At 73.7% G+C, this 56,751-nt stretch carries 50 protein-coding genes, 1 pseudogene and 1 riboswitch (2 of these 52 only partly in view); of the genes and pseudogenes, 29 read left to right on the top strand and 22 right to left on the bottom strand.

All coding sequences use genetic code 11. The features are described from left to right. A pseudogene (locus DCS98_RS06335) lies at positions 1-51 on the bottom strand (glycosyltransferase family 4 protein); its annotated part reaches 1,008 nt to the left of the window's first position; the annotation flags it as partial. An 89-nt stretch (positions 52-140) separates the two neighbouring features. Between DCS98_RS06335 and DCS98_RS06340 the strand changes: the two are divergent. From DCS98_RS06340 to DCS98_RS06350, 3 genes are all read left to right on the top strand, one after another. Next, the gene (locus DCS98_RS06340; RefSeq protein WP_241037259.1) at positions 141-848 is read left to right on the top strand and encodes a class I SAM-dependent methyltransferase; all 708 of its coding nucleotides are present in this window, start codon (positions 141-143) and stop codon (positions 846-848) included. Between the two features lie 172 nt (positions 849-1,020). After that, positions 1,021-2,001 (top strand): cell envelope lipid trafficking protein PgfA, encoded by a 981-nt coding sequence (gene pgfA / locus DCS98_RS06345; RefSeq protein ID WP_164704420.1) that lies wholly within the window; start codon positions 1,021-1,023, stop codon positions 1,999-2,001. 44 nt (positions 2,002-2,045) lie between these two features. Further along, positions 2,046-6,281, top strand: a complete 4,236-nt coding sequence (locus DCS98_RS06350) for an alpha-(1->3)-arabinofuranosyltransferase domain-containing protein (protein ID WP_116450504.1) — start codon at positions 2,046-2,048, stop codon at positions 6,279-6,281. On the opposite strand, the gene DCS98_RS06355 is transcribed toward DCS98_RS06350, so the two are convergent. Continuing rightward, on the bottom strand, positions 6,176-7,438 hold the full coding sequence (locus tag DCS98_RS06355) for an acyltransferase family protein (protein WP_116450505.1): 1,263 nt from the start codon (positions 7,436-7,438) through the stop codon (positions 6,176-6,178). The genes DCS98_RS06350 and DCS98_RS06355 overlap by 106 nt on opposite strands. 205 nt (positions 7,439-7,643) lie before the next feature. On the opposite strand from DCS98_RS06355, the gene DCS98_RS06360 reads away from it, so the two are divergent. Further along, the gene (locus tag DCS98_RS06360; protein WP_164704421.1) at positions 7,644-9,512 is read left to right on the top strand and encodes a hypothetical protein; all 1,869 of its coding nucleotides are present in this window, start codon (positions 7,644-7,646) and stop codon (positions 9,510-9,512) included. A gap of 21 nt (positions 9,513-9,533) precedes the next feature. Here the strand turns inward: DCS98_RS06360 and DCS98_RS06365 are convergent, their stop codons facing one another. After that, complete coding sequence (locus DCS98_RS06365; protein WP_164704422.1) at positions 9,534-10,166, bottom strand: TetR/AcrR family transcriptional regulator; 633 nt, start codon at positions 10,164-10,166, stop codon at positions 9,534-9,536. Positions 10,167-10,265: 99 nt separating this feature from the next. Between DCS98_RS06365 and DCS98_RS06370 the strand changes: the two genes are divergently transcribed. Together DCS98_RS06370 and DCS98_RS06375 are read left to right on the top strand one after the other, a co-directional pair. Then, the gene (locus DCS98_RS06370; protein ID WP_116450666.1) at positions 10,266-11,612 is read left to right on the top strand and encodes an MFS transporter; all 1,347 of its coding nucleotides are present in this window, start codon (positions 10,266-10,268) and stop codon (positions 11,610-11,612) included. 56 nt (positions 11,613-11,668) lie between these two features. Further along, the gene (locus DCS98_RS06375) at positions 11,669-13,255 is read left to right on the top strand and encodes an FMN-binding glutamate synthase family protein (protein ID WP_116450667.1); all 1,587 of its coding nucleotides are present in this window, start codon (positions 11,669-11,671) and stop codon (positions 13,253-13,255) included. Here the strand turns inward: DCS98_RS06375 and DCS98_RS06380 are convergent. Continuing rightward, on the bottom strand, positions 13,252-13,875 hold the full coding sequence (locus DCS98_RS06380) for an FMN reductase (protein WP_116450508.1): 624 nt from the start codon (positions 13,873-13,875) through the stop codon (positions 13,252-13,254). The two genes, DCS98_RS06375 and DCS98_RS06380, sit on opposite strands and share 4 nt — an antisense overlap. After that, the gene (locus DCS98_RS06385) at positions 13,872-15,014 is read right to left on the bottom strand and encodes an LLM class flavin-dependent oxidoreductase (protein ID WP_241037260.1); all 1,143 of its coding nucleotides are present in this window, start codon (positions 15,012-15,014) and stop codon (positions 13,872-13,874) included. Before DCS98_RS06385 ends, DCS98_RS06380 begins: the two co-directional genes overlap by 4 nt. Before the next feature lie 249 nt (positions 15,015-15,263). Here DCS98_RS06385 and DCS98_RS06390 point away from each other — a divergent pair, with 249 nt between their 5' ends. The 3 genes from DCS98_RS06390 (at position 15,264) to DCS98_RS06400 (ending at position 17,664) form a co-directional block, all read left to right on the top strand. After that, on the top strand, positions 15,264-16,142 hold the full coding sequence (locus DCS98_RS06390; RefSeq protein WP_116450509.1) for a hypothetical protein: 879 nt from the start codon (positions 15,264-15,266) through the stop codon (positions 16,140-16,142). A gap of 83 nt (positions 16,143-16,225) precedes the next feature. Continuing rightward, positions 16,226-16,735 carry a universal stress protein gene (locus DCS98_RS06395; protein WP_116450510.1) on the top strand — a complete coding sequence of 170 codons (510 nt, stop codon included), beginning with the start codon at positions 16,226-16,228 and terminating at the stop codon, positions 16,733-16,735. After that, positions 16,732-17,664, top strand: a complete 933-nt coding sequence (locus DCS98_RS06400; RefSeq protein WP_241037262.1) for an SMP-30/gluconolactonase/LRE family protein — start codon at positions 16,732-16,734, stop codon at positions 17,662-17,664. Before DCS98_RS06395 ends, DCS98_RS06400 begins: the two co-directional genes overlap by 4 nt. Positions 17,665-17,764: 100 nt before the next feature. Here the strand turns inward: DCS98_RS06400 and DCS98_RS06405 are convergent, their stop codons facing one another. Further along, positions 17,765-18,403: a TetR/AcrR family transcriptional regulator gene (locus DCS98_RS06405; RefSeq protein ID WP_116450670.1), complete on the bottom strand. Its 639-nt coding sequence runs from the start codon at positions 18,401-18,403 to the stop codon at positions 17,765-17,767. A 148-nt stretch (positions 18,404-18,551) separates the two neighbouring features. Between DCS98_RS06405 and DCS98_RS06410 the strand changes: the two genes are divergently transcribed. The 5 genes from DCS98_RS06410 (at position 18,552) to DCS98_RS06430 (ending at position 23,860) form a co-directional block, all read left to right on the top strand. Then, positions 18,552-20,042, top strand: coding sequence for a flavin-containing monooxygenase (locus DCS98_RS06410; RefSeq protein WP_116450511.1), 1,491 nt, complete (start codon positions 18,552-18,554; stop codon positions 20,040-20,042). Beyond that, the gene (locus tag DCS98_RS06415) at positions 20,042-20,884 is read left to right on the top strand and encodes an SDR family NAD(P)-dependent oxidoreductase (protein WP_116450512.1); all 843 of its coding nucleotides are present in this window, start codon (positions 20,042-20,044) and stop codon (positions 20,882-20,884) included. Before DCS98_RS06410 ends, DCS98_RS06415 begins: the two co-directional genes overlap by 1 nt. Positions 20,885-20,916: 32 nt before the next feature. After that, positions 20,917-21,927, top strand: a complete 1,011-nt coding sequence (locus tag DCS98_RS06420; protein ID WP_116450513.1) for a GNAT family N-acetyltransferase — start codon at positions 20,917-20,919, stop codon at positions 21,925-21,927. A 21-nt stretch (positions 21,928-21,948) separates the two neighbouring features. After that, positions 21,949-22,596: a class I SAM-dependent methyltransferase gene (locus DCS98_RS06425; RefSeq protein ID WP_116450514.1), complete on the top strand. Its 648-nt coding sequence runs from the start codon at positions 21,949-21,951 to the stop codon at positions 22,594-22,596. A gap of 134 nt (positions 22,597-22,730) precedes the next feature. Beyond that, positions 22,731-22,884: riboswitch (cyclic di-AMP (ydaO/yuaA leader) on the top strand. A 208-nt stretch (positions 22,885-23,092) separates the two neighbouring features. Further along, positions 23,093-23,860 (top strand): aggregation-promoting factor C-terminal-like domain-containing protein, encoded by a 768-nt coding sequence (locus DCS98_RS06430; RefSeq protein ID WP_116450515.1) that lies wholly within the window; start codon positions 23,093-23,095, stop codon positions 23,858-23,860. A gap of 157 nt (positions 23,861-24,017) precedes the next feature. On the opposite strand, the gene DCS98_RS06435 is transcribed toward DCS98_RS06430, so the two are convergent. Continuing rightward, on the bottom strand, positions 24,018-25,193 hold the full coding sequence (locus DCS98_RS06435) for a glycoside hydrolase family 3 N-terminal domain-containing protein (RefSeq protein ID WP_116450516.1): 1,176 nt from the start codon (positions 25,191-25,193) through the stop codon (positions 24,018-24,020). A gap of 124 nt (positions 25,194-25,317) precedes the next feature. Here DCS98_RS06435 and DCS98_RS06440 point away from each other — a divergent pair, with 124 nt between their 5' ends. Continuing rightward, positions 25,318-25,713 (top strand): hypothetical protein, encoded by a 396-nt coding sequence (locus tag DCS98_RS06440; protein ID WP_116450517.1) that lies wholly within the window; start codon positions 25,318-25,320, stop codon positions 25,711-25,713. On the opposite strand, the gene DCS98_RS06445 is transcribed toward DCS98_RS06440, so the two are convergent. The 7 genes from DCS98_RS06445 to DCS98_RS06475 all read right to left on the bottom strand — a co-directional run bounded on the left by DCS98_RS06445 (position 25,710) and on the right by DCS98_RS06475 (position 32,987). Further along, entirely contained in the window at positions 25,710-26,144 is a 435-nt protein-coding gene (locus tag DCS98_RS06445; RefSeq protein WP_116450518.1) for a hypothetical protein, read from the bottom strand. The two genes, DCS98_RS06440 and DCS98_RS06445, sit on opposite strands and share 4 nt — an antisense overlap. A gap of 63 nt (positions 26,145-26,207) precedes the next feature. Further along, positions 26,208-26,924, bottom strand: coding sequence for a GAF and ANTAR domain-containing protein (locus DCS98_RS06450; protein WP_241037264.1), 717 nt, complete (start codon positions 26,922-26,924; stop codon positions 26,208-26,210). Positions 26,925-27,127: 203 nt separating this feature from the next. Next, complete coding sequence (locus DCS98_RS06455) at positions 27,128-28,084, bottom strand: sensor histidine kinase (protein ID WP_164704423.1); 957 nt, start codon at positions 28,082-28,084, stop codon at positions 27,128-27,130. Continuing rightward, positions 28,081-28,923 (bottom strand): MEDS domain-containing protein, encoded by an 843-nt coding sequence (locus DCS98_RS06460; RefSeq protein ID WP_164704424.1) that lies wholly within the window; start codon positions 28,921-28,923, stop codon positions 28,081-28,083. Before DCS98_RS06460 ends, DCS98_RS06455 begins: the two co-directional genes overlap by 4 nt. Positions 28,924-29,003: 80 nt before the next feature. Next, positions 29,004-30,410 carry a Re/Si-specific NAD(P)(+) transhydrogenase subunit beta gene (gene pntB / locus DCS98_RS06465; protein WP_116450521.1) on the bottom strand — a complete coding sequence of 469 codons (1,407 nt, stop codon included), beginning with the start codon at positions 30,408-30,410 and terminating at the stop codon, positions 29,004-29,006. After that, on the bottom strand, positions 30,407-31,936 hold the full coding sequence (locus tag DCS98_RS06470; protein ID WP_116450522.1) for a Re/Si-specific NAD(P)(+) transhydrogenase subunit alpha: 1,530 nt from the start codon (positions 31,934-31,936) through the stop codon (positions 30,407-30,409). The genes pntB and DCS98_RS06470 overlap by 4 nt, the downstream gene beginning before the upstream one ends. 151 nt (positions 31,937-32,087) lie before the next feature. Then, entirely contained in the window at positions 32,088-32,987 is a 900-nt protein-coding gene (locus DCS98_RS06475; protein ID WP_116450523.1) for a leucine-rich repeat domain-containing protein, read from the bottom strand. A gap of 202 nt (positions 32,988-33,189) precedes the next feature. Between DCS98_RS06475 and DCS98_RS06480 the strand changes: the two genes are divergently transcribed. The 3 genes from DCS98_RS06480 to DCS98_RS06490 are packed head-to-tail and all read left to right on the top strand — an operon-like array spanning position 33,190 to position 36,946. Then, on the top strand, positions 33,190-35,265 hold the full coding sequence (locus tag DCS98_RS06480) for a putative bifunctional diguanylate cyclase/phosphodiesterase (protein ID WP_241037266.1): 2,076 nt from the start codon (positions 33,190-33,192) through the stop codon (positions 35,263-35,265). Continuing rightward, the gene (locus DCS98_RS06485; protein WP_164704425.1) at positions 35,262-36,143 is read left to right on the top strand and encodes an HDOD domain-containing protein; all 882 of its coding nucleotides are present in this window, start codon (positions 35,262-35,264) and stop codon (positions 36,141-36,143) included. The genes DCS98_RS06480 and DCS98_RS06485 overlap by 4 nt, the downstream gene beginning before the upstream one ends. A gap of 29 nt (positions 36,144-36,172) precedes the next feature. Further along, positions 36,173-36,946 (top strand): SDR family oxidoreductase, encoded by a 774-nt coding sequence (locus tag DCS98_RS06490; protein ID WP_206340119.1) that lies wholly within the window; start codon positions 36,173-36,175, stop codon positions 36,944-36,946. Positions 36,947-36,958: 12 nt separating this feature from the next. Here DCS98_RS06490 and DCS98_RS22885 read toward each other — a convergent pair whose 3' ends face one another. The 5 genes from DCS98_RS22885 to DCS98_RS06515 all read right to left on the bottom strand — a co-directional run bounded on the left by DCS98_RS22885 (position 36,959) and on the right by DCS98_RS06515 (position 43,069). After that, entirely contained in the window at positions 36,959-38,260 is a 1,302-nt protein-coding gene (locus DCS98_RS22885; RefSeq protein WP_164704426.1) for a hypothetical protein, read from the bottom strand. 345 nt (positions 38,261-38,605) lie between these two features. Then, positions 38,606-39,535, bottom strand: coding sequence for a hypothetical protein (locus DCS98_RS06500; RefSeq protein WP_116450524.1), 930 nt, complete (start codon positions 39,533-39,535; stop codon positions 38,606-38,608). Positions 39,536-39,611: 76 nt separating this feature from the next. After that, the gene (locus DCS98_RS06505; RefSeq protein ID WP_116450525.1) at positions 39,612-40,757 is read right to left on the bottom strand and encodes an acyl-CoA dehydrogenase family protein; all 1,146 of its coding nucleotides are present in this window, start codon (positions 40,755-40,757) and stop codon (positions 39,612-39,614) included. Between the two features lie 7 nt (positions 40,758-40,764). Next, the gene (locus DCS98_RS06510) at positions 40,765-41,940 is read right to left on the bottom strand and encodes an acyl-CoA dehydrogenase family protein (RefSeq protein WP_116450526.1); all 1,176 of its coding nucleotides are present in this window, start codon (positions 41,938-41,940) and stop codon (positions 40,765-40,767) included. Positions 41,941-42,058: 118 nt separating this feature from the next. Then, entirely contained in the window at positions 42,059-43,069 is a 1,011-nt protein-coding gene (locus DCS98_RS06515) for a LacI family DNA-binding transcriptional regulator (protein WP_206340120.1), read from the bottom strand. Positions 43,070-43,253: 184 nt separating this feature from the next. Between DCS98_RS06515 and DCS98_RS06520 the strand changes: the two genes are divergently transcribed. From DCS98_RS06520 to DCS98_RS06555, 8 genes are all read left to right on the top strand, one after another. After that, positions 43,254-43,739: a TRAP transporter small permease gene (locus DCS98_RS06520; RefSeq protein ID WP_164704427.1), complete on the top strand. Its 486-nt coding sequence runs from the start codon at positions 43,254-43,256 to the stop codon at positions 43,737-43,739. Next, on the top strand, positions 43,736-45,010 hold the full coding sequence (locus DCS98_RS06525; protein WP_116450529.1) for a TRAP transporter large permease: 1,275 nt from the start codon (positions 43,736-43,738) through the stop codon (positions 45,008-45,010). The genes DCS98_RS06520 and DCS98_RS06525 overlap by 4 nt, the downstream gene beginning before the upstream one ends. Positions 45,011-45,158: 148 nt before the next feature. Continuing rightward, complete coding sequence (locus DCS98_RS06530; RefSeq protein WP_206340121.1) at positions 45,159-46,199, top strand: DctP family TRAP transporter solute-binding subunit; 1,041 nt, start codon at positions 45,159-45,161, stop codon at positions 46,197-46,199. Between the two features lie 97 nt (positions 46,200-46,296). Continuing rightward, positions 46,297-47,136: a shikimate dehydrogenase family protein gene (locus DCS98_RS06535; RefSeq protein WP_116450530.1), complete on the top strand. Its 840-nt coding sequence runs from the start codon at positions 46,297-46,299 to the stop codon at positions 47,134-47,136. Then, complete coding sequence (locus tag DCS98_RS06540) at positions 47,133-47,954, top strand: N-acyl homoserine lactonase family protein (protein WP_206340122.1); 822 nt, start codon at positions 47,133-47,135, stop codon at positions 47,952-47,954. Before DCS98_RS06535 ends, DCS98_RS06540 begins: the two co-directional genes overlap by 4 nt. Positions 47,955-47,967: 13 nt before the next feature. Next, positions 47,968-48,165 (top strand): type II 3-dehydroquinate dehydratase, encoded by a 198-nt coding sequence (locus DCS98_RS06545; RefSeq protein ID WP_116450531.1) that lies wholly within the window; start codon positions 47,968-47,970, stop codon positions 48,163-48,165. A gap of 3 nt (positions 48,166-48,168) precedes the next feature. After that, positions 48,169-49,242, top strand: coding sequence for a Gfo/Idh/MocA family protein (locus tag DCS98_RS06550; protein WP_116450532.1), 1,074 nt, complete (start codon positions 48,169-48,171; stop codon positions 49,240-49,242). Continuing rightward, positions 49,239-50,039: a hypothetical protein gene (locus DCS98_RS06555; protein WP_116450533.1), complete on the top strand. Its 801-nt coding sequence runs from the start codon at positions 49,239-49,241 to the stop codon at positions 50,037-50,039. The genes DCS98_RS06550 and DCS98_RS06555 overlap by 4 nt, the downstream gene beginning before the upstream one ends. A 29-nt stretch (positions 50,040-50,068) precedes the next feature. On the opposite strand, the gene DCS98_RS06560 is transcribed toward DCS98_RS06555, so the two are convergent. Further along, a complete protein-coding gene (locus DCS98_RS06560; RefSeq protein ID WP_116450534.1) occupies positions 50,069-51,976 on the bottom strand; it encodes a sugar phosphate isomerase/epimerase and 4-hydroxyphenylpyruvate domain-containing protein in 1,908 nt (635 codons plus the stop codon). 146 nt (positions 51,977-52,122) lie between these two features. Between DCS98_RS06560 and DCS98_RS06565 the strand changes: the two genes are divergently transcribed. Together DCS98_RS06565 and DCS98_RS06570 are read left to right on the top strand one after the other, a co-directional pair. After that, entirely contained in the window at positions 52,123-52,815 is a 693-nt protein-coding gene (locus DCS98_RS06565; RefSeq protein ID WP_116450535.1) for a TetR/AcrR family transcriptional regulator, read from the top strand. A gap of 72 nt (positions 52,816-52,887) precedes the next feature. Further along, positions 52,888-54,351, top strand: coding sequence for a mannitol dehydrogenase family protein (locus DCS98_RS06570; RefSeq protein WP_116450677.1), 1,464 nt, complete (start codon positions 52,888-52,890; stop codon positions 54,349-54,351). Between the two features lie 40 nt (positions 54,352-54,391). Here DCS98_RS06570 and DCS98_RS06575 read toward each other — a convergent pair whose 3' ends face one another. Further along, positions 54,392-55,564: a 4-hydroxybenzoate 3-monooxygenase gene (locus DCS98_RS06575; RefSeq protein ID WP_116450536.1), complete on the bottom strand. Its 1,173-nt coding sequence runs from the start codon at positions 55,562-55,564 to the stop codon at positions 54,392-54,394. A 50-nt stretch (positions 55,565-55,614) separates the two neighbouring features. After that, positions 55,615-56,391: an IclR family transcriptional regulator gene (locus DCS98_RS06580; RefSeq protein ID WP_116450537.1), complete on the bottom strand. Its 777-nt coding sequence runs from the start codon at positions 56,389-56,391 to the stop codon at positions 55,615-55,617. A 68-nt stretch (positions 56,392-56,459) separates the two neighbouring features. Between DCS98_RS06580 and pcaH the strand changes: the two genes are divergently transcribed. Continuing rightward, on the top strand, positions 56,460-56,751 hold the 5' portion of the coding sequence (pcaH, locus tag DCS98_RS06585) for a protocatechuate 3,4-dioxygenase subunit beta (protein WP_116450538.1). It continues 455 nt past the right edge of the window; the window shows 292 of its 747 coding nt (coding positions 1-292); it begins with the start codon at positions 56,460-56,462; its stop codon lies beyond the right edge, outside the window.

The following is a 56,751-nucleotide window of genomic DNA, read 5'->3' on the forward strand; positions in this document are numbered from 1 at the left end:
GTCCCGCCAGTTGACGAACAGGACATCGATCGGCGTTGATCGAATGCGCACCGCGGGAGACTACCCCCGGGTAACAACGGGCCCGCAGGCCTTGTCACCGCAAAGAAGGGGGTCCGGGCGGAATGGCGCGTACCGCAACTGTGAGCCGTTCGGTCGCCCTCTTCCGTGCATTTCTCGTCGAGCAGACCGACCCCGATCACTTCTACGGCGTGCTGGCGGCGGACTCCGTGCGGCAGCTGGGCGAGCACGTCCGCCTCGACGGGGCACAGGTGCTCGACGTCGGGGGAGGGCCGGGGTACTTCGCCGAGGCGTTCCGGGGAGCGGGTGCCCGCTACGTCGGCCTCGAGCCGGACGCCGGCGAGATGGTGGCGCGCGGCGAGCCGGAGCCCGGCACGGTCCGGGGGAGCGGCGAGGCCCTGCCCGTGCGGACGGCGGCGGTCGACGTCTGCTACTCGTCGAACGTCCTGGAGCACGTCCGGTCGCCGTGGTCGATGACCGCAGAGATGGTTCGCGTGACCCGGCCGGGGGGCACGATCTTCCTGTCCTTCACCCCCTGGTGGTCGCCCCACGGTGGGCACGAGACCGCGCCCTGGCACTACCTCGGGGGGCACCGGGCGGCCCGCAGGTACCGGCGGCGCACCGGGCGCGAGCCGAAGAACCGCTTCGGGACGTCGCTCTTCCCGGTCTCGATCGGCGCCGCGCTCCGCTGGGCGCGGAACTGCCCCGACGTGGACGTGGTGGCCGCCTACCCGCGCTACCACCCGTGGTGGGCGCGGTGGGTGCTCGCCGTCCCCGGGCTCCGGGAGGTCGTCTCCTGGAACCTCGTCGTGGTGATGCGGCGCCGCTGACCGCGCGGGGTCGTTCACCCCTGGGGGTGACTCGTTCACCCTGGTACCGCGCCGTATCGGCTCGTTGATACCGCTCCGTACCAACCGGGACTGGACACCGGCCTACTCGCCAGTAGTGTTGCGGCGCTGCGACGCAAAGGTGCAGTCGCGACGAGCTTGAGGAGCAATGGGCATGCGTGGACGCGCCATCGGGCTGGGGCTGCTGGGTCTGGGAGCGTTCCTGCTCGCCGCCGCGCTCGCCGTCCGGCTGTTCCTGGAGCCGGCGCTGGTCAAGTACCCGCTCGACCAGACGGCCAGCCCCACCGCCCAGGGCACCGACATCGAGTACTTCGACCTCGCTGCCGGTGAGCAGCTGAGCGGCCTCGAGGCCGACGTCCGCCAGCAGGTCCAGGGCGACCCCTCGTCGGAGGCGGCCTCCGACGACGTGGCGGTCTGGAACTTCGGGTCCACGATCACCGCCACGGACGGCACCCTGCTCAACGCCGGCACCTACCGCGTGTGCCTCGACCGTCGCGAGGCCGTCGCCGTCGAGTGCGACGTCGACCACGTCGACTACGACGACGACGTCTCCGTCGAGGGCCTGACGCTCACCTTCCCCTTCGGCACGGAGCAGAAGGACTACGACGTCTTCAACTCCACGACCCGGCAGGCCTGGCCGGCCACGTTCGAGGGCGAGGAGGAGCTCGGCGGCCTGGACGTCTACCGCTTCGTGCAGCGCATCCCCGAGACCGTCATCCGCACCACCGACGTCCCGGCTGCCCTGGTCGGGTCGGACGCGGGCGGCACCGTCTCCGCCGACGTCGTCTACAGCAACGAGCGCACGATCTGGGTCGAGCCGACCAGCGGCGTCATCGTGACCTCCGAGGAGCGCCCGAACACGGTGCTGGTGGGTCCGGACGGCGACGAGGCGGCCACCATCCTGGCCGGGACCTTCGCCGGTGACGAGGACACCATCGCTGCCGGGGTCGAGCGCGCCGAGGACATCGGCGGGCAGATCTCCATGGTCAAGACCGTGCTGCCGCTCGTGCTGCTCCTTCTCGGCCTGGTCCTGGTGGCCCTGGGGCTGTTCCTGACCCTGCGCGCCACGCCGCGGCGGCCCGGTGCCCACCAGGCGTCCACGACCGAGCTCGAGCCGGTGGGCACCACCCGCTGACGCCCGGGGCCGGCGTCGCCGCCGGCCCCTGACTCCTGGAACACGTGACCGCATCTCTCACCCGGACGGCCGGCGCAGATCCTGCGCCGGCCGTTCCGGCTGCCCCGCCCCCGCCCGGGGACCCGGGTCAGGACGGCGGGTGGAGCGCTCGGCTGCTGCACCGCCTCCGGCTCGGCGCGGTCCTCCTCGCCTTCCTCGGGCTGTCGCTGAACCAGCAGCCCGGCCAGATCGTGGCCGACACGAAGCTCGACCTCGCCGTCGACCCGTCCGGGTTCCTCGGCCGGGCGCTCCTGCTGTGGGAGCCCGAGGGCTTCGCGGGGCAGGTGCAGAACCAGGCATACGGCTACCTGTTCCCGATGGGGCCGTTCTTCGGCCTCGGGAACGCCATGGGCATCCCCACCTGGGTCGTGCAGCGGCTGTGGTGGACCGCCCTGTTCGCCGTCGCCTTCCTCGGGGTGATGGCGCTCGCCCGGCGGTTGGAGCTCGGTACCGACGCCACCCGGATCGTGGGTGCGCTGGCCTACGCCCTGGCACCCCGCATGGTCAGCGGCATCGGGCTCACCTCGGTCGAGATGATCCCGATGGCGCTGGCCCCGTGGGTGCTGGTGCCCCTGGTGTCCGGCGCCCGGACGGGCTCGCCCCGCCGGGCGGCGGCGCTGTCGGGGGTCGCCGTCTTCTGCGTCGGCGGGGTCAACGCCGTCGCCACCGCGGCGGTCCTGCCCCTCGCCGCCCTGTGGTTGCTGACCCTCCCGGGCGGCCCCCGGAAGCGCCGGCTGATCGGGTGGTGGGTGGTCTCCGTCGGGCTCGCCACGGCCTGGTGGGTCGGGCCGCTGCTCCTCCTCGGCCGGTTCAGCCCCGACTTCCTCGACTACATCGAGACCGCGGCGACGACGACCGGCGGCAACGAACTGGTGCAGGTGCTCCGCGGCACCACCCAGTGGGTGGCCGGCCTCGGCGGACCGTACGGCCCGACGTGGCCCGCCGGCTGGGACCTGCTGCACGAGGTGCTCCCCGTGGCCGGCACGGTCGTCGTGGCGACCGCGGGTCTGGTCGGGCTGCTCCGGCGTGACCTGCCGCACCGCCGCTGGCTGGTCCTGGGTCTCCTCGCCGGGGTGGTGCTGGTGTCGGCCGGGCACGTCGCGGCCGTCGAGGGCGCCGGTGCCGGCGCGATCCGCGAGCTGCTGGACTCCGCCCTCGCGCCGCTGCGCAACCTGCACAAGTTCGACCCGGTGCTCCGTCTGCCGCTGGTGCTGGGGATGGTCCACCTGCTCGGCGTCCTCCTCGCGGCCGCCACCCGCCGCCGGGACCGGGACCGCCCGCCGGGCCCGCCGCCGGCTCCGCGGGGCCGGCGCCGCTCGTCCGCTGTCCGCCTCGCGTGCGCGACGCTCGTCGGGCTGGTCCTGGCCGGCGTGGCCGCGGCGGCGCAGCCGGCCGTCGACGGGCGCCTCGTCCCGCCGACGGGCTTCCAGGACATCCCCGGCTACTGGCGGGAGACCGCAGCCTGGCTGGCCGCGGACGACGCCGCCGGCCGGGCGCTGCTCGTGCCCGCCTCCTCCTTCGGCACGTACCTCTGGGGGAGCACCGGCGACGAGCCGATGCAGCCGCTGGCGGACTCCCCGTGGGACGTGCGGAACGCGATCCCGCTGACGCCCACCGGCCACATCCGTGCCCTGGACGCGGTGGAGGAGCGGCTGGGGCGGGGAGAGGGGTCGGAGGCGCTCACCCGCTTCCTCGCCCGGTCGGGCTACTCGCACGTGGTCGTCCGCAACGACCTCGACGCACCGGCCGCGAAGACGTCCCGCCTCGCTCTCGTCCACCAGGCGCTCGCGTCCTCACCAGGCATCGAGCGCGTCGCCGCGTTCGGGCCCGAGCTGTTCGGGGGGAACGGCCTGTCGGGCACCGTCACCGACGGTCGTGCCGACAGCCCCGTGCCCGCCGTCGAGGTCTTCGCCGTCCCGGACGTCGCGCCGACCGCCTACACGGTCCCCGTCGCGGACGCCGTCGAGGTGGTCGGCGGCCCCGACGGCGTGCTGGCGCTCGAGGAGCACGGGCTGCTCCACGACCGGCCCGCCGTCATCGCCGGCGACGGTGCCGTGGCCGGGGGCGGCACCCTGGTCAGCGACGCGCTCCAGCGACGCGAGCGGACCACCGGTGCCATCACGGCAGCCGCCTCCGCCGGGCTGACTGCCGACGATCCGCTGAGGCTGGGCCGGCCGGCCCGGGACTACCTGCTCGACGACCACGCCGCCAACGAGTCGGTGGTGCGCATCGGGGGCGCGCGGGTCACCGCATCCAGCTCGGGTGCCGACGCGGACAACAGCCAGGGGGTCCGCCCGGGAGAGCACCCCTTCGCCGCCGTCGACGGCGACCCCGCGACGGCGTGGCGTCCGGCGCCGCAGGACGGCCCGGTCCGGGCCTGGTGGGAGGTCGAGCTGGCCCGCCCGTTCGCGGAGGGCGCGGTCACCGTCGTGCTCGACGAGGCGACGGCCTCGGATCCGCCCGCCCGTCTGCGGGTCGTGACCGACGAGGGCAGCTCCGTCGTCCGGCTGCAGGAAGGAGCGCGGGTCGTCCGCATCGAGCTCCCGGAGGGGGAGACCCGGACCCTCCGGCTCGTCGCGGAGCCCCGCACCGGCTCGGACCAGCTGACGTTCGGGCTGGCCGAGGTGCGCCTGCCCGGGGCCGACGTCTCCCGGACCGTGGACCTGCCGTCGGTCGCGGCCGGCGGGCGAGCCGTGGAGGGGTTCGCGTTCGACGCGGCGAACCCGGCGGCCTACGGGTGCGTGACCGACGCCGACGGCCGGCCACGGTGCCAGCCGTCGCTGGTGGCGGCCGCCGAGGAGCCCCTGGGACTGGCCCGGACCTTCACGGTGCCGTCGTCCGACAGCTACGGGATGTCCGTCTCCGTGCGGCCCCGGCCCGGTGCGGAGCTGGACGGGCTCGTCGCGTCCGCCGCCGGCGGGCTGCGGGCGGAGGTGAACGGCTCACTGGTGCCCGACCCCCGGGCCGGCGCGTGGGCGGCCGTCGACGGCGACCCGGACACGGCCTGGCTCGCGGAGCCCGGCACCCGGGAGAGCCTCACCGTGAGCTGGTCGGAGCCCCGGAGGATCAGCGAGGTCCGCCTCCGGTACACCGAGGGGACGGCGGCCTCACGCCCCGTGGTCGTCACGGTCCGGGCGGGGGACGTGGAGCGCCTGGTCCAGCTCGACCGGCGAGGCGTCGCCACCTTCCCCGGGGTCGTCACCGACACGGTCACGGTCGACTTCTCGACCCGCGCGAAGCTCTCCAGCATCGACACCTACGGCGGGACGCGGACCGAACTCGGTGTGGGCGTGAGCGAGCTGGAGGTGCGGGGTGTCGAACCGCTCGACCTCACCGCGCCGGTCGAGGTCCCGTGCGGCGAGGGGCCGGAGGTCGTCGTCGACGGGGTGCGGCACCAGACGTCCGTGCGGGCCACCGTCGGCGACCTGCTCGCGCTCGCGCCGGTGCGGCTCACCTTCTGCTCCGGGTCGGGGAGCACGGCCGGTCTGCTCGCCGGGCGGCACACGTTCGTCGCGGAGAGCACGTCCGCCTTCACGGTGGAGTCCGCCACGCTCGACGCGGGCGTCGCCTCCTCGGGCGCGCAGACCCGCGACCCGGTGCAGGTGCAGCGGTGGGACCCCGAGCACCGGGCGCTCCAGGTCGACGCGCGAACCGCGAGCACGCTGCTGGTCGTGCCGGAGAACGTCAACGCGGGGTGGCGTGCCACCCTCCAGGGGCGCGAGCTCGAGGCGGTCCAGGTCGACGGGTGGCAGCAGGGCTACGTCCTGCCCGCGGGGGCGGCCGGGGTCGTCCGCCTGGACTTCGCACCCGGTGACCTCTACCGCGGTGCCCTGGTCGCCGGTGGCGTGGCGCTGCTCCTGCTGGCCGCCCTGGCGCGGTTCCCGGTGCGGGGGTCGGCGGGGGAGCACCCGCCGGTCGGGCGCCCGGGACGGCGCTCCGGCGTCGTCACGGTGGGGGCGGCCGCGGTTCTGCTCGTCCTCCTCGGCGGCTACTGGGCACTGCTCGCCCTGCTCGGGGTGGGCGCCCTCGCCGCGCTGGTCCCGACCCGGCAGCGGGTGCTGACGGTGGTCGCGGCCCTCGCCCTGGTCGCCGCGGGTGCGCTGCTGGCGGCCGGCCCCGGTATGGAGCCGGTGCGTCAGGTGCTGGCGCTCACCGCGCTGGCGGCCCTGGTCGTCTCGCTGGTGAGCTCGTCCGGGTCCTGGGCGCTCTCCCGCCGGGGACCCCGGCGCCGGGACGCCTGAGGGGGCACCAGCGACCGGAGACGCCGGACAGGGCGCTCGACCAGCACGTAGCAGACGGCGGCCAGCACGGTGCCGCCGATCCAGGTGACGATCGCGACGAACCAGAACCGGCCGGTGAAGGGCTGCCAGCCCAGCAGGTGGTACAGGCCGACGAGCAGCGGCATGTGGAACAGGAACAGGCCGTACGAGGTCTCGGCCAGCACGCGTGCCGCCCGGCCGCCGAGCACCTCGCCGGGGACCCCGAGCGGCCGCCGGTGCAGCACCAGCGGAGCGACGAGGAGCACGCCGACGCCCATGTAGAGCAGGTTCTTCGTCACCGCCTCCACCGAGGACGGGTCCTCGAGGGTGAGCGGGCCGGCGACGGGACTGCAGGCGACCCAGAAGAGCGCTCCGGCCAGCGCCCAGCAGGTCCACGCGTTCGAGGCGACGTCGCGCACTCCGCGCACGAGCGGCCAGGCGTCATCGCACAGGGAGAGGACGGCCAGCGCCATGCCGCCGGCGAACCAGGAGAGGAACGCGGGCAGCCAGACGTTCAACGAGCTGCCGGTCGACTGGACCTGCCAGACCACGGCCACCCATGCGGCGCCCAGGACGGCCAGGGCCGCCAGCCCGGCGAGGATCCGCGCCGGCCGCCAGCCACCGGCCAGCCGGAGCAGCCCCGCGACCAGCAGCGGCAGCAGCAGGTAGAAGGTGACCTCGGTGCACATGCTCCACAGGTGGGTCAGCCCCGCGGCGTCGGGCTCGGAGTCGTAGATCTGCACCAGGAGCAGGTGCCGGACCCAGTCGCCGGCCCCCGCCGAGTCGTTGCCCGGCAGGAAGGCCAGGGCCGCGACGACGGCCAGCCAGTACGCGGGCAGGATCCGCAGGCCGCGGCGCCACAGGTAGGCCGCCGCCCGCGGGGCCCGCTGGCCCCGCGCGGCGGCCTGGAAGAACGGCCTGCCCAGCAGGAAGCCCGACAGCACGAAGAAGATCGCCACCCCCACGTCGAGGCGGGCCAGGGCGCGGTCGGCGGGCAGGCTGGGGTCGGTCCCCGTCCAGAACGAGGCGTGCGTGAGGACCACGGCGGTGGCAGCGAGCACCCGGATGCCGTCCAGGCCGGGGAAGGCGCGTTCCGTCCGGCCGGCGGCACCGCCGTCCGGGGTAACCGATGCGGTCACTCGGGCTCCCTCTCACCGGTCACGATCCCGAGCAGGATATGCGGGGGCGCCGGTACCGCACAGACGCCCCACCCGAGCGGAGGAACGCCGGTCTCACCCGGCTGGGCGCCCGTTTCCCCGGATCCGCGCCATTCCGGGCGTCGGCGTGCCTACACTCCCTCGGCCGACCGAGGGGAGAACCGTGGCGCACGCAGGGGATGTGCCGGTGCTGGAGCGTGCCCGGGTCGTCCCGGACGGTCCTGGACCGGACCGCTCCGGAGCGGGATCCCGTCGGTGGCGGGGCAGCCGTCTGCTGCTGGCCGGTGTGGTGCTCCTACTCCTCCTCCAGCTCGCGGTGCGCATCTGGATGGTGAGCCGCCGCGGGCTGTACGGCGACGACCTGCACTACGGGGTCCGTGCCCTGGAGCTGCCGCTGTTCTCCGCGGACCTGCTGCTCGAGCAGCACGGCGGCCACTTCATGCCCGGCGCGCTGCTGATGGACGCCCTCCTCACCCGGGTGGCGCCGCTCGAGTGGTGGCCGCTGGCCGCCGCGCTGATCGTCCTGCAGGCCGTCGCATCCCTGGTCGTGCTCCGCCTGCTCCGGTTGCTGGTCGGCGACCGGGCGGTCCTCCTGCTGCCGTTCGCGGTCTACCTCTTCTCCCCGCTCAACCTCGGCTTCTTCGCGTGGTGGTCGGCGGCCATGAACTCCCTGCCGCTGCAGATCGGCCTGGCGTGGGTCCTCGGCGACGCCGTGCAGTTCCTGCGCACGGGCCGGCGGCGGTACGTCGTCACCGGCACGGTGGCGGTCGCGGTCACCCTGCTGTTCTACGAGCGGGCGGTGCTGGTCCCCCTCGTGGCGTTCGGTCTGGTCGCCGTGCTGCTGTCCGTGGGGCGGCCGGGCATGGCGCTGGGCGAGGCATGGCGGCGCTGCCGTCCGCTCTGGCTGGGCTGCCTCGGCGTGGTGGCCGTGTGGCTGTGGGCGTTCACCAGCAGCGTGCCGTCGGAGGTGGTGGGCTCCGCGACGGTGTCCCAGGTGGCGGGTACGACGCAGGCGACCCTGCGGGCTCCTCTCTCCTCGCTGCTCGGCGGTCCCTGGGCCTGGACGAGCGGCCCTCCGGACACGCCGCACATCGCGCCGCCAGGAGCGCTGGTCGTGGCCGCCGTGCTCGCCCTCGGCGTGCTCGTCGTCTGGACGTCGGTGCGTCGCGAGGGCGCCGGTGCCCTCTGGATGCTCCTGGGTGGCTACCTGCTCGCCGGTGCCGTGCTCGTCGCGCTCGGCCGGGGCATCTTCGGCACGGGCGAGCTGCTGCCGCTGACCTACCGCTACCACGCGGGCGAGGTCGTGCTCCTCGCCGTCGTCCTGGGGCTGGTCGCGGTGCTCCCGCGGCGCGGGTCCGGCGCGGCGCCGCTGGACGTGGACGAGCCGGCACGGACGGACGACCGGCACGGCACCCCGGCCCGCGTGGCGGTGCTGGTGCTGACCGGCGCCTTCCTGGTGAGCTCGCTGGTCAGCACCGTCACCTACGTCGATCTCTGGGGGGAGCACCGGACGACGGACTACCTCGCGACCGTCGAGGCGAGCATGGCCGGAGCGGCCGACGGTGAACCGCTGCTCGACCAGCCCGTGGCCGAGGACGTGCTCAACGGCCTCTTCTACCCGAGCAACCAGATGTTCCGGCTGTTCGAGCCCCTGCCGCAGCGACCCGAGTTCGCGGAGGCGACGCACGACCTGCGGATGCTCGACGACGCGGGGCAGCTGCGGCCGGCCCGGGTCGAGCCCGGCATCGAGCTGGCCGACGGCCCCGAGCCCTCCTGCGGGTGGGCGGTTCCCAGCGGCGGGACGGTCTCCGCGGCGCTGGACGGCCCGGTGTTCGACTGGGTCTGGACGGCGGAGCTGGCCTACGAGGCCGACCGCGACGGCGTCATCACGGTGTCACTGGGTTCGGACTCGGTGAGCGCCCCCGTCCGGCAGGGGCAGCACACGGTGTACGTGCGGCTCGTCGGTGGCGGGGACGCGCTCGTCGTCGGCTCCGAGGCGGACGGCCCCGACCTGTGCCTCTCGTCCGGCGTCGTCGGGAACATCGCTCTCCGCTGACCTGCCGTCGCCCCGTACGGGTCAGCCGCGCCGTTCCAGCAGGCCGATGACGATCGCGGCAGCCGTGTCGTCGTCGTCGCGCAGCTGCTCCGCCTCGCCGCGCTCGACCCGGGCCAGCATCAGCTCGTTGATGCCGCCCACGGCGGCGACGAGCAGGTCCCGGCTCACCGGGCGGACCTCGTCCGGGTGCTCGGCCGCGAGCGCCGCGGCCACCTCGGTGAGCAGCTCGACGTAGCGGTCGATCATCCGCCGCCGCAGCGCCAGCGCCGGCCGGCCCGCCGCCTGCACCTCGACGAGCGCGGCCCAGGCGACGGCGGGGCCGTCGGCCAGCGTCTCCAGGTAGGCGCCGACCCCCGCGCGCACCCGCTCGCGCCAGGGGAGCCCGGCCTGCCGGGCTTCCTCCTGCGCCTGCCGGACGCGGTCGAGCACCTTGTCGTTGGCCCGCGAGTAGAGCTCGAGCAGGCAGTGCTCCTTGTCGCGGAAGTGCGCGTAGACGACGGTCTTCGACACCCGTGCGGCGGCGGCGATGTCCGAGATCGTCGTGGCCTGGTAGCCCTTGCCGACCATGCAGGTGGCGAGCGCCCAGAGGATCCGGCCTCGACGGGGAGCGTCGTCGACGGCCGGGTCGTCGGCGGGGTCGACCAGGGTGTGCATCGTGGCGAACTGTAATGGGCAGGAGGCGCCCGGGTGAGCGAACTCACCGCGGCGCCGCGGAAGCAGTGCCGTCCCTCCGGTGTCCTCCATGGGGTGACGATGCAGCCAGCCGGGGACGGCGCTCCGGTCGTCGAGCGGCCGTCGGCCCGCGCCTGGACGGTGTGGCTGGTCGCGCTCACCGCCTACGCGGTCGCGGTGTTCCACCGGGCGTCCCTGGGCGTGGCCGCGGTCGACGCGCAGGAGCGGTTCTCCGCCGGCGCGTCGGCCGTCTCCCTCTTCCTCGTCCTGCAGCTGGCCGTGTACGCCGGGCTCCAGGTGCCGGTCGGCGTGGCGCTGGACCGGTTCGGCTCCCGGCGCATGATCCTCGCCGGCGCGCTCACGATGGCCGTCGGCCAGCTCGTGCTGGCGCTGGCCACCGACGTGCCGACGGCGATCGCCGCGCGCGTCCTGGTCGGAGCCGGTGACGCGATGACGTTCATCAGCGTGCTGCGGGTGGTCGGGCTGTGGTTCCCCGGGCGCATCGTCCCGGTGATCACCCAGCTCACCGGCATCCTCGGCCAGCTCGGCTCGGTCGCCGCCGCCTACCCGCTGGTCGCGCTGCTCCACGGCACCAGCTGGCGGACGACGTTCCTGGGCGCCGCCGCCACGGGCGTGCTGGTCGCCGTCCTGGTGTTCGTGGCGCTGCGCGACGCCCCGAAGGGGACGGTGCTGGCGCCCGCCGCCGGCCTGGCGGAGCTGCGCGGCAACCTGGCCGCGACCTGGCGCGAGCCGGGCACGCGGATCGGGCTCTACACCCACCTGGTCACCCAGTTCTCCGGGACCGTCTTCGCGCTGCTGTGGGGCTACCCGTTCCTCGTCGTCGGGGAGGGGCTCTCGCCGGGCGTCGCCGCGTCGCTGCTCACCCTGCTGGTCGTCGTCGGCATGGGGGTGGGCCCGCTGTTCGGCCGGCTCTGCGGGCGGTGGCCGCTGCGCCGGTCGGACCTCGTCTTCGGGATCCTGGCCGCCACCGCGACCACGTGGACGGTCGTCCTGCTGTGGCCCGGGCGAGCGCCGCTGCCGCTCCTGGTCGTGCTCGTCGTCGTCCTGGGGACCAACGGGCCCGGGTCGATGATCGGCTTCGACTACGCCCGCACCGAGAACCCGGCCGAGCGGATGGGCAGCGCCAGCGGCGTGGTCAACGTCGGCGGATTCGTGGCGTCGCTGCTGACCATCCTCGCCGTCGGGCTCGTGCTCGACGTGCTCACCCCCGGGTCGTCGACCGCCTACGACCTGGACGCCTTCCGGGCCGCGTTCGCGGTGCAGTACGTCTTCTGGGCGATCGGCCTGGTCGGCGTGCTGCGGCACCGGCGCGAGCTGCGCGGCCGGCTGGCGCGCGACGGCGTCGTGCTCGCGCCGCTCACCGTGGCGGTGCGTGCCCGCCTGCGCGGGGGCTCGGCCTACCGCTGAGCACGTCGCGGCAGTTCGACTGTCGCGGTGCGCGCACCGCTGGGATCGTGACCGGCATGAACCGCGTCGCACGCGCGGCCGCCGCCGGGCTGTCCGCCGTCGCAGCCGTCGCCGCCCGGGACCTGCTCCAGCGGGAGCACACGCTGCTGCGCAACTTCCCGGTGATCGGGCACGCCCGGTACCTGCTGGAGTCGATCGGCCCGGAGCTGCGGCAGTACCTGGTCGCCGGCAACAACGAGGAGCGCCCGTTCACCCGTGACCAGCGCCGGTGGGTGTACGCCTCGGCCAAGGGCGACAACAACTACTTCGGCTTCGGCACCGACAACGACCTCGAGTACACCGCCGGCTACCCCGTCATCAACCACCGGACGTTCGGCCGGGCGGTGCCGACGACGAACGTGCACCACGGCCACGACGTCGACCTGCCGTCGGCCAAGGTGCTCGGCGGTCCCCGCGGGCGCCGGTCGGCCTTCCGCCCGGCGTCGGTGGTCAACATCTCGGCGATGAGCTTCGGCTCGCTGTCGGGCGCCGCCGTCGAGGCGCTGAACCGGGGCGCCGCGCTGGCCGGCTGCCTCCACAACACCGGTGAGGGCGGGATCTCCCCCCACCACCGGCACGGCGGCGAGCTGATCTACCAGATCGGGACGGCGTACTTCGGCTGCCGCGACGCCGAGGGCCGCTTCGACCTGGAGCGGCTGAAGGCGCTGGTCGCCGGTGCTCCCGTGCGGGCGCTGGAGATCAAGCTGAGCCAGGGCGCGAAGCCCGGCCTGGGCGGCGTGCTGCCGGGCCCGAAGGTGTCGGCCGAGATCGCCGAGACGCGCGGGGTGCCGGAGGGCGTCGACTGCATCAGCCCGTCGCGGCACGCCGAGTTCTCCGACGTCGACAGCCTGCTGGACTGGGTGGAGCTCCTCGCGGCGGAGACGGGGCTGCCGGTGGGCATCAAGTCCGCCGTCGGCGACATGCGGTTCTGGGACGAGCTGACCGACCTGATGGCGGCCGGCGGCCCGTCCGGACGTCGTGGCGTCGACTTCGTGACGATCGACGGGGGAGAGGGCGGCACCGGCGCGGCGCCGTTGATCTTCACCGACTCGGTGTCGCTGCCCTTCCAGCTCGGCTTCGCCCGGGTCCACGCCACCTTCGCCCGCAAGGGCCTGGCCGAGGACGTCACGTTCATCGGCGGCGGCAAGCTCGGCCTGCCCGACAACGCGACCGTGGCCTTCGCCCTCGGCTGCGACATGGTGAACGTGGCCCGCGAGGCGATGCTGGCCATCGGCTGCATCCAGGCGCAGAAGTGCCACACCGACACCTGCCCGACCGGCGTGGCCACGCAGAACGCGTGGCTGGCCCACGGGCTCGACCCGGCGCTGAAGTCGGTGCGGGCGGCCAACTACGTGCGCACGCTCCGCCGCGACCTGCTCCGGGTGGCCGAGGCCTGCGGTGTCGAGCACCCGGGGCTCATCGACTCCGGCTCGGTCGAGGTGCTCACCGGGCGGACGGCGTCCCGGCCCCTGTTCGAGGTCTACGGCTACGAGCCGGGGTGGGGGCTGCCCTCGGCGGCCGACCGCGCCGAGATCGCGCGGATCATGACCGCCGAGGCGCCCCAGGGTGGCTCGGCCCCGCCGTCGGCCGACGCCGTCGGCTAGCGGCCGTTGAGGAGGTCCTCGAAGGACGTCGTCGGGTCGGCGAACGGGTCCACCGGGCGGGCGCTGACGGGGCGGCCGGCGACCAGGTCGGCGAGCTCGCCCGCGGCCCGGTCGATCCGGCCGGCCAGCGCGCGGTCGATCCCGCCCGCACCGGCCCAGTCCTCCGTCGCCGCGAAGACGGCGGTCGGCACGCTCACCGCGCGCAGGTAGCTGAACAGCGGGCGGACGGCGTGCTCGAGCGCGAGGGAGTGGCGCGCCGTCCCGGCGGTGGCGCCGAGCAGGACCGGCTTCCCCACGAGCGCGTCCTTGTCCAGGACGTCGAAGAACGTCTTGAACAGGCCGCTGTAGGACGCGGAGAAGATCGGCGTGACGGCGATCAGGCCGTCGGCGCCGGTCACCGTGTCCACCGCCGTCCGCAGCGCCTTGTTGGCGAAGCCGGTCACCAAGTTGTCGGCGAGGTCGCGGGCGTGCTCGCGCAGCTCCACCACCTCGACCGTGCTGTCCTCGCCGCGGTCCTTGAGGGCCGCCACCGTGGCGGTGGTCAGCCGGTCGGCCAGCAACCGGGTCGAGGACGGAACGCTCAGGCCGCCGCTGACGACGGCGAGGGTGCGCGTGGTCATCGGACCTGCCCCGTCACGTCATCGGCGCCGGCGTACACGGTCGCGTCCTTCGTGCCGCCGGCGGCGGCGACCAGGGAGGCGTGCGTCGGCGCCTCGGGGACGTGCGCCGGCTTGAGCGCGGCGAACTCCTTGCGCAGCACCGGCACGACCTCCTCGCCGAGCAGGTCCAGCTGCTCGAGCACCGTCTTCAGCGGCAGGCCGGCGTGGTCGATGAGGAACAGCTGCCGCTGGTAGTCACCGACGTAGTCGCGGAAGCCGAGGGTCCGCTCGATCACCTGCTGCGGGCTGCCGACGGTCAGCGGCGTCTGCTCGGTGAACTCCTCCAGCGACGGGCCGTGGCCGTAGACCGGGGCGACGTCGAAGTACGGGCGGAACTCGTTCACGGCGTCCTGGCTGTTCTTGCGCATGAACACCTGCCCGCCCAGGCCGACGATGGCCTGGTCGGCGCTGCCGTGGCCGTAGTGCTCGTAGCGGCGGCGGTAGAACTCGACCATCCGCTGGGTGTGCTCCGGCGGCCAGAAGATGTGGTTGTGGAAGAACCCGTCGCCGTAGTAGGCCGCCTGCTCGGCGATCTGCGGGCTGCGGATCGAGCCGTGCCAGACGAACGGCGGGACGCCGTCGAGCGGACGCGGCGTCGAGGTGAAGCCCTGCAGCGGGGTCCGGTACTTCCCCTCCCAGTCGACGACGTCCTCGCGCCACAGCCGGCGGAGCAGGGCGTAGTTCTCGACGGCGAGCTCGATGCCGTCGCGGATGTCCTTGCCGAACCACGGGTACACCGGGCCGGTGTTGCCGCGGCCCATCATCAGGTCGACGCGGCCCTCGGCCAGGTGCTGGAGCATCGCGTAGTCCTCGGCGATCTTCACCGGGTCGTTGGTGGTGATCAGCGTCGTGGACGTCGACAGCTGCAGCTTCTGGGTCTTCGCGGCGATCCAGGCGAGCGTCGTGGTGGGGGAGGAGGAGAAGAAGGGCGGGTTGTGGTGCTCACCGAGGGCGAAGACGTCGAGCCCGACCTCCTCGGCCTTCTGCGCGATGGCCAGGACCGCCTTGACCCGCTCGGCCTCGGTCGGGGTGCGACCGGTCGTCGGGTCCTGCGTGATGTCGCTGACCGTGAAGATGCCGAACTGCATGTCGGTTCCCATCGCTAGTTGAGAGTGCAACTACCGCCCCGCACAACAGGAGCACCCTCGGATGTATGCCCGCCGTCCCATCCCACCACCCGGGAGGCGAGCGGGCGGACGCCCGGATTGCACGTAGCGGAACGTGACCGTCCTGGCACGGTGAGCCGAACTACGCCGGTGGCACTCTCACGGTCCGGTCACGGCGGCGGGCTGTCCGGCTCCGCGTCTGGCACTGTCCGGCCTGTCAGCAGTGGCGGCAGGGGGAGATCGATGACCGTGGTCGACGGCGGGAACGACGGGCGGGTGGCCGGCGCGGCGCAGGGCGGGCCGAACGTGCGGGGTGACTTCGACGAGCTCCTGGACCACCGCCCGGTCTTCCGGGTGCGCCTGCACGGCTACGACCGCCTCGAGGTCGACAACTACACGGCGTGGGCGGAAGGCGAGCTGATCGCCGTCCGCCGACAGGTCGACCACCTGCTCAGCCGGTTCGGGGAGACCTCGGCCGAGCTGGAGATCTCCCGCCGGCTGCTGGCCGACGCCCCTCCTGGCCGGGAGGCCTTCCCCGTCTCGCAGCGCGTCCAGGAGATGCTCCGGCTGGCCGAGGAGGAGGCGGCGGCGCTGACCGAGGCCGGCGCGCGCGAGGCCGAGCGCATCATCGCGGAGGCGCGCACGGAGGCCGATGCCCGGCTGCGCAAGGCCCACCAGATCAAGGAGATGGCGGTCGACGCCGCCGACGAGCTGCTCGAGCAGGCGCGCCGGGACCGCGCGACGGCCGCCGCGCAGATCGAGCGCGTCGAGGTCGAGGCGGCGGAGCTCCTCCGGAAGGCCGCCGCCGAGCAGGACCGCCTGGACGCCCTGGCCGCGCAGGAGCGGGAGCGGGCGGACGCCGCCGCCGCGGCGCACCGCGCCTCCGTGCAGGCGGAGGTCGACGACCTGCGTCGTCAGCGGGACCAGGCCCGGCAGTCCCTGCGCGGTCTCACCGACCGCATCAGCGAGGCGCTCAAGGCGGTCGCCGACATGGTGCCGGAGGACCAGCCGCGCACCCACGTGGTGCAGGGCAACGTGGCCGTCGAGCAGGTGGCGCCCGAGCAGCGGGACGAGGGCAACGTCGTGGTGATGATGGGTCGCCCCGCACCCGTGCCGCACTGAGCCCGCCGCCCGCTGTCCACGGGTCCGCACCGCTGGTGAGAGGCTAGGTGCGCCGTGACCAGGCGGGACCGAGGGAGGCAGCGATGAGCGACGTCTGCGAGGCCGTACGCGTCGAGGGCGGGATCGTCGTCGGGCACGACGGCTCCAAGAGCGCGCAGGAGGCGCTGATCTGGGCCGGGCGCCTGGCCTGCCGGGCCGACCTCGACCTCCACGTGGTGCGCGCCTGGGCGATGATGACCGCCCCGCAGCCCAGCTCCTGGACGCCGGGGTACGTCCCGCCGCTGCCGGAGTGGGAGCAGGCGGTGCTCGACGAGCTGTCCTCGCACGTGAAGGCCGCGGGCCTCGACGCGTCGGTGCGGGTCACCTGCCACGCGGTGCACAAGGCGCCGGCGCAGGGGCTCATGACCGCGGCCGAGGGGGCCAGCCTGCTGGTCATGGGTGCCCGCGGTCGCGGCGGCTTCCGCGGCCTGCTGCTGGGCTCGGTGAGCGACCAGCTGGTGCACCACGCCCCCTGCCCGGTGACCGTCGTCCGGACCGGGGTCACCGGCCGGGAGATCGAGGCGCCGTCGGGCAGCGTCGTCCACGCCGGGTGAGCGCCCGGGGGGACTTCGCCGGCGCACGGCTGTTCCCGGTGGGCGGCCACGGCCCCGAGGACGTGGTGCTCGACCCCGAGGGGCGCGTCCTCACCGGGGTCGACGACGGGCGGGTGCTCCGCCTGGACCCGTCCGACGGCTCGGTGGTCACGGTGGCGCGGGTGCCCGGCCGCCCGCTGGGGCTCGAGCTGCTCGGCAGCGGTGAGCTGCTCGTCTGCGCCTCGGACGCGGGGCTGCTCGCCGTCTCGCCCGCGAGCGGCGCGGTCCGGACGCTCGTCGACCGCGTGGCCGGCCGGCTGCTCGGTGCGGTCAACAACGCCGCGGTCGCGCCCGACGGCACCGTCTGGTTCACCGACTCCTCCACCCGGTTCCCGATCCCGCGCTGGCGCGAGGACCTCCTGTGGCGCACGCGCAGCGGCCGGCTGTTCCGGCGCGACCCGTCCGGCGAGGTCACCGAGGCGCTCGGCGGGCTCGAGTTCGCGAACGGGGTGGCGCTGGCGTCCGACGGCTCGTACGTCGCCGTCGCCGAGACGGGCGCGCGGCGGATCCGGCGGGTGTGGCTCACTGGGCCGAGTGCCGGCAGCAGCGACGTGCTGGCCGACGGCCTCTGGGGCTACCCGGACAACATCGCGCTCGGCTCCGACGGGCTGATCTGGGTGGCGCTGGCCAGCCGGCGCGTCGCCGCCCTCGACGCCATCCAGCGCCTGCCCTTCCCGCTCCGGGCGGCGATCGGCCGGGTCCCGGAGCGGTGGCAGCCCTCGCCGGACCCCGCGGTGGGCGCCGTGGGCCTCGACCTCGACGGCCGCGTCGTGCGCGCGCGCACCGGCACCGTCGACGGGTTCAGCATGCTCACCGGCGTCCGGGAGGCCGGCGGGACGGTGTGGCTGGGCAGCCTGACCGGCGAGACCCTGGCCGCCGTCCCGCGCTGACCGCGTTGTTGATCAGGAGACCTGATCATTCGGGGTCCTGGCTCACCGTCGACAGTGAGCCAGGACCCGTGATGATCAGGAGACCTGATCATCACGGGCGTCAGTCGGTGGGGGCGGTCCCGTAGATCGTCCGCAGCCACACCTCGAGCAGGACGTCGACGACGGCGGACTCGGCCACCGCCGGACCGTCACCGCTGAACGTCGCGTACATCGCGCGCTCGTTCATCGAGGTCAGCAGGACGGCGAGGTCGCGCGCGGACGGGCCCGGAGGCGCCGCGCCGCGCGCCCGCTCGGCGTCGATCGCGTCGGCGCACCGCTGGGCCCACTGGTCGAACACCCGGGCCCAGAGGTCGCGGATCTCGGCGTTGGTGGAGCGGGCCTCGGCCCAGGCGAGGGTGAGCGCCCGGTGCGCGCGGAACGTCTCGAAGTAGGTGGTGATCGCCAGGCGCCAGCCCTCCCGGGGCCCGGCACCGGGGAGCAGGGACGCGTCGAGGGTGGCGGCGTCGGCCTCGGCGACCACGCGGTCGAGCAGCGTGAGCAGGACGGCGTCCTTGGAGGCGAAGTAGAAGTAGAAGGTCGGCCGCGAGATGCCCGCGCCCCGGGCGAGGTCGTCGACGGAGATCGCCCCGAGCGGCCGCTCCGCGAGCAGCCGCTCCGCGGTGGCGAGGATGGCCAGCTCGCGGTCGTCGCCGGACGGCCGGGACGTGCGCCGCCCACGGGGGGAATCGCTCTCCGGCATCGCCACGGCCGGAATATAGCCCGCCGCACCCGTTTCTCAACACCGTGTTGACTCGTTCGACAGCGCGTCGATAACGTCGGTGCCGCACTGTTCGCAGCGCCGACCCCACCCGCTGGCCCCCGCCGGCCACGAACCAGGAGTGCGTCACATGGAACCGGAGCGCCTCGAGCACGTCGACGTCCTGATCGTCGGAGCCGGCCTGTCCGGGATCGGCGCCGCCTGCCACCTGCAGGAGGAGTGCCCGGGCAGGACCTACGCGATCCTCGAGTCCCGCGGCGCCATCGGCGGCACGTGGGACCTCTTCCGTTACCCGGGCATCCGGTCGGACTCCGACATGTTCACCCTCGGCTACGCGTTCCGGCCGTGGAAGGACTCGACGGCGATCGCCGACGGCGAGGCCATCCGGACCTACATCCAGGACACCGCGCGCGAGTACGGCGTCGACTCGCGGATCCGCTTCCACCACCAGGTGCTCTCGGCCGACTGGTCGTCCGCCGACGCCCGCTGGACGGTCACCGCCCGCCGGACCGACACCGGGGAGACGGTCCGCATCACCTGCTCGTGGCTGCAGGTCTGCTCCGGCTACTACCGCTACGACGAGGGGTTCCGCCCGGCGTTCGAGGGCGAGGACCGGTTCGCCGGCGAGATCATCCACCCGCAGCACTGGCCCGAAGACTTCGACCCCACCGGCAAGCGGATCGTGGTCATCGGCAGCGGGGCCACCGCGGTCACGCTGGTGCCGAACCTGGCGCCGGACGCCGAGCACGTGACGATGCTGCAGCGCACGCCGAGCTACGTCATGGCCCTGCCCGGGCGGGATCCCCTGGCCTCCTTCCTGCGCAACAAGCTGCCGGTGGCGCTCGCCTATCCGATCGTGCGCTGGAAGAACGTCCTCATGTCGACGGCCTTCTACCAGTTCACCCAGCGCTTCCCGGGAGCCGCGAGGACGCTCCTCCGGCGGCTCACGCAGAAGCAGCTGCCGGGGATCGACGTCGACACGCACTTCAACCCGCCGTACGACCCCTGGGACCAGCGCCTGTGCCTGGTCCCCGACGGCGACCTGTTCCGCACCTTGCGTCGCGGCCGGGCCTCGATCGCCACCGGCCGGATCGCCGCGTTCACCGAGAAGGGCGTGCAGCTCGAGTCCGGCGAGCACCTCGACGCCGACGTGATCGTCACCGCGACGGGCCTGAACCTGCTGCCCATGGGCGGCATGTCCCTGAGCCTCGACGGGACACCGGTCGACGTCTCGGAGACCGTCTCCTACAAGGGGATGATGCTGTCGGGCGTCCCCAACTTCACGATGGTCATCGGCTACACGAACGCCTCGTGGACGCTCAAGGCCGACCTGGTCAACCGCTACGTCTGCCGGCTGCTCAACCACCTCGACGCCGAGGGCTACGTGTCCGCGACGCCGGTCGCGCCGCCGGAGGGGGCCGACCAGCCGTTCCTCGACCTGTCGTCGGGGTACGTGCAGCGCAGCCTGGCCGACCTGCCCAAGCAGGGCCGGCGCAAGCCCTGGCGGCTGCACCAGAACTACATCCGCGACGTCCAGCTGATGCGGCGGGGCTCGCTGGAGGACGAGGGCATGACGTTCCAGCGCGTGCCCGCTCGCACGGACGAGAAGGCGATCGCCTGATGGGTCCCTACCAGTTCGCCGGCGGCACCGCCGTCGTCACCGGAGCAGCCAGCGGCATCGGCGAGGCCCTCGCCGCCCAGCTCGCCGAGCGGGGCAGCCACCTCGTGCTCGTCGACCGCGACGAGGACCGGCTCGGCGACGTCGCCGACCGGGCCCGGGCCGCGCACCCGGCCCTGACGGTCACCACCCACGTCGCCGACCTCTCCGACGACGAGCAGACCGATGCCCTGGCCGCCACCCTCGCCAGGGAGCACCCCGAGACCACGCTGCTGGTCAACAACGCCGGCGTGGCCCTCGGCGGCCGCTTCGACCAGGTGACCCTCGAGGAGTTCGACTGGGTCATGGCGGTCAACTTCCGGGCCGTCGTCCGGCTCACCCACGCACTGCTGCCGGCGCTCAAGGCACACCCGGGAGCGCACCTGGTCAACGTCTCCAGCGTCTTCGGCATCTTCGCCCCGGCGGGGCAGGCGGCCTACTCGGCGAGCAAGTTCGCCGTGCGCGGCTTCTCCGAGGCCGTGCGGCACGAGCTGGCGGAGGACCAGGTCGGCGTGACCGTCGTGCACCCCGGCGGCATCAAGACGCGCATCGCGGAGAGCGCACGCACCGGCTCCGGCGTCTCGGTCGAGGAGTACGAGGCCGGCCGCAAGCAGTTCGCCAAGCTCCTGCGCATGCCCCCGGAGAAGGCCGCCGCGCAGATCGTCGAGGCCATCGAGAAGCGGCGGCCGCGGCTGCTGATCGGCTGGAGCGCCACGGTCCCCGACGTGCTCGTCCGCCTGGCGCCCGGCAGCTACTGGAAGCTCATCGCCCGCCGGGCCGCCCCGGCGAAGCCGCCGGCCGGCTGAAATCCGGTTGTGCGGGGCGGTAGAACCGGGAGGTGACCTCCCGTCTCGTCGAGCTCGGCCCGGACGACGCCCTCTTCGCCGACTGGTGCGCCGTCTGGGCCGCCGCATCGCTGGCCGAACGCCCCGACGAACCGCCCCGCCCGGCCGCCGACCACGTGGCGATCGGCCGTGAGCTGCTCACCGCCGGCGGCTCGCGCACGGGCACGCACCGCGCCGCCGTCGTCGACGGCGCCGTCGCAGGTGCCCTGCGGTTGATCCTGCCGACGCGCGACAACACGACGGTGGCGATCGTCGACGTCGCCGTCCACCCCGCCCACCGGCGCCGGGGGCTGGGCAGCGCGCTGCTCGCCGAAGGGCTGGCCCTGGCAGCGGCGCACGGCCGCACGGTCGCCATCGCGGACGTCGACGAACCGGCACCGGACAACCCCGGTCGCGCCTTCGCCCAGCGGCACGACTGGTCCTGCGACCTGCTCGAGACCCGGCGCGACCTCGACCTCCCGGTGCCCGAGGACCGCCTCGCCGCGCTCGAGGCGGAGGCCGCCGCGGCCGGAGCGGGCTACGAGATCGTCACCTGGCGCGACCGCACGCCCGACGCCCTGCTCGAGGACCGCGCCCTGCTCGCCCGGCGGATGACGACGGACGCCCCGCAGGGCGACCTGCCCGTCGAGGAGGAGGAGTGGGACGGCGCCCGCATGCGCGAGGTCGAGGAGGTGTCCCTGGCCCGCGGCCGGACGGTGGTGTCGGCCGGCGCCGTGCACGAGGGCCGCCTGGTGGGCTACACCGACCTGCAGATCCCGCTGTCGGTGCCGGTGCGGGCCCAGCAGGCGGGCACGCTCGTCCTGCGCGAGCACCGCGGCCACCGGCTCGGCGCCCGCATGAAGGTGGCGGTGCTGCGCGAGCTGGCAGCCTCCTTCCCGTCGGTGCGCCGGATCAGCACCTACAACTCCGAGAGCAACCGGCCGATGGTCGCCGTCAACGAGGCGCTGGGCTTCCGCCCGGCCGGCCAGTTCTCCGCCTGGTCCACGCGGCTGCCCGGGGCCTGAGGCGTCCGGTTGACTGGGCGCGTGCCGACCGACCGCGCTGTCCCCGCCCAGTTCGTCCGCGACCACACCCGGCCGGAGCGTCCCTCCCTCGTCCCCGAGGTGACCCTGCACGTCGCCGCGGACGTCGTCGCGCTGTGGGAGGCGATCGAGTCCGAGCGGGGCGTGGCGCCCACCGACCCGCCCTTCTGGGCCGCCGCCTGGCCCGGCGGGCAGGCCCTCGCCCGCCACGTCCTCGACCAGCCGGGCGTCGTGGCCGGGCGGTCGGTGCTGGACCTCGGCGCCGGCAGCGGGCTCGTCGCGATCGCCGCGGCGCTCGCCGGCGCCGCGCGGGTCGGCGCGAGCGACATCGACCCGTTCTCGCACACCGCGGTCGCGGTGAACGCCGAGGCCAACGGGGTGGCGCCGATCGCCGTCCTCGGGGACGTCCTGGGCGAGGAGCCGCCGGTCGTCGACGTCGTCCTGGCCGGCGACGTCTGCTACGACCGCGTGATGAGCGAGCGCGTGCTGCCGTGGCTGGAGGCTGCCCGCGCGCGGGGTGCCGAGGTGTTGCTGGGCGACCCCGGGCGGCCCTACGTCCCGGTCGACCGGCTGGAGCGGGTGGCAATGTTCGACGTCCCGGACACCGAAGGACCACAGGTTCGGCGGGCGACGGTCTGGAGACTGCCGTGACAGGCGGGGCGAGATGCATCACGTCGCCGATTTCGGATCCGGCGTTGTCACGACTCGATAACGGCGGTTACGTTGGCTGCGTCCGGCCGGTTGTTCCTGCCCCACCGGGGGAGGCCGTGCCGGGCGCCGCCGAGTCGCCCACCGCACCTGTTCCGACAGGGTGAGGGCGAGCCGGGGACCCACCGCAGTACTGGGGTGAATCCTGCTCCGAGCCCAGGCTCGGGGCGGGTAGGGCTGCTTCCCGCCCGAATCCGTCAGCTAACTCGGTAGGCGGCCACGGAAGAGACCGGAGAAACGGAGAGCAGCACGGCCCGCCCTCGGGCAGACCTTGCACGGAGCAGCCGATCCGGACCGTCGCGCGGGAGACCCCTGCGCTGATGCGGTCCGTCGGGCGACCCGCCCGCCGCGCTGCCCGTCGCCACACAGCAGTGGATCGCTCGCGCCCTCTGGGCGCCGGCCGTACCGCTGCGCCGTCATCGGAGAGCACACGCACCCCATGAACATCCGCACCACCCTGTCCTCGTCCGCCGCCGCCCTCCGTGCGCGCGGCACCCGGCTGCCCGCGAAGGGCCGCCGTCCCGCCATGTACCTCACGACCGCCGCCGCGGGCGCGCTGCTCGTCGGCGTCGTGACCTCCAGCGGGCCGCCCGCCCAGGCCGACGCCGCGCAGCCCGAGTCGGTCAGCGTCGCCGAGCAGCTCGGCGTCAGCGCGCAGTCCCCGCAGAAGCTGCAGGGCGACGTCGTCGGCTCGCTGGAGCAGCTGGCCGCCAGCCGCGCCGAGCGGGACGCCGAGCAGGCCACCGCCAAGGCCGCCCAGGACGCCGCCGTCCAGGCCGAGCTGGACCGCATCGCCGCGGAGCAGGCCGCCGCCAAGGCAGCGGCCGAGGAGGCCGCCCGCGTCGAGGCCGCCCGCGCCGCCGAGGCCGCGGCCGCCGCCGCGCGCCCCGGGCAGGGCACCGACGTCGCCGTCGCCCCCGCCGGCTCCTACAAGGAGTACGCGATGAGCAAGGTCGGCAGCGCCGCCGAGTTCAGCTGCCTCGAGAGCCTCTGGGGCAAGGAGAGCGGCTGGAACCCGAACGCGCAGAACCCCAGCAGCACCGCGTACGGGATCGCCCAGTTCCTCAACTCGACCTGGGCCGGCACCGGCATCGCCAAGACGTCGGACGGCTACCGGCAGATCGACGCCGGCCTCATCTACATCGAGAAGGCCTACGGCTCGCCGTGCGGCGCGTGGGCCAAGTCCCAGGCCAGCGGCTGGTACTAGGAGGCCCACCCTTCGCCCCACGCCTCGCAGGCTCGGCGCGGGCCCCTGAGGGTGGCCGTTCCAGGACGTCACCACGTGGCGGTGCACATCGGGACGGCGGGGTGGAGCTGCGACACCGTCCGCAACGCCGAGCGGCTCCGCGGCCTGGCCGGCTGACTCATCCCTCGAGGAGGCCGGCCCGCTGCTTCGCGGTGAGGGCGGTGCGCACGGCGGCGTCGACGGTGCGGGCGAACACCGGGTCGCTCGCGTCGCGGGCCAGGACGGCGTCGACCATCTCCGGCACCAGCTCCGGGTCGACGGTGAGCAGCAGGGTGCCGCCGGCGGCGATGAAGCGCACCGCCCGGTCGCCCGGCGGGACGTCGCTCACCGCCTCCGCGTTGCCCAGGTCGTCGGAGATCACCACGCCGTCGAACCCCAGGCGCCCGCGCAGCAGGCCCATGAGGACCACCGAGGAGAAGGCCGCCTGGTCGTCGGGATCGATCAGGGCGTAGGTCGCCGACGACACCATCACGAACGGCGCCGCGGACGAGGCGGCGAGCTCGCCGAACAGCGCCACTTGCGGGTCGTCGGCGGTCGTGACCGTGTCGGTCACGTCGGCGGAGGTGTCGGTGTTGGCCTGCACCCGTCCGAGCCCGGGGAAGTGCTTGAGGGTGGCGGTGACGCCGGCGCCGGCGAGCCCGTCGACCACGGTGCCGGCCGCGGCCGCCACGGCCTCGGGCGTGCTGCCGTACTGGCGGTCGAAGTAGCCGATGGGCGCGTTCGCCTGCTCGTTGCCCGGCGGGACGACGTCGGCGACGGGGGCGAGGTCGAGGTTCACCCCGGCGCTGCGGAGCGCCGTGCCCATGCCCTGGGCGAGCGCCGCGAGCTCGGCCGGGGGCATCGACCCCTGCTGCAGGGCCGAGGGCAGGCGCTCGAAGCCGGGGCCCTTGAGGGTCTGCACGTCGCCGCCCTCCTGGTCGGCGGCGACCCACAGCCCCGGCCCCGGGGCTGCGGCCTGCCAGCGCTCGCTCACCTGCGCGAGCTCCTCGGCGGGGGCCGTGGACCGGCCGGCCATGAAGAGCCCGCCCACGCCGCTCTCCGCCACGGCGTCCCCGCTGCCGAGGTCGTCGAGCGGTACGCCGGCGACGAACAGCTGGGCGACCTGCGCCCGCCGGTCGAGCCCGGCCAGCGCCGCCTCGACCGGGTCCGCGGGGGCCGAGGACGTCGTGGTCGGGGCGCTCGACGACGACTGGGCGCGGGGGCCCGGGGGCGGCTCCGAGCCGCAGGCCGTCGCCAGGAGGGACAGCGCGACCGCGATCACGGGGGCGGACACCCGGCGTCCGACGGTGGGCATGGAGCTCCTTCCGAGCGGGGCAGGTCGTCGTCTGCGCATCGTCGCTGCTGAGCGGCCTCCCGGGCACCCGCGACACCCCGGGAGGCCGCTCGCCGTCTCCCGGCCCGGGTAATACCGTCGGGTCATGGCCGGTGAGCAGGAGAGACCAGAGCCCCAGACGGCGACCGGGAAGCTGGTCGGGCGGTCGATCGACGAGTTCGTCAACCAGCTCCGCGGCTTCACCGACCGGGCCCGCTCGGTGGCCGGCGCCGTCCCGGCCCGGTTGCACCTGCCCGCGCTGCCCTCGCCCCCCGGCGCGATGAGCGCGGCGCAGGTGAGCGCCATCGCGCAGACGGTGCGGGCGCAGCGCGAGTCGATCTCCGCGATCCGCTCGCAGCTCGAGGCGTTCGACCAGCAGCTGGCGGTCTTCGAGCGGATCCTCGACCCGCTGGTCGAGTGGAGCGCGACCTGGGCGCAGCTGGAGAAGGCGGTCGGCGACTTCGTGCGGCCGGCCCCCGACGGCAGGCAGCCGGAGGTCTAGAGCCCCTCGTCGGTCTCGTCGCGGTGCCTGCGGCGCAGGAGGCCGGTCACCGAGCCCACCCGGTCCTGCGCCACCCGCAGCCCGTGGATCAGCGGGACCAGGTCCTCCTGGATGCGCCGCAACGTGTCCGGGACCGTGTCGACCACGGGGTCGTCGAGCACCCGGCCCACCCGCTCGATGCCCGGCTTCAGGGCCCGGACCGGCTCCTCCAGCTCGTCCACGAGGTCCTCGAGGCGCTCGGCGATCCGCTGGGCAGAGGCGATCGTCGCGTGCGCCATGGTCGTGGCCTCGGTCAGCTCCTTGACCGTCCCGTTGAGATCGCTCAGGGTGCGCGGCAGCTGGGCCAGCGCCTCCGTCTGCGTCTGCAGCAGGCTCAGGAGCTCGGTCAGCCCCGGGATGCGGGGCATCCCCAGCCCGCGGAAGGGATCCACGTCAGCAACCGTCGACGAGGAGGCGGCGCGCCGCAACCGCAGGCCGGGTGCCGGCGCCCCCGGTCACAGCCCGCCGAGCGTGCCGGTGCGTACGAACTGGTCGGCGATGTCGCGCACCTTGGTGTTGGTCTCCATCGACACCCGGGTGAGGGCCTGGAACGCCTGGTCGGGGGTGAGCCGGTAGCGCTCCATCAGGATCCCCTTGGCCTGGTCGATCACGGCCCGGGAGTCCAGCGCAGCGGCGAGGTGCTCGGCCCGCTGCACAGCGCTCGCGTACAGGTACATGTTCGAGACGGGGACGACCGCGTAGTCGGCGAAGCGGGAGACGAGGTCGCGGGTGCGCCGGTCGGAGACGGTGAACTGGCGGGCGTAGACGTTCATCGCCCCGGCGACCTTCTCGCGGGTCGGGAGGGGGAAGGAGAGCACGCTCCCGCACCCGGCGGCCGCCGCCTCCCGCGCGAACTCCGGCCAGAGCTCGGGCGACCGGGTGTCGACGATCTCGGCGGTCCGGCCCGTGGACGCGGCGGACAGGCAGGGGCCCGCCCCCTGCCGGTACTGGGTCTCGTCGAGGGAGAGCGCCAGGTCCCCGGTCGCCGCGACGGTGGTCGGGCGGTTGTCGCCGACGATGGTGAGGGAGATGACCGGTTCGCCGGGCAGGACGCCGGCAGCCAGGGCGGTGACCCGCTGCAGGACCGACTCGAGGGAGTGCTCGGCGAAGGACAGCAGGCCGAGCTCGTCGAAGGCCGGCTGGGCGACGGCGTCGCCGTCCGGGGGATTCACTGCTGCGCTCCGTGTGGGTGGCACCGGACGATGCCGCCGGCGATCGACGACGACGCCCCGGGGTCTTCCAAGGCCCGTCGAAGGGCTGGGCGGTGTCCCGCCCGCGCGCCGGCTGTTGGACGCGCTCGCGCCCAGGATATCCAGCGCCGCACCGGACCCCGGGCAGCGGTCGGTCGGCCGTGTCGTGCGAGGTCCCGGCCGCCTCAGCGCCAGGTGGTGACGCGGACCACCGTCCCGTGCTCGGTGGAGCGCAGCTGCACCAGGTCGCACAGCTGGTTCACGAGGAAGAGGCCGCGGCCGCCCTCCTGGTCGACCGGGGGGAGACGCCGCCCGGTCAGCGGGTCCTCCAGGTGGCCCTGGTCGCTGAACTCCACGACCGCCGCGCTGGGCGTCGCCCACATGGCGACGGTGCCGGTGCCGGAGCCGTGGCGCACGCTGTTGGTGGCCAGTTCGGAGGCAGCGAGCTGGAGGATCTCGGCCTTCTCCGCCGGCAGCCCGAGGCGCCGGGCGAACTGGGCGACCGTCCGGCGGGTGGCGGGGACGTCGGCGGCGCCGTAGCTGCCGCGCAGGACGGCGTCGGTCGGGACGGGGAGCGCCGCATCGAACAGCTCGCGCACGTCGTCCGGGGCGTAGTCGGGGCTCGGGCGGCGGCCGGCGGAGGTCCCGGCGAGCGGATGGCTGTGCAGCGCGCCCCGGACGACGGCCCGCGGCAGGTGCGTCTCGTCGTAGGGGCAGAGCAGGCGCCACGGCACGCCGCCGTCGAAGGCCCGGTTGAGCAGCAGCTCGTGCAGCCGGCACTCGAGGAACTCGGACTCCCGGCGGCCCACGAAGGCCGGCTCGCCCACGCCGCGCAGCCGGCGACCGGCAGCAGTCTGCTCCTGGAGCACCCGGTCCCAGACGCCGATGATCCGGGCGGGGTTGCCCCCGATCTCCGCCATGTCCAGGAAGCCGACCGCGGCGGCGTCGTCACCCAGGGCGTCGCGCAGCTGCTCCAGCCGCCCGCGGGGCTCGGCGACGACCACCGCCTCGTCGTTCTCCAGGCCTTCCCGCACGAAGGGGAGGAGGCCGGCGAGGAAGTCCTCGTCGTCGCGGTAGAAGAGCGCCTCGTGCTCGAAGGCGTGCCCGTCGGGGGCGTCGGGACGCCCCAGGACGGCGGTCACCCGGCGGCGCTGAACGTGACGGGGGCGAGATCGGCGAGACCCAGCACCCGCCACATCCGCCGGACCAGGGGGGAGGCGCCGCGCACCTCGAGCGACCGACGGCGCCCGGCCAGGTCCCGGGCCCACCGGGCGATCGCCCGGGAGGCGGCGACGTCCACGAAGTCCACTCCGGACAGGTCCAGCACCGCAGGACTCCCGTCGACCGGCGAGGACGCCAGGACGCGGGTCAGGCGGTCGGCGCTGAAGGTGTCGATGCTGCCGCTCAGCGCGATGCGGGGCCCGTCGAAGAACACCCGGAAGGGCGGCGCGGCGGTGGGGGCGTGCACGAGGGGGTGCACCGATGCCAGGTCGCTCAGCGCGTCCGGGGTCAGCCGGCTGCTGTAGGCGCACATGGCGGTGAACCCCGGCCCCTGGGCGATGAACTCGTCGGCCACGTGCTCCCACTCGACGAGGGCGGCGCGGCGGACGGGGTCCTCGGCCAGGGGGCTCACGTCCGCCACCACCCGGAGCCCGGTGTACCCGTCGGCGAGGGCCTCCCGCGTGGCGTCGTCGTAGAAGGTGCGCTGCGTACCCGGGAGGAAGCTCCCCGCCGCCTCGTAGGCCTCGGCGGTGGTCAGGGTGCGCAGGGTGCCGTCGGCGGCGAGCGCGGCGGCGTCCCCGAAGCCGTCGTCCTGGATGCCGATGCTGTCGATGACGCGGTTGCCGATGACCAGCACCCGCTCCCGGCGCTCCAGCCCGCCGGCGAGGAACCGCCGCACGGCGCGGTCGAACGCCTCGTCGTCCTCGTCGTAGACCCAGCAGATGTGGTCGGACGCCCCGGCTCGGGGGACCTCGGTCACTTCTCCGTGGGGGCGCACCTACCCAACGTAGGCCGACGAGCACCCGGAGGACAGGGGGCACGACAAGGTCACAGCCCGGCTCAGAGGGCCCGCAGGATGTCCTCCACGCGCTCGCGGGCGTCGCCGAAGAGCATCCGGCTGTTCTCGCGGAAGAACAGCGGGTTCTGCACCCCGGCGTACCCGGTGCTCATCGACCGCTTGAAGACGACGACGCGCTCGGCCTCCCACACCGTGAGGACGGGCATCCCCGCGATCGGGCTCCCCGGGTCCTCGGTGGCGGCGGGGTTGACGGTGTCGTTGGCCCCGATGACGAGGACGACGTCGGTGCCGGCGAAGTCGTCGTTGATCTCGTCCATCTCGAGGACGACGTCGTAGGGCACCTTCGCCTCGGCGAGCAGCACGTTCATGTGGCCGGGCAGGCGGCCGGCCACGGGGTGGATGCCGAACCGGACGTCGACCCCCTTGGCCCGCAGCTTCCGGGTGAGCTCGGCGACCGCGCCCTGCGCCTGCGCGACGGCCATGCCGTAGCCAGGGGTGATGATCACCGACGAGGCGTCGCGCAGGAGGTCGGCGGTGTCCTCGGCGCTGATCTCGGTGTGCTCGCCGTAGTCCTTGTCGTCCGAGACGCTGCCCTCGTTGCCGAAGCCGCCGGCGATGACGGAGAGGAACGAGCGGTTCATCGCCTTGCACATGATGTAGGAGAGGTAGGCACCCGAGGAGCCCACGAGCGCGCCGGTGACGATCAGCAGGTCGTTGCCCAGCAGGAAGCCGCTGGCCGCCGCCGCCCAGCCCGAGTAGCTGTTGAGCATCGAGACGACGACCGGCATGTCGCCGCCGCCGATGGAGGCGACGAGGTGCCAGCCCAGGGCCAGCGCGACCAGCGTGACCGCCGAGAGCACCACCAGGTTCGGCTCGACCACGAACACGACGGTCAGGACGGCGAAGACGACCAGCGCGCCGAGGTTGAGCAGGTTGTGGCTCGGCAGCATCAGCGGGTTGCTCTTGATCCGCCCCGACAGCTTGAGGAACGCCACGATCGACCCGGTGAAGGTGACCGCGCCGATGAAGACGCCGATCACCACCTCGGCGGAGTGGATGCCGAGCAGGTCGGTGGCGACCTCGGTCTGCTCACCGGCGTCGGCCTCGACCGACAGGTAGCCGTTCCAGCCCACGAGGACGGCGGCCAGGCCGACGAAGCTGTGCAGCATCGCGATGAGCTCCGGCATGCCGGTCATCTCGACCTTCGCGGCGCGCCAGAGGCCGATCGCGGCGCCGATGACCATGGCGACGGCCAGCAGCGCGATGCCCACGCCCGAGGCGCTGCGCGTGGCCAGTCCGATGGTGGCGGCCAGGGCGATGGCCATGCCGGCGATGCCGTAGGCGTTGCCCGCCTTGGCGGTTTCGTGCCTGGACAGGCCGGCCAGGCTGAGGATGAACAGCAGGGCGGCGACGATGTACGCCGCGGCGGCGGCGCTGGCGGCGGTCATCGGGTGAACATCCCCAGCATCCGGCGGGTCACGGCGAAGCCGCCGAAGACGTTGATGCTGGCGACCAGGATCGCGACGAACGCCAGCACCGTCACCACGGCGTCGTCGTGGCCGATCTGCAGCAGCGCCCCGACCACGATGATCCCCGAGATCGCGTTGGTCACCGACATCAGCGGCGTGTGCAGGGCGTGGTGCACGTGCCCGATCACGTAGAACCCCACCACGACGGCCAGGGCGAACACGGTGACGTGCTGGATCAGCTCGTTCGGCGAGAACGCGGTGACCAGGAACAGCACGGCAGCTCCCAGCCCGACGACGGCGAACCGGCGGCTCGGTGACGGTGGCTCGGGTGGCGGTGCCGGCTCGGCCGCGGGAGCCGGTGCGGGAGCGGGCGCCGCGGAGACCTGCACCGGGGGCGGCGGCCACGTCTTCTCGCCCGCCCGCACGACGGTGATCGCCCGCTGGACGACGTCGTCGAAGTCGAGGACGAGCTGCCCGTCCTTGCCCGGCGTCAGCAGCGTCATCAGGCTGACCAGGTTCTGGCCGTAGAGCTGCGAGGCCTGGGCCGGCAGCCGGCCCGGCAGGTCGGTGTAGCCGATGATGGAGACGCCGTTGCCGGTCACCACGATCTCGTCGGGCACGGAGCCGGCCACGTTGCCGCCCTGGGCGGCGGCCATGTCGACGATCACGCTGCCCGACCGCATCGAGGCGACCATCTCCTCGGTGATCAGCCGGGGCGCGGGCCGCCCGGGGATGAGCGCGGTCGTGATGATGATGTCGACGTCGGGCGCCTGCTCGGCGTACATCTGGGCCGCGCGGCGGTTGAAGTCCTCGCCCATCTCCCGCGCGTAACCGTCGGAGCTGACCTCCTGCTCGCCGGCCGGCACGGCCACGTACTCCCCGCCCAGCGAGCGCACCTGCTCTGCCACCTCCGGGCGGACGTCGGTGGCCCGGACGATCGCGCCGAGGCTGCTGGCCGCGCCGATCGCGGCCAGCCCGGCGACGCCGGCGCCGGCGACGAGCACCTTGGCCGGCGGGACCTTGCCCGCGGCCGTCACCTGGCCGGTGAAGAAGCGGCCGAAGGTGTGCGCCGCCTCGACGACCGCCCGGTAGCCGGCGATGTTGGCCATGGACGACAGCACATCCATCGACTGGGCGCGGGAGATGCGGGGCACCGCGTCCACGGCCAGCACCGTGATCGGCCGGGCGGCCAGCGCGTCGACCAGGTCGGGGTTCAGGCCGGGGCTGAGCAGGCTGACCAGCGTGGCGCCGTCGCGGAGCCGGGGGATCTCGTCGGTGGACGGCGCGTTCACCCGGAGCACGACGTCGGCCTGCCAGGCGTCGTCCGCCGTCGATACCTGCGCGCCGGCCCCGGCGTAGCCCTCGTCGGGGAAGCTGGCCGCCGCCCCGGCACCGGACTCGACCACGACCTCGTAGCCGAGGGCGATCAGCTTGCCGACGGTGGCCGGCGTGGCGGCCACCCGCGTCTCGCGGGCGCGGGTCTCCCGCGGAACTCCGATACGCAACGTGGCGCTCCAATCGGCTGCAGGCGTCGTTGCCCGTCACCAGTGGGGTGGACGGATCATGCACGGGAAACGAGGGCGGGGCCTACGAGGTGAGGCCGATGTGACCACTTCCACGCGATCGGTCCCGGGGGATGGGACGGGGTTCGCCTGATCAGGCGAGGCCGTTCACCGACACGCCGGCCGCACGGAGCTCCGCCACGCCCGTCAGCCCGGCCGGGTCGGTCTCGTCGAGCCCGAGGTTCACCAGCGACCAGACGCCCAGCAGCGGCGTGAGGTCGGTGACCGGGTTGGCGCCCAGCTGCAGCTCCTGCAGCAGCGGGGCGGCGGCCAGCCCGCCGACGTCGGTGATCCCGTTGCCGAACACGTCGAGGACCAGCAGCGTCGGGATGGTGCCCAGCGGCGCGGCGTCGGTGATGCGGTTCCGGGACAGCCGGAGCGTGTCCAGCGCCGGCAGCCCGGCCAGCGGTGCGACGTCGGTGATGGCGTTGCCGGACAGGTCGAGCTCGCGCAGCGCGTCGTGCCCGGCCAGCGCGCTGATGTCGGTCACCTCGGCCGCGGCGACGCCGAGGGCGGTCAGCGTGGTCGTCCCGGCGAGCGGCCCTAGGTCGCTGACCGGGTTCTGCGACAGCCCCAGGTCGAACAGCTGCAGGCCCTCGAGCGGGGACAGGTCGGCGATCGCGTTGGCGGTCAGCGTGAGCGTCGACAGCCGCGGCAGGGACGCCAGCGGGCCGAGGTCGGTGATCTCGTTGCGCGAGAGGTCGACGGTGGCGAGGGAGGGGAGCTCGCCGATGCCTTCGAGCGAGCGGACCGGTCCGTCGACGGACAGGCCGCCCACGCAGCGGAGCTCGTCGACGGATGCGAGATCGGCCGCCGAGACCACGCCGACGGCCGGCAGGCCCGCCGCCGTCGCCACGCAGGACGCCAGCGCGGGGTCGGGGAAGACCTCCGAGAGGGGCCGGCCGGTTCCGCCGGACGGCCCGGCGCAGCCCACCAGGACGGCGGCGAGCGGCAGGGCGACGGCGGCCGCGGCGCGGGCCGGGGCGAACTGCATGGACGGGCACCTCCGGGGCGGAGGCTAGTTCCGGAGCGGTCGGGGGCCGCTCGCGGCGCGCGGGCGCCGGCTTCCCCCCATCGGGGGAGCCGGCGCGGTTCCGGTGAAGGGAGGGGGGTGTCCGGGCCGATGGACCCTCCAACGGGAGACGTTCCCGCAGCTGGAGCAGACCGGCGACGACCGCACCACCGGAGGGAGGACCGTGTCCGCCTGGATCAGCGCACCCGAGGACGACGCGGTGCCGCCGGAGATCGTCTCGACGGTCTTCTACAGCGCGACGGTGAGCGACAACCTCGCGCTCCTCGTGGCCGAGACCGTGGGTGGCACGCAGCGCGTGACCTGGGGCAACGAGGGCGCCGTCCAGCTCCTGGGCTACGGCCTCGACGACCTGCGCCTGCTGCCGGTCGCCCAGCTCTTCCCGACCCTCGGTGGCGGTGAGCTCAAGCTGCTCCTGCGGCGCGAGCGGGCCGCCCGCATGACCCTGCTCGTCCACACCGCCAGCGGTGCGGAGGTGGAGGCGGTCGTCATGACCACCCCCTCGCCCGGCGGCCGGATGTGGACGATGCGCATCCTCGCGACCGCCAACGAGCAGGAGCGGGCGCTGCGTGCCACGGCCGACGCCCACGAGCGGCGCTTCTCCGCGCTGACCGAGCGCTCGCCGGTGCCGACCCTGCTGTCCGAGCAGGGCATGCGGCTGGCCCACGTCAACGACGCGTTCTGCTCCCTCGTCGGGCTGCGGGCCGAGCAGCTGCTGGGCACCGGCTGGATCGACACGATCCACGAGGACGACCTGGACGCCGTCATCGAGCGCGTGTCCTCCGCCCTCGACGGCGAGGAGGTCGAGACCCAGGCCCGCCTCGTGCGCGACGACGGCAGCGTGCGGACGACGATCATCCGCTTCGCCCACCTGTTCACCCCGGGCGTGGGCGCCGGGTTCGTCGGCACCATCGAGGACATCACCGACCGGCTGGCCTTCGAGGCCAAGCTGGCCCACCAGGCGCACCACGACCCGCTGACCGGGCTGCCCAACCGGACCCTGCTCGCGCAGTACGTGGGGGAGCGGTTCACCAAGGGCGACGGCGGCCTCGCCTGCCTCTTCCTCGACCTGGACAACTTCAAGGTCGTCAACGACTCGCTCGGCCACACGGCCGGCGACGAGCTGCTCGTCGAGGTCGCCGACCGGCTGCGCGCCACCGTGCGCCCGGGCGACCTGGTCGCCCGCTTCGGCGGCGACGAGTTCGTGGTCGTCTGCGAGAACGTCGACGAGGAGGCGGCCGTGGCCCTGGCCGGCCGGGTCTCGGAGGCGCTCGCGCAGCCGATGCGGCTCGGCGGCGTCGACATCCGCCCCTACGCCAGCGTCGGGGTCACCGTGCAGACCGCGGAGCACCTGGTCGCCGAGGAGCTCATCCGCGACTGCGACATCGCGATGTACCAGGCCAAGGCCAGCGGCAAGGGGCGGGTGACGGTCCTCGACCAGGAGGCCCGCGCGCAGGCCCGCGACAAGCTGCGCCTGGTCGCCGAGCTCCGCGACGCGATCGAGCGCCGCGAGATCGCGATGTACTACCAGCCGATCTTCAGCACCCGCGACGGCCAGCCGGTCGCGGTCGAGTCGCTGGCCCGCTGGGACCACCCCGACCGCGGCCCGATCAGCCCGAGCGTCTTCGTGCCGCTGGCCGAGGAGAGCGGCCTGATCACCGTGCTCGGCCGGCTGGTGCTGGAGGAGACCTGCCGCCAGATGGCCGAGTGGGACCACCTGCTGGGCGTGGGGGCCGTCGGCCGTGCCAACGTCAACGTCTCGGCGCTGCAGCTCGACGACAACCTCGCCGCCCAGGTGGCGGAGGTGCTCGAGCGCCACGCGCTGGCGCCGTCCCGGATCCAGATCGAGATCACCGAGTCGGCCCTGATGAAGGACCCAGCGTCGGCGCGCGAGGTGCTCGACCAGCTCCGCGCCCTCGGGGTGGAGCTCGCGATCGACGACTTCGGCACCGGCTACTCGTCGCTGGCCTACCTGCGGCACCTGCCGGTCGACTGCCTCAAGGTCGACCGCTCGTTCGTCGCCGAGCTCGCCGACGGGCACAACGAGATCGCCTCGGCGGTCATCGCGATGGCCCGCAACCTCAACCTGTGCACCGTCGCCGAGGGAGTGGAGACCGTCGAGCAGGCCGAGGAGCTCACCCGCCTCGGCGCCACCTACCTCCAGGGCTTCAGCCTCGCCAAGCCGATGACCGGCGGGCACACCGCAGCCTGGTTCGCCGCCCACGCAGAGGACGTCTCATGACAGTGACCCCGTTCCCCGGGGCCGACGCCGGTCCGGCGCCGGTGTTCGACATCGAGGTCATCCTGGCCGGCATCGACACCATGGCCGTCCAGAAGCCGGTCGCCGCCCAGATCGTGTCCGTCGCCAACTCCGACGAGACCGACGCGCGGACGCTGGCCCGCATCCTGTCCTCCGACATCGCCCTCGCCGGGCGGGTCATGAAGCTGGCCAACTCGGCGTACTTCGGCATGCGGGGGCGGGTGACCTCCCTGCAGTTCGCCGTCACCGTCGTGGGCTTCACGACCGTGCGGACCATGGCCACCGTCGCGCTGACGAACATGGAGGACGAGTCGCGGCTCCCGGGCAACTTCTGGGACGTCACCACGAGCCTGGCCCTGGGCGCCTCGACGATGGCGCCCCGCTTCGGCGAGCGGCCGCCGGACGCGCTGTGCCTCGGGCTGCTCACGCAGCTCGGTGCCGCGCTGCTGCACCACAACGACCCGGAGGGCTACGCCGAGATCGTGGCCGCCCACCGGACGTTCCGGGCCCGCCGCGCGGCCGAGACCCGCCGCTACGGCATCAACAGCCTGTTCCTCACCGCCGTGGCGCTGGAGCAGTGGGGCTTCCCGGCGGCGATGACCACCCCGCTCAAGGAGATCGACGACTACCAGACCATGGACGGCGCCCTGCTGCGGGCCGCCTTCGAGGTCGCGGCGCGGCTGACCGTCGAGGACCACGAGGAGATCCCGATCTCCCGGCTCACCCTCGGCCGCCTGCGGGAGGACGACCTCGTGCCGGTGCTCGACCACGTCCGCACCGAGGCCGCCGACCTGAAGCGGGCCATGCTCGGTCAGCCGGCCGACGACCCGGACGCCAACCCCGACGACTGGGTCTACTGAGGGGAGGGGTCTCCGGTAGAAGTGACCGGGTGACCTCCTCCCGCAGCATCCTCGTCAGCGGCGCGGCGCGCGGCATCGGGCGCGCGACCGCCGAACTCTTCCTCGCCCGCGGTTGGCGGGTCGGCATCTACGACGTCGATCCGGCCGCCGCGGCCGAGGCCGCAGCGGGTCGCGACCGCGCCGTCGCAGGCGCGCTCGACGTCCGGGACGCCGGCCAGTGGCGGTCGGTGCTGCGGGAGTTCTGCGGGGACGGCCGCCTCGACGTGCTGGTCAACAACGCGGGCGTGCTCTCGTCCGGTCCGTTCACCGAGATCGACCTGGACAGCCACCGGCGGATGGTCGACGTCAACGTCACCGGGGTGGTGAACGGCGCCGCCGAGGGCCACCGGTTCCTGCGGTCGCCGGGCGGTCTCCTGCTCAACCTGTGCTCGGCGTCCTCGATGTACGGGCAACCGACCCTGGCGACCTACGGCGCCACGAAGGCGGCGGTCAGGTCGCTCACCGAGGCGCTGGACATCGAGTGGCAGGGCGAGGGCATCCGGGTGCGGAGCCTGGTGCCGCTGTTCGTCGCCACCGAGATGGTCACCCGGGACGGCGTCCGCGCCAGCAGCGTGGCCAGCCTCGGCGTGCGGCTCACCCCCGAGGACGTGGCCGCGGCCGCCTGGCGGGTCGTGCACGAGCGGGGTGTCCCGCTGCGCGGCCCGCACCGGGCGGTCGGCCGGCAGACGAAGGTCCTGGCCGCCGTCTCCGCCGTCACCCCCGACTGGGCCAACCGCCTCGTGGTCGGCCGCCTCGCCCGCTGACCGCCGGCGGGGTCAGCAGGGGCCGGCCGCGATGTCCTCGGCGAACCCGTCCTCGGACGGGGCCAGGCAGACGATGTCCGCACCGATCGCGACCTGCACGAACTCGCCGACCGCCGTGATGGCGAGGTCCGGAGCCAGGCCGTCGTAGTAGGGCAGGACGTCGGGGAGCAGCGCGACGGACGTCTCGCCGCCCTGCTCGTACGCGGTGGCCGCGAGGTCCATGTCGATCCAGGTGGCGACGGTGTAGGCGTCCAGCGGGACCTCGGCCCCGATCCCGCCCTCCGTGCCGTCGCCGGGGAGCTCGGACATGCCGAGGGCCGTGAGGGCCTCGAGGTCGACCTCGACGGCGCCGTCCGGGGCGGTGATCTCCCGCGCAGGGGTCAGGTCCGCCCGCAGCACGAAGGACCCGGCGGCGCCCTCGACGAACTGGGCGACGTCGAGCTCGGCCCGCCTCAGCTCGCCGTCGCGGACCCAGAACGACACGTCGATCTGCAGGTCCGGGATGGCGTCCACGGTCGGCAGCTGCTTCTCCAGCTCGGCGGCCGTGGCCTCGTCGTACAGGCCGGGCAGCCCCGCCTTCAGCTCGCCCCAGACCTCGCGGACGTCCACGGTGGCGACGAGGTGGTCGCCGTTCTCGTCGCTCGCGCGCCGTTCGACGGCCGTGACGCCGCCCTTCAGGGCCTCGCCCAGGAGGTCGCGCATCTCCTGCGTCGCGTCCTCGGGCATGGCCGCGCCGCCCGACAGCTCCTCCAGCTGCGCCAGGTAGGCCTCGACATCGACGGAGACCCAGTCCCCGTCGAGCAGCGCGGTGGCGGGTCCGCGGATCTCCTCCGGTGCGGGCCCGGAGACGCCGTCCTCGCCCGTGAGCCCGCTGCGGAACTCGTCGAGCCCCTGCTGCATCTCGGGGAACCGCTCGGCCAGACCGTCGAGGTCGGCCCGCGCGTAGGCCGTGTACCCGATCGAGCGCAGCTCGCCCGCGACCAGGTCGTCTATCCGGACCACGACGCCGGCCGCGTCGTCGGTGTCGTCCGCGTCCTCGCCGAAGTCGTAGGCGAGGTCGAGGGAGGACGAGAGCACCGTGTCGAGGACGTCGTCGGACAGGTCGGCGTCGGCCTCGGGGTCCGCGGACTCCGCGAACGCCCGGATCTCGTCGGCGGAGCTCGCGATGGACAGCTCCACGCCGCCCGCCCGGTCCTCCGCGAGCTCGACGAACGCGTCGCGCAGGGCCAGCTTCGGCTCGAGGGCCTGCGCGCCGCAGGCGGCGGTGCCGGTCAGGGCGACGAGGACGGCGCCTCCGGCCACGAGTCGGGGCATGCGCACGGGGTTCCTCCAGGGGTTGCGCCCCGGGACATCCCCCCGGCGACGATCGCGGACGGCGGAAGCCTGGACCAGGTCGGCCCCCCGGCCCGGCGCGTGTCGTGCGCGTGGGGCGGCTGGGATCCCCGGGGGCACACCGTTACCGGAGCGTGCCGGAACGCCTGCCGCGGCACCAGCCCCCGATCGGGCGACGGCGCCGGACGGGGGCCGTGCCCGTGAGCTCGGCGTACGGCTGGCCCGGCGGGCCGACCATCTCCTGGTCCCGCGCTCGGCGCATCCGCGTCGGGGGTCCAGGCGCAGAGAACTGCCTGCGGCCGTCAAGGTCTTGGGAGTCGGTTGGAGTCAGGGGCCATCAGACGCGGCATCCAATTGCGTCAGGATGGCGCCATCCTCTTCCAAGACTTCGTAAGCCCCGAGTGCTAACGCGACAAAGTGCTCAGACGAGTTGTAGCGTTCGAATGTGCCCATGGGAGGAAACGCACTTGGAGCGGCTGGCAGCTCCGACGCGAAGTAGCGGGCAAACGCTCGATCGATCGAGTCGCAGTCGTCCGTGGCGCCCGGTTGCTGCATGATCCCGCGCGTTGGCTTCAGCTTCCGGGGCACCAGTCGTTCTAAACGGCGAATCCATGGGGGGCGCTGCAGGTTCTCGACTGCCATAACTGCCAGCGGAACGCGTGGATCGATGCCGGCGGCTCGCGCCTTTCTAAAGGCGTACAGCTGTAACCGGAATGGCATTTCCGCGAACGAGGTCCTAAGCAGGTCTCGAGGCTTATGGCGGAGAAGAACGATCTGTTGGATGTAGACCGCTCCAAGCGCGGCCAAGAAGCCTGCCCAGATGTTGGAGACGAGTTCGCGGGGGTCGGGCACAATCCCGCTGAATGCGTCGCGGAACAGCGCTGCCAACGCCATGAGGCTTGCGACCAACGCCAGAAGCGCCAGATGACCGGCGGCGCGGCTGTTCCGTCCGCGCTGCAGATCGGAGATTGCGGCGCGAATAAGCCGTTGGAGATGGACTAAAGCCGCGAGTCCCGCAGCCAGCCAGGGGTACCCGTCAATCCTGTCCGCCGTAACCGCCGCGCTAGCCGACGCCAAGACGGGTGGGATCAGGCGGAAGGCACCCCAACGACCCATATTCCGTGAAACGACCGGATCGACCGAACCTGACAGGCCGAAGTAGTTCTGGGGCCAAACGTGCTTTAGGCAGGTGTACAGGACGTTGAGGACGAGCCCGCAGAAGAGTCCGGAGAGAGCCGAGTAGGCAAGTTCTCGCACGACTGCTCCTTCTGCCCGTCGGCTTCAAGACTGCTGCGACCCCGTCCCAAGGGGACGGGGCCGCAACAGCTAGATGTCAGGCGTACGGCGCGCCCAGCGGATCCACCGTCTCGTAGCCCGCCACGCCCTCGGCGAGCCGGGCGACGGCCCAGTCGCCGTCGCCGAGCAGGTGGTCGATCGCGGTGAGCCGGCTGGTGTAGTGCCCCACGGAGTACTCGGCGGTGACGCCGATGCCGCCGTGCAGCTGGATGGCCTCCTTGCCGATGTGCCGGCCGGCGCGGCTGATCTGCAGCCGGGCGCGGTCGGCCGCCGAGACGACGTCGCCGCCGGCCTCCTGCACCATCGACGCCCAGAGCGCGATGCTGCGGGCCAGCTCCAGGGACACGTACATGTCCGCGGCCCGGAACGTGAGGGCCTGGAACTTGTTCAGGGTGACGCCGAACTGCTTGCGGGTCTTGAGGTACTCGGCGGTGGTCCGGAGCGCCGTGTCCATGGCCCCGAGAGCCTCGTGGCCGTAGGCGATCCGGGCCTCGGCGAGCGCCCGCTCGACAGCCGCGGTCTGGTCGCCGCCGGCGCCGAGAGCGACCGCGGGGGTGCCTTCGAAGCGGACGTTGGCCGCCCGGGTGCCGTCGTGAGTGCGGTACCCGGTGCGGGTGAGCCCGGAGGCGTCGCCCTGCACCAGGAACAGACCCGTTCCGCCGTCGGTCGCGGCCGAGACGACCAGGACGTCGGCGCGCGCACCGCTGGGCACCGGCTCCTTGACGCCGGTCAGCGTCCAGCCGTCGCCGGCCTGCGTGGCGGTGACGCCCTCGGCGGTCGCCGTCCAGCGCGTGCCGGGCTCGGCGTGGGCGAGGACCGCGATCGTCTGCCCCTCCGAGATGCCGCCGAGCAGCTCGGCCTTCTGCTCCGCCGTGCCGACGGCGGCGATCAGCCCACCGGCCAGCACCACGGTCTCGATGAAGGGCTCGGGTGCCAGCACCCGCCCGATCTCCTCGGCGACGATCGCCACCTCGACGGGGCCGGCGCCCATGCCGCCGTCCTCCTCGGCGAAGGGCAGGCCCAGCAGGCCCATCTCGGCCAGCCGCGCCCAGGTCTTCTCGTCGAAGCCGGGGTCGTTCTTCGTCACCGCGCGGCGCTGCTCGGTGCTGGGGTAGGCGCGGGCGAGCAGGCCGCGCACCGCCTCGCGGAGGTCGTTCTGCTCGCTGTCGTAGTCGAAGTTCACTGTCGTCTCACAACCCCAGGATCGAGCCGGCGATGATGGTGCGCTGCACCTCGTTGGAGCCCCCGTAGATGGAGACCTTGCGGTAGTTCAGGTAGTTCGGCGTCGCGACCCGGGCCCAGTCGGGGACGTCGGACCCCTCCTCGGCGAACGAGGCGAGGGACAGCGGGCCGGCGAGGTCGACGAACAGCTCGGTCGCCGCCTGCTGGAGCTCCGAGCCGCGCAGCTTGAGCACCGACGACGCGGGGTGGGGCTTGCCGTCGGCGGAGTTCGCGACCACCCGGAGGGCGGTGAGCTCGAGGGCCAGCAGCTCGTTCTCGAGCTCGGCGATGCGCGCGGCCACGAACGGGTCGTCGGCCAGCGGGCGGCCGCCGGAGGTGATCGCCTGCGCGTGCTCCTTGGCCTGCGCGAGCATCCGCTTGGTCGAGCCGACCCGGGCGATGCCGACCCGCTCGTTGCCGAGCAGGAACTTGGCGATCGTCCAGCCCTGGTTCTCCTCGCCGACGAGGTTCTCCGCCGGCACGCGGACGTCCTCGAAGAACACCTCGTTGACCTCGAAGCCGCCGTCGAGCAGCTCGATCGGCCGCAGGGTCACGCCCGGGGTGTCCATCGGGAAGACCAGCATCGAGATGCCGCGCTGCTTCTTCTCGGCGGTCGGGTCGGTGCGGACCAGGCAGAAGATCCAGTCGGCGTGCTGGCCCAGGGTGGTCCAGGTCTTCTGGCCGTTGACCACCCAGTCGTCCCCGTCGCGGACCGCGGTCGTGCGCAGCGAGGCCAGGTCGGAGCCGGCGTCGGGCTCCGAGAAGCCCTGGCACCACCAGATGTCGAGGTTGGCAGTGGCGGGCAGGAAGCGCTCCTTCTGCTCCTGCGTGCCGAACTGGGCGAGCACCGGGCCGATCATGCTGGCGTTGAACGCCAGGGGCTCGGGCACGTTGGCCAGCTGCATCTCCTCGCGCCAGATGTGGCGCTGCAGCGGCGTCCAGTCCTTGCCGCCCCACTCGACCGGCCAGTGCGGCACGGCGAGCCCGGCGGCGTTGAGCGCCTGCTGGGCGACGACGAACTCGTCCTTGCTCAGGTGCCGGTGGGCGGCAACCTTGTCCCGGATCTCCTGGGGCACCTGGGTGGTGAAGAAGGTCCGCATCTCGTCCCGGAAGGCTTCGAGCTCCGGGGACAGCTGCAACCGCATCGGTCCTCTTTCCTCACGGCAACCGCGCTGCCGTGTTCGTTCGGGTCGAGCCGACGATCCCACATCTGCTACCGGCGGGTAGCTGCGCCCCGGGGCGGGCGTGGCGCACGGGCCGGGGTCACCCGGCGGAGCGCCCCACGGGCGCCGGGCCGGTGGAGTCGCGCAGCACCAGTTGCGAGGGCTGCACGAGCTGCAGGGATGCCGTGCCCGCGCGGCCGGTCGGGTCCGCCGCATCGAGGAGGAGCTCGACGGCCGCGCGACCGAGGTTCGCGTGGGTGCCGCCGAGGGTCGTCAGGCTCGGCGTGCACAGCGCAGAGGCGAAGATGTCGTCGAACCCGGTGACGCTGATGTCGCGGGGCACGCGGATCGACCGGTCGGCCAGCCGCAGCAGCACGCCGATGGCCAGCAGGTCGTTGTGCGCGATCAGGGCGGTCGCACCGGTGGTGAGGGCCGCGTCCGCCGCCGCGGCCCCGTGTTCGACGCGGGGGGTGAACGGCCCCATCCTGACCGCGGACACGCCGATCTCGGCCGCGGCGTCCCGGATGGCCGCCCAGCGGGCGCCCGCCATCCACGACTTCTGCGGGCCGGAGAGGTAGGCCACCGAGGTGTGCCCCAGGGACGCCAGGTGGGTGACCAGCTGGCGACAGCCCTCGCGCTGGTCGAGCACCACGCTCGGGATGCCGTGGACCTGGCGGTTGACCATCACCACGGCCTGGGTCGCGGCGAACTCGAGGAGGTCCTCGTCGGGCAGCCGGCTGGCGGTGAGCAGGAAGCCGTCCACCGAGCGGGAGAGCCGGCTGATCTGCTCCCGCTCGATCCGCGGCGACTCCTCGGCGTTGACCAGCACGAGGGTGCGCGCCGACGCCTTCGCGCGGAGCTCGGCCCCCCGGATGATCTCGTAGAAGTGGGGGTTCTTGATGTCCGAGACCACCATCGCGAGCGTGTCCGTGCGCCGGGAGGTCAGCGCGCGGGCGTGCGGGTTCGCCTCGTAGCCCAGCTCCTTGGCGACGCGGAGGACCAGCTCCCGCGTGGGCGCGCTGACCCGCTGGGGGTTGCTGAAGGCGCGGGAGACCGTCGAGGTCGCGACCCCGGCGGCGCGGGCCACGTCGTAGATGGTCGGGCTGGTCACGGCGTGATCAAAGCGTGATCCGCCGGTTGTGGCAACACGATGGCAACTGCTTGCCGCCCTCCGTGCGCCGTCCCTAACGTCCGTGCCGCTGTGACAGCCAGCACATGCCGGACCGAAGGAGCGAGGGCCAGTGACGGCTCCCCACGAACCACCGCCCACCCGATGGTGGTCACGCCCGCTGCGGGTGATCACCGCGATCGAGATCGGGCTCGCGGCGGTGGCGACCGTCGTCATGTTCCTGTGCGTCCTGGTCCAGGCCGGGCAGCGGTACCTGCCGTTCGAGGGCTGGACGTGGACCGGTGAGCTCGCCCGGTTCTGCCTGGTCTGGCTCACGTTCGTGATGGCCGGCGTCCTCGTGACGTCCGAGGGGCACATCAGCCTGGAGGTCATCGACCTGGTGGAGAACCCCCTCGTCGTCCGCGTCGTCCGCGTCTTCGCGAGCGTGGTGGTGGCGCTGGTGGGCGTCGGGTTCGCGGTCGAGGCGTGGGACCAGCTGGTCTCCCAGGGCCCGCTGAAGTCGCCGGCCCTGCGGTTGCCGATGGCCTGGTTCTACGTGCTGCCGCTGATCGGCTTCGTCAGCACCGCCATCCGTGCGACCGCCGCCGCCGTGCGCTTCGCCGTGCACGGCGTCCCGGCGCGGCCCGCCCACGCGGTGGTGGCCGGCGAATGAGCGTCCTCTGGTTGTTCGTCGCCATCGCCGTGCTGCTGCTGCTGCGCGTGCCCGTGGCGTTCTCCTTCCTCGGCCCCTCGCTGCTCTACATGTGGCTGGACGGGCAGTCGGTCGGCGCGAGCCTGCGGCTGCTCACCGCCGCCGTCTCGAGCTTCCCGCTGCTCGCGGTGCCGCTGTTCATCCTGCTCGGCGTCGTCGCCAACAGGGGTGGGATCGCCGATCGGCTCTTCGACTTCGCGCTCGCCTGCGTCGGCCGGGTCCGCGGCAGCCTGGGGTACGTCAGCGTCGGCGTGAGCCTCGGGTTCTCCTGGATGAGCGGGTCGGCGGTGGCCGACGCCGCCGCGCTCGGCAAGATCCAGATCCCGGCCATGGAGCGCCACGGGTACCCCACCAAGTTCGCGCTCGGCGTCACCGGCGCGGCGTCCCTCATCGCCCCCGTGATGCCGCCGAGCATCCCGGCGGTCATCTTCGCCGGCCTCGCCGCCGTCTCCACCGGCGCGCTGTTCGCGGCCTCGGTCGTGCCCGCGCTGCTGATGGCCCTGGGGCTCTGCATCGTGGTGTTCGTCCTCGTGCGCCGCTACCCGGACATCCAGACGACGCAGTTCTCCATGCAGCGGGTGCTGCAGACCGGCCGCCGGGTCATCGGCCCGCTGTTCGCGCCGGTGATCATCCTCGGCGGGATCCTGACCGGCGCCTTCACGCCGACCGAGGCCGCGGCCGTCGGTGTGGCGTACATGCTGCTGCTCTGCTTCCTCTACCGGAGCCTGCGGCTCCGGGACCTGCCGGCGGTGCTGTCGGAGACGGTGAGCACCGCGGCCGCGATCATGCTGATCGTCTCGTCGGCCTCGCTGCTGGGCTACATCATGGCCCGCGAGCGGGTGCCCCAGATGATCTCCGAGGGGCTGTTCGCCCTGACCGACGACCCGACGGTCTTCCTGCTCCTCGTCGCCCTGGTGATGCTCGTCCTCGGCACCGCCATCGACCCGACGGCGATCCTCGTGCTCACCGTCCCGATCATCCTGCCGATCAGCAACCAGTTCGGGGTCGACCCGATCGCGCTCGGCGTCCTGATGATCCTCTCGACCATGATCGGGCTGCTGACGCCGCCGGTCGGCACGGTCCTCTACGTGCTCAGCTCGATCACGAGGGCACCGACCTCGACGGTGTTCCTGGGGTCGCTGCCGTTCATCGTCCCGCTGGTCGTGATCTGCGGGCTGATCATCGCCTTCCCCGAGGCCATCACCTGGCTCCCGCAGAGGCTGGGCCTGTGACCCGCCGACGGCGCACGGGCCCGGACCCGCCCGCACGGCGGCCCGCTCACCGCCACCACCGCCCGCACCGCACCGACCCGGCCGCCTGGTGACCGCTCCGGCGGCCCGACGTCCGACGAACGGAAACCGAACCCAACGGAGGGACCTCATGAAGACTCGTTCCCGGAGCCGGCGCATCGCGATCGCCTCCAGCATGACCCTGCCCCTGCTCCTCGCGGCTGCCTGCGGCGGAGGTGACGACGACGGCGGCGGCGACGGCGGTGGCGGCTCGGCGGGCGAGGAGATCACCCTCGAGCTCGCGCACAGCTACACCGACGACCAGCCACAGAACCGCTGCGGCGCCCAGGTCATCGCCGACGAGGTCGAGGCGGCCGACGTCGGGCTGACCATCGAGATCTTCGGGTCCAGCCAGCTCGGCGGCGATGCCGACCGCGTCCAGGCCGTGGTGGCCGGCGACATCGACATGGACCTCCAGGGCGCGTCGGCGCTCGGCGCTGTCTACGAGCCGGTCGGCGTCGTGGACGCGGCCTACGCGTTCGACGACGCGCAGCACCTGGCGGACTTCTTCTCCGGCGAGGAGTCCGCCGAGCTGCGGCAGGGCTTCGCCGACGCCACCGGGGTGCAGATCCTGGGCGCCTACTCCGCCGGCGCCCGGCACTTCACGGCCAACAAGCCCATCCGGGAGCCCGCCGACCTCGAGGGCGTGCGGATGCGCTTCCCGAACTCCCCGCAGTACCTGATGAACGCCGAGGCGCTGGGTGCCACCCCCACCGAGGTCGCGTTCGAGGAGCTGTACCTGGCACTCCAGCAGGGCATCGTCGAGGGCCAGGAGAACCCGATCACCAACATCGTGGCGCAGAACTTCGCCGAGGTGCAGAGCCACCTCAGCCTCTCCGGCCACCAGCAGAACTCCAACCTGGTGATCATCGGCCCGGTGTGGGACGAGCTGTCCGAGGAGCAGCAGGACGCGCTGTCGGCCGCCGTGGACACCGCGGTCGCGGAGGTGCCCGAGTGCGTGGAGGAGACCGAGCAGGAGCAGCTCGACGAGTGGGCCGCCAGCGGTGCGCTCGAGATCGTGGACGACGTCGACGTCGACGCCTTCCAGGAGAAGGCCGAGGAGTACTTCCGCGAGAACTACTCCGGCGAGCAGCTCGAGGTCTACGAGGCCATCCGCAACGCGGCCGGATGAGCGTGCAGGACTCCGGTCCCGGGGCGGGCGCAGCGCCCGCCCCGGGACCACCTCCACGGCCGCCGCGGACGGCGGACGGCCAGAACGGGAACGATGCATGATCAGCGGGACGACGACCCTGATCGCCCACCTCGGGTACCCCACATCCGCCTTCAAGGCGCCGCTGGTCTACAACCCGTGGTTCGAGAAGCGCGGGATCGACGCCGTCGTGGTGCCGATGGGGGTCCGGGCCGGTGACTACCCCGACTTCTTCCGGGCGCTGTTCTCGCTGACCAACGTCCGCGGGGCCCTGGTGACCATGCCGCACAAGGTCACCACCATCGGGCTCGTCGACGGGATGTCGCCGACGGCCCGGGTCGCGGGAGCGGCCAACGCCGTCGTCCGCCGTCCCGACGGAACCCTCCACGCCGACCAGTTCGACGGCACCGGCTTCGTGCGGGGGCTGCTGCGCAAGGGGTTCGACCCCCGTGGTCTCCGCGCGCTCGTCGTCGGCAACGGAGGGGTGGGGTCACCGATCGCCGCCTCGCTCGCGGAGGCCGGCGTGGGCGGGCTGGGGCTCTACGACCCCGACACCGCCGTGTCCGCCGCCCTCGCGGGGCGCCTGGCCGAGCACTTCCCGGACATCGAGGTGGCGACCGGCTCGGCGGACCCCGACGGCTACGACCTGGTGGTCAACGCCTCCCCGCTCGGCATGGCCGACGACGACCCGCTCCCGGTCGACGTCACGCGGCTGGCGCCGACGACCTTCGTCGGCGAGGTGGTGATGCGGCAGGAGTTCACGCCGTTCCTGCGGGCCGCCATGAACCGGGGCTGCCGCGTCCAGGTCGGCAAGGACATGCTCTACGAGCAGATCCCGGCGTACCTCGAGTTCTTCGGCTTCGGCTCGGCGACCCCGGACGAGCTGCGCGCGGTCTCCCTGGCGGAGGACGACGCGTGACCGCGTCGGTGGACCGGCTCCGGCCCGGGGCGCCCGGCACGTGGCGGGTCCTCGCCCTCCCGTACGCGATGCGGATGGGGGAGCGGGGCCAGCACTTCCTCGGCCACGACAGCCGGTCGACCGAGCCGCACCCGACCGCCTACTACGTCTGGCTGGCCGTGTCCGACAAGGACGTGGTGCTCGTCGACGCCGGGATCGGCCCGTCGCGCGCCGCGGCGGTCCCCGGCCTGCAGTACTCCGGGTCGCCGGTGGAGCTGCTGGCGTCCCTGGGGGTGCGCCCGGAGGACGTCGGGTGGTCGGTGCTCACGCACCTGCACTACGACCACACCGGGACCGTCGCCGACCTGCCTGCGGCGACCTACGTCGTGCAGCGGGCCGAGTGGGAGTACTGGACCGGGCCGTGGGCGCAGCGGATCACCCGGGAGCGGTGGCTGTGCGCACCCGAGGACCTGGAGCACCTGGCCAGGGCCGCCGAGGACGGGCGGCGCCGGGACGTCGACGGCGACGTGGAGCTGCTCCCCGGCCTGAGCGTGCACCACGTGGGCGGCCACACGGCCGGCATGCAGGTCGTGCGCGTGCGCACCGGCAAGGGGCACGTCGTGCTCGCCTCCGACGCCAGCCACTTCTACGAGAACCTCACGGCCGACCGTCCACCACCGATCCTGCACAGCGTGCCGCAGGTGCACGGCGCCTTCGACCGGATCACCCAGCTGGCCGACGCCGCGGAGCTGATCGTGCCCGGCCACGACCCCGGCGTGGTCCAGCGGCACCCGGCCGAGCCCGCCGACCCCGCCGGCCGCGCCGTGCGGATCGCCTGACCAGGAGCGACCCATGACCACAGTCCTCGTCCTGAGCGACCCCGACCTGCACCTGCTCGCGGGGCACGTCCCGGGCATCCACCGGCGGGAGACGGGCCGGCACCACGCCTGCGTCTCGCGGGTGGCGCGCGGCGCGGTCGTCGGACTCGGGGTGCAGGGCTGCCCGCCGGCGATCGGCGCCCTGCGGCGCCTCGTGCTCGGGGTGGGCTGAGCCGTGCAGGACCGGGTCCGCATCGCCGTCGCCGGGGCGGGGCTCATCGGCGCCCGCCACATCGAGCGCATCGCCGCCGGGGCCGGCACCGCCCTCGCGGGGATCGTCGACCCGGACCCCTCCGCGCAGCGCATCGCCGACCGGTTCGGTGTCCCGCTGTTCCCGGGGCTGGGCGAGCTGCTGGAGCGCACGCGGCCGGACGGCGTCGTCCTGGCCACGCCCAACCAGGCGCACGTCGACGGCGCTCTGGAGTGCCTGGCCGCCGGCGTCCCGGTGCTCGTCGAGAAGCCGCTGGCGGACACCGTCGAGGGGGCGGAGCGACTGGTCGCGGCGGCCGACGAGGCCGGCGTCCCCCTGCTCACCGGGCACCACCGCAACCACAGCGACGTCATGGCGACGGCCCGGAGGATCCTGGCCGACGGCGTCCTCGGCTCGCTGGTGGCGGTGACCGGGACCGCGCTGTTCGCCAAGCCCCGCGACTACTTCGAGGTCGGCGACGCGTGGCGCCGACGGCCCGGCGGGGGACCGGTGCTGATCAACCTCGTCCACGACGTCAACAGCCTGCAGTCGCTCGCCGGTCCCGTCGTCCGGGTGCAGGCCGCCACGTCGAACGCCACCCGGGGCTTCCCGGTGGAGGACACGGCCGCCATGGTCCTCACCTTCGCGTCGGGTGCGCTCGGCACGTTCCTGCTCTCCGACGCCGCCGCCTCCGCGCGCTCCTGGGAGCAGACCGCCGGCGAGGACCCGGCGTACCCCCGGTCGCCCGACGAGGACTGCTACCACCTCGCGGGCACCGCCGGTTCCCTGTCGATCCCCACGATGCGGCTGACGACGTTCCGGGGTGAGCCCTCGTGGTGGACGCCGTTCGACTCCTCGGCCGTCGCCGTCGACCGCTCCGACCCGCTCGCGAACCAGGTCAGCCACTTCGCGGCCGTCATCCGCGGTGCGGCCGAGCCCGTCTGCAGCGGACGCGACGGGCTCCGGAGCCTGCGGGTGGTGGCGGCCGTGCTCGAGTCGGCGCGGTCGGGAGCGCCGGTCGACCTGGACCCCGATGCCGATGGAGGAGCTGCAGCATGAACCGCCTGTCCGTCCACCAGTCCCTGGTCCACCCCCTCACGCCGCTGGAGATGATCGACGAGCTCGTCGCGTCGGGCTGGGACTCGATGGGCCTGCACGTGGCCGCCGTGCCGGAGACCGAGCCGTGGTGGTCGGGGGGAGCGGGCACCCAGCTGCTCGCCGCCACCATCGACCGGCTGCTCGAGAGCCGGGTGACGGTGCTCGACGTCGGGCGGGTGGTGCTCAGCGGCCACCTCGAGCGCGACGACGTCCACCGGGCGCACGGCAGGGTGCTGGACTTCGGCGCCCGCCTGGGCGCGGAGTTCGTCACCGCGCGCTTCCCCGACCAGCCGGGGTCCGGGCCCGCGTCGGTCGGCCCGCGGGCCGCGGCCTTCGCCGAGCTGGCCGAGCTGGCCCGGCCCTTCCGGATCAGGCCGCTGCTGTCGGCCCTCCCGGTCGACCGGCCCGACCTGCTGGAGGAGGCCGTGACCGTGGTCGGCACGTCCGGCGGTGGGGTCGTGCTGGACGTGCCGGTGCTGGGGGTCGACGAGGAGACGGTGTCGGCCGCGGTGACCGACCTGTGGGAGCACCTCGGGTACGTGCGCGTCGACGCCCGCGCGCTCGAACGGGCGGGGGAGGAAGCGGCCGGCCAGCTCGCCGTGCTGCCGCCGCAGGTGCCGGTGGTCATCGGTGGGGACGACGGGCTGGGGCTGCTGGACCACGACCGGCGGGAGCGGCTCACCCGGCTCCGCGTCCTCGTGGACCGCATGCTGGAGCACCCGCGCGCCAGGGCCGCGCGCGAAGGGGCGCACGGCTAGGGCCTCGGCGGGGCCCGGCCCGCGGCGGGTCAGCCGGGCGGGGGCGCGGCCGAGGCGCGTGCCCTGCGGTGCGCGGCCATGCGGACCGGGACGTCGGCGGTCCCGTAGCCGTCGTGCCCGCCGACCCGCTGGACGACCTCGAAGAAGACGCGGTCGCCGAGCACCGTCGTGGCGAGGTGGAGGTAGGCGCCCGAGCCGTCCTCCTCGTACATCAGGCCGTGCTCGCGGATCGCAGCCCGCAGCTGCGGCCGGAGGTCGAACCTGGCCTCGAGGTCGTCGGCGTAGTTCGCCGGCAGCGGCAGGAGCGGCGCGCCGGCGGCCCGCAGCGCGCGCGCCGTCGCGACGATGTCGTCGGTCGCGAACGCGACGTACTGCGGGTCGGGCACACCCGGCGTCCAGGTGCCCCTGCGCAGCGCGGACACGCTGAGGGCCAACCGGATCCGCCGCTGCGGATCGGTGACCGAGCGCGTGCGGATCAGCCCGAAGGGCGCCGCCACCTCCGTCACCGCGTGCGGCTCCAGCCCGAGGACCGCCCGGTAGAACAGGCTCGCCTCGTCGAAGGCGTCGTAGGGCTGGGTGAGCCCGACGTGGTCGACCCCGGTGATACCGGCGTCCCCGGCGGGCTCCGCGCCCGTGGGCAGGAAGTCGGCCGGCCAGCCGCCGGGGCCGGTGCGGGTGAAGAAGACCTGGGTCCCGTCGGGTGCCGCGATCGCGGAGAGGTCGGCCTCGGCGGCTCCGCGCGTCCGGGGGAGGACCGGCGCGCGGACCGCCTCCGCCCTCGCCGCCGACCGGGCCGGGTCCTCGCTCTCCAGGCCCAGCGCCGCGACGGCGGCGACCCCGGCCCCTCCGGGACGGACGACGCTCGCGTTGAGCAGGACCCGGGCCGCTCCCTGCTCCCACAGCTGCACGGGCTTGGACCGGTGCTGGCCGGCGTGCCGGAAGCCGAGCCCGCGCAGCGCCGAGCCGACCTCGGGACCGGAGATGCCGTCGACCGCCAGCTCGACGAACGAGTGCCCGGAGAGGGTGGGCGCCGGCGGGGGCACGTGCAGCCCCGCTTCCGGCCAGCTCGTCGTCAGGGCCTCCTCGAGCCAGACGAGCGAGCGCATGGCGTCCACGGCGGTGCGGACGGGGTCGGACTGCCGGAAGACGTCGTTGAACACCTCGAGCGACAGCGGCCCGGCGTACCCGGCCGCGAGGACGCAGCGCAGGAACCCGGGCAGGTCGAAGGCGCCCTGCCCCGGGAAGAGGCGGTGGTGGCGGCTCCACTGCAGCACGTCCATCTGCAACTGCGGGGCGTCGGCCAGCTGGAGGAAGAAGAGCTTCTCGGCGGGGATCGCCGCGAAGCCACGGGGGTCACCACCCCGGGAGAGCACGTGGAAGCTGTCGAGGCACAGGCCGACGGCGGGGGAGTCGGCCCGGAGCACGGCCTCCCACGCCGCGTCCCAGGTGGAGATGTGCCGGCCCCAGGCCAGGGCTTCGTAGGCCACCCGCACGCCGTGCTCACCGGCCCGTGCCCCGAGCTCGGCCAGCTGCTCGGCGAGCCGGTCGACGTCGGGTACCGCGTCCTCGGAGACCGAGGAGCACACGAGCACGGTGTCGACACCCAGCTCCTCCATCACCGCGAACTTGCGCTCGGCCCGGCGCAGGTTGCGGGCGAAGCGGTCCGGATCGGTGGAGTCGAGGTCGCGGAAGGGCTGGTACAGATCGAGGGACAACCCGAGGTCGGCGCAGCGGGCCGCGGTCTCCGCCGGGGACCACGGGGAGGCGACCAGGTCGGGCTCGAACACCTCGATCCCGTCGAAGCCGGCGTGGGCGGCCGCCGAGAGCTTGTCCTCGAGGGTCCCGGAGAGGCAGACGGTGGCGATCCCCCGCCGGAGCCACCGCTGCTCGGCGGGCGCGCGACCCGTCGCGGCCGCGGAGGGTCTGGCGGCGGTCATGGACGGGCCTCCGTTATGTACCAGGTGGTGAGTTAGGTCGATCCGACCACAGCGGCCGGTGCGGCGCCAGTGGCCTCGCCGACCGTTCCGGGGTGCGACGCGCCGCCCCCTACGCTCGGCTCCCGACCGCAGGAGGAGGGACAGCCGTGACACCGCAGCCGCCCGAGCCGGCCTCCGGGCGCCCCGCTCCGCCGGCGCGCCGCGGCTTCCCGGCGGGCGAACGCGTGCGGGACGCCGAGCGGACGCGGGCGGACATCCTGGCGGTGGCCACGCGGGAGTTCGCCGACCGCGGGTACGCCGGAGCGCGGATCAACGAGATCGCGGCCAAGACCAGCACGACCAAGCGGATGATCTACTACTACTTCGGCGGCAAGGAGCAGTTGTACGTCGCCGTCCTCGAGGCCGCCTACGCCCGCATCCGCGCCCGGGAGCAGCAGGTCGACGTCGAGCACCTCGACGCCGTCGCGGCCATCCGCGAGCTGGCGACGCTCACCTTCGACCACCACGAGTCGCACCCCGACTTCATCCGGCTGGTGATCATCGAGAACATCCACCGGGCCGAGCACCTCACCCGCTCGACCGTGCTCTCCGGGCTGGCCGACCCGGCGCTCGACGTCCTGGACCGGATCCTGGCCCGGGGCCGGGCGGCCGGTGTCTTCCGGGACGGCGTGGACGCGCTGGACGTCCACCAGGTGATCAGCGCGTACTGCGTGTTCCGGACGGCGAACCGGCACACGTTCGAGGCGGTCTTCGGGCGGGACATGCTCGACCCGGCGCGCCGCCGCGACCAGCGCGAGATGCTCGGGGACCTGGTGGTCTCCTTCCTCTCGGCCGGCTGAGCCGTGGCGATCCGCGGCGCCGACATCGGCGACCTGACCACCGTTCGGCGCCGCAGCAGGCATGGTGTCCGAGTGACGCCTCTCGCCGCGCGCTCCCTGCGGTCGCTGAACGGACAGGTCGCGACGCCGTCCTACGACCGGAGCCAGGTCCGGCCGGGCGTCGTCCACCTCGGGGTCGGCGGCTTCCACCGGTCCCACCAGGCGATGTACCTGGACCGGCTCATGTCGCGGGGGGAGGCCCTCGACTGGGGCATCTGCGGGGTGGGCGTGCTGCCGGCCGACCGAACGATGGCCGAGGTCATGGCCGAGCAGGACTGCCTCTACACCCTCGTGGTCCGGAACCCGGACGGCTCGGAGGACGCCAGGGTCATCGGCTCGATCGTCGAGTACCTGTTCGCGCCCGACGACCCCGAGGCCGTCGTCGCCCGGATGGCCGACCCGGCGACCCGGGTCGTCTCGCTGACCGTCACCGAAGGGGGCTACAACGCCTCGGCGGTCACCGGCGAGTTCGACGGCTCGCACCCCGGCGTCGTGCACGACCTGCAGCCGGGTGCGGCGCTGCGGACGTCGTTCGGGCTCGTGGTCGAGGCGCTGGTGCGGCGGCGCGAGCGGGGGATCGCCCCGTTCACCGTCGTCTCCTGCGACAACATCCCGCACAACGGCGACCTGGCCCGCAGCAGCTACGCCGCGTTCGCCGGGCTGCGGGACCCGGAGCTGGGGGAGTGGGTGCGTCGCGAGGTGCCCTTCCCGAACTCGATGGTCGACCGGATCACCCCGGCGACCACGGACGCCGACCGCGCCGACGTCGCCGAGCGATTCGGTGTCGAGGACCGGTGGCCCGTCGTCTGCGAGCCGTGGACGCAGTGGGTCCTGGAGGACACGTTCTCCTGCGGCCGGCCGCCCCTCGAGGACGCGGGGGTCCAGCTGGTCGACGACGTCGTCCCGTACGAGCTGATGAAGCTGCGGCTGCTCAACGCCGGCCACCAGGTGCTGGCCCAGACCGGCCGGCTCGCCGGGCTGCGGTACGTGCACGAGGCGTCGGGCGACGAGCTGTTCCGACGGCTGCTGCAGGGCTACCTCGACGAGGAGGCGACGCCGACGCTGGCGCCGGTCCCCGGCATCGACCTGGACGCGTACAAGGCCGACCTGGTCGGCCGCTTCGCCAGCCCCGCGATCGCCGACACCCTCGACCGCATCTGCGCCGAGGCGTCCGACCGCATCCCGCAGTTCCTGCTGCCGGTGCTGCGCGCCAACCTCGCGTCGGGCGAGGAGATCAAGCGGTCGGTCGCGGTGCTGGCGGCCTGGGCCCGCTCGGCCGAGGGCGTGGACGACGACGGGCGGCCGGTCGAGCTGACCGACTCGCGGGCCGAGGCGCTGGCCGACCGGGCGCGCTCCAGCGACCCGCTGGCGTTCGTCGCCGACCGGGAGCTCTTCGGCGACCTGGTGGACGACGACCGGTTCACCACCGCCTACCGCGGGACGCTGGAGTCCCTGCGCACCCGCGGCGTCCGGGCGACCCTCGAACACCTCGCCTGACGAGGGGCCTTTGTGGCCACTTCGGCCCCTCGACTGAGCCTCAGAGGTCGAGGGGGAGGCCGGTGTAGTTCTCGGCGAGCTCGCGGGCCGCGGCCTCCGACGAGCACACCCGCCGCAGCTGGGAGAGCTGCAGCTCGGCGTCGAAGTCGTCGCCGCTGCGGTGCAGCATCGAGGTCATGAACCAGGAGAAGTGGGTGCACCGCCAGACGCGGGCCAGCGCCCGGTCGGAGTAGCTGTCGACGAGGTCGGTCTGCTTCTCCTTGAGCAGCCGCACGATCGCCGGGGCCAGGAGGGTCACGTCGGCGACGGCGAGGTTGAGGCCCTTCGCGCCGGTCGGCGGCACGATGTGCGCGGCGTCGCCGGCGAGGAACAGCCGGCCGCGGCGCATCGGCGCGCTGACGAACGACCGCATCGGCAGGATCGACTTCTCCGTCACGGTCCCGGTGTTGAGCTCCCAGCCCTCGAGCGCGAACCGCGTGGCGAGGTTGTCCCAGATGCGGTCGTCGGACCAGTCCTCGATCTTCTCCGACGGGTCGACCTGCAGGTACAGCCGCGACACCTTCGGCGAGCGCATCGAGTAGAGCGCGAACCCGTCGGGGTGCCACGCGTAGATGAGCTCGTCGGTGGCCGGCGCGGCGTCGGCCAGGATCCCCAGCCAGGAGTAGGGGTAGGTCCGCTCCCAGGTGCGACCCGTCGTCCCCTCCTGGACGACGGCCCGCGAGGGCCCGTGGAAGCCGTCGGTGCCGGCGATCACGTCGCACTCCAGCACCTGCGGGTTGCCGTCGGCGTCGGTGAACCGGATCCGCGGGGAGTCGGTGTCCACGTCCTCGGGCACGACGTCGGAGACCTCGAACAGCAGCGGCGGGCCGCCGTCCAGCTGCGTCCTGATGAGGTCCTTGGTGACCTCGGTCTGCCCGTAGACCCAGACGGTGCGCCCGCACAGCTCGGGGAAGTCGAGCTTGTGGCGGGTGCCGGGGTACTGCAGGTAGATGCCGCGGTGCTCGAGGCCCTCGCGCTGCAGCCGGTCGCCCACCCCGGCCTCGGTCAGGGTGTCGACCGTGTGCTGCTCGAGGATGCCGGCGCGGATGCGGGCCTCGACGTAGTCGCGGGAGCGGTTCTCCAGGACGACGTTGTCGATGCCCTGCAGCGTCAGCAGCCGGGAGAGGAGCAGGCCGGCCGGGCCGGCGCCGATGATGCCTACCTGGGTGCGCACGGGCCGAGTGTGACCGTCGCTACCTGCGCCTGGGAACCGGTTCCTCCCGCTCAGTGGAAGTCGCGGGTGCGGGCCAGCTCGCGGCCGATGCCCCGCGCGGCCATCTCCAGCACGGGCACGAGCCGGGGGAGGTCGCGCCGGTGCGGCGGGACGACGATGCCGAGCGCGGCCACGACCAGCGGTCCGCCGCGCCGCTCCACCTGCACCGGGACGGCCAGCGACGCGGCGCCGGGGGACATCTCCTCCGAGGTGCGTGCGTACCGGCGGCGGCGGACCTCGGCCAGCTCGCGGCGCATGCGTCCGGGGTCGACCAGCGTGTGCCGGGTCTGCCGGCTGAGCGAGCGCAGCGCCTGCTCGACGACGTCCAGCGGGGCCGAGGCCAGCAGCACCTTGCCCACGCCGGTCGCGTGCAGGGGGAGCCGGCTGCCCACCTGGCTGACGATCGGCACCGACTCGCGTCCGGAGATCCGCTCCACGTAGAGCGCCTGCAGGCCCTCCCGGACGGCGAGGTGCACCGTGTCCCGGATGGTGGTGTGCAGGTCCTGGAGGAACGGCGCGGCCACCTGCCGGAGCTCCAGCTGCACCGGTGCGAGCAGGCCGAGGTCCCACAGCTTGCGGCCGATCTCGTAGCGCCCGTCGCTGCGCCGGTGGAGCGCTCCCCATGCGGTCAGCTCGCCGAGCAGCCGGTGCGCGGTGGCCAGTGGCAGCGCGGAGCGCTGGGCGATCTCGGACAGCGACAGCCGCGGGGTCGTGGCGTCGAACGCGTCCAGGATCGCCAGGGCCCTGGAGGTGACGGAACGGCCGGGGGCGCTGCTTCGTCCGGCCATCGGAATCCCTCCCGCCCAGTGGAAGTCCGGGCTTGGAGAGCCTAACCCGGGGCCCGTACGGTCCCGGCATGACCGGGACCACATCGCCGAGCGGCCTGCACCTGCCGAGGTACCTGCGCGAGCCGGACGCCACGCGGACGCCCGTCGGGTTCCCCGACTACAAGAGCACCGGTCTCCGTGCGCCGCTGCGCACGCCGGTGGACCTGCCGCAGCGGCTCACCGAGATCACCGGCCCGGTGCTCGGCGAGGACCGCGTCCTGCCGACCGACGCCGACCTGACCCTCCGCAACGGCGGCGAGGCGGTCGGCCAGCGGATCCTCGTCCACGGCCGGGTGCTCGACAGCGACGGCCGCCCCGTGC

The sequence above is a fragment of the Blastococcus litoris genome, assembly GCF_003075095.1.
GTDB classification, from domain to species: Bacteria; Actinomycetota; Actinomycetes; order Mycobacteriales; family Geodermatophilaceae; genus Blastococcus_B; species Blastococcus_B litoris.

Bases quoted from the DNA above. Each gene is read 5' to 3' on its own strand.
- pgfA (WP_164704420.1), top strand. From the start codon at position 1,021: ATGCGTGGACGCGCCATCGGGCTGGGGCTGCTGGGTCTGGGAGCGTTC.
- DCS98_RS06365 (WP_164704422.1), bottom strand. From the start codon at position 10,166: ATGCACACCCTGGTCGACCCCGCCGACGACCCGGCCGTCGACGACGCT.
- DCS98_RS06370 (WP_116450666.1), top strand. From the start codon at position 10,266: ATGCAGCCAGCCGGGGACGGCGCTCCGGTCGTCGAGCGGCCGTCGGCC.
- DCS98_RS06375 (WP_116450667.1), top strand. From the start codon at position 11,669: ATGAACCGCGTCGCACGCGCGGCCGCCGCCGGGCTGTCCGCCGTCGCA.
- DCS98_RS06380 (WP_116450508.1), bottom strand. From the start codon at position 13,875: ATGACCACGCGCACCCTCGCCGTCGTCAGCGGCGGCCTGAGCGTTCCG.
- DCS98_RS06385 (WP_241037260.1), bottom strand. From the start codon at position 15,014: ATGGGAACCGACATGCAGTTCGGCATCTTCACGGTCAGCGACATCACG.
- DCS98_RS06390 (WP_116450509.1), top strand. From the start codon at position 15,264: ATGACCGTGGTCGACGGCGGGAACGACGGGCGGGTGGCCGGCGCGGCG.
- DCS98_RS06395 (WP_116450510.1), top strand. From the start codon at position 16,226: ATGAGCGACGTCTGCGAGGCCGTACGCGTCGAGGGCGGGATCGTCGTC.
- DCS98_RS06405 (WP_116450670.1), bottom strand. From the start codon at position 18,403: ATGCCGGAGAGCGATTCCCCCCGTGGGCGGCGCACGTCCCGGCCGTCC.
- DCS98_RS06410 (WP_116450511.1), top strand. From the start codon at position 18,552: ATGGAACCGGAGCGCCTCGAGCACGTCGACGTCCTGATCGTCGGAGCC.
- DCS98_RS06415 (WP_116450512.1), top strand. From the start codon at position 20,042: ATGGGTCCCTACCAGTTCGCCGGCGGCACCGCCGTCGTCACCGGAGCA.
- DCS98_RS06430 (WP_116450515.1), top strand. From the start codon at position 23,093: ATGAACATCCGCACCACCCTGTCCTCGTCCGCCGCCGCCCTCCGTGCG.
- DCS98_RS06435 (WP_116450516.1), bottom strand. From the start codon at position 25,193: ATGCCCACCGTCGGACGCCGGGTGTCCGCCCCCGTGATCGCGGTCGCG.
- DCS98_RS06440 (WP_116450517.1), top strand. From the start codon at position 25,318: ATGGCCGGTGAGCAGGAGAGACCAGAGCCCCAGACGGCGACCGGGAAG.
- pntB (WP_116450521.1), bottom strand. From the start codon at position 30,410: ATGACCGCCGCCAGCGCCGCCGCCGCGGCGTACATCGTCGCCGCCCTG.
- DCS98_RS06475 (WP_116450523.1), bottom strand. From the start codon at position 32,987: ATGCAGTTCGCCCCGGCCCGCGCCGCGGCCGCCGTCGCCCTGCCGCTC.
- DCS98_RS06485 (WP_164704425.1), top strand. From the start codon at position 35,262: ATGACAGTGACCCCGTTCCCCGGGGCCGACGCCGGTCCGGCGCCGGTG.
- DCS98_RS22885 (WP_164704426.1), bottom strand. From the start codon at position 38,260: ATGCCCCGACTCGTGGCCGGAGGCGCCGTCCTCGTCGCCCTGACCGGC.
- DCS98_RS06510 (WP_116450526.1), bottom strand. From the start codon at position 41,940: ATGCGGTTGCAGCTGTCCCCGGAGCTCGAAGCCTTCCGGGACGAGATG.
- DCS98_RS06525 (WP_116450529.1), top strand. From the start codon at position 43,736: ATGAGCGTCCTCTGGTTGTTCGTCGCCATCGCCGTGCTGCTGCTGCTG.
- DCS98_RS06530 (WP_206340121.1), top strand. From the start codon at position 45,159: ATGAAGACTCGTTCCCGGAGCCGGCGCATCGCGATCGCCTCCAGCATG.
- DCS98_RS06535 (WP_116450530.1), top strand. From the start codon at position 46,297: ATGATCAGCGGGACGACGACCCTGATCGCCCACCTCGGGTACCCCACA.
- DCS98_RS06545 (WP_116450531.1), top strand. From the start codon at position 47,968: ATGACCACAGTCCTCGTCCTGAGCGACCCCGACCTGCACCTGCTCGCG.
- DCS98_RS06555 (WP_116450533.1), top strand. From the start codon at position 49,239: ATGAACCGCCTGTCCGTCCACCAGTCCCTGGTCCACCCCCTCACGCCG.
- DCS98_RS06560 (WP_116450534.1), bottom strand. From the start codon at position 51,976: ATGACCGCCGCCAGACCCTCCGCGGCCGCGACGGGTCGCGCGCCCGCC.
- DCS98_RS06580 (WP_116450537.1), bottom strand. From the start codon at position 56,391: ATGGCCGGACGAAGCAGCGCCCCCGGCCGTTCCGTCACCTCCAGGGCC.